Genomic DNA, 43,615 nt, shown 5'->3' on the forward strand with positions numbered 1-43,615 from the left:
GCGCACGATCCGACCCGGCTCGACGAGATGCTCGAAGCGCTCTCCGACCACATCCGGCGGATCCACACCGATTCGCTGGTGGGTGGGCACACGTCGCTGCGCTCGCTGGCCGCGGAAAGCGGGCACCGCTCGGAGCCCTGGCGGGTCGCGGTGCTGTTCGGCGATGGCAAGGCGCTGCGCGAGGAGCAGCAGCAACAGTTGCAGCGGATCGCGCGCAACGGCCTGGCCTGCGGCATCCAGCTGATCGTCGTGGACCTCTCGCTGACCGTGAACAGCGCGATCGAGTCCATCAAGCTGCTCGGCGGCGACCGGGCGCGCACCAGCATGACCGGGCCGGAAGCCGTTGTGCAGCTGGACGAATCGCCGTCGAGCAACGAGGTGACCAAGGCGTGCTCGGCGATCGCGGAGGCGTTCCTCGCCCGGCGGGCGCGGGTGCGGACCTTCGACGACCTGGTGCCGGAGCAGCTGTGGACGCAGCGCTCGACGGCCGGGCTGCACGCGCCGGTCGGGTTCAACGAGGGCGAGCCGGTGTGGATCACCCTCGGCGACGGCAGCCCGCACACCCTGATCGGCGGCCCCAGCGGGTCGGGCAAGACGAACTTCCTCTACGGCATGCTCGGCGGGCTCGCGGCCCGCTACTCGCCGGACGAGCTGGAGCTCTACCTGCTGGACTTCAAGGAAGGCGTGTCGTTCGCCCAGTTCACCCCGGGCCGCCGCGACCGGAGCTGGCTGCCGAACGCGCAGCTGGTCGGGGTGAACGTCAACACCGACCGCGAGTTCGGGCTGGCGCTGCTGCGGTTCCTGGCCGACGAGATGCGGCGGCGCGCGGAGTCCGCCAAGGAACACGAGGTCACCAAGCTGGAGGAGCTGCGCGACGCGGACCCGAACGGCCGGTGGCCGCGGATCGTCGCCGTGATCGACGAGTTCCAGTACCTCTTCGCCGAGCGCGACCCGGTCACGGCGCAGGCCGCCGCGCTGCTGGAGGACGTCGCGCGGCGCGGCCGCTCGCAGGGCATCCACCTGGTGCTGGCCAGCCAGGACGTGTCCGGGATCGAGGCGTTCTGGGGCAAGCCGGCGATCTTCGAGCAGTTCATCCTGCGGATCGCGCTGCCCAAGGCGCGGCGGGTGCTGGCCGAGCAGAACAACGCCGCGCTGGAGCTGCCGCGCTGGCACGCGGTCGTCAACCACGAGTCGGGCGTCAAGCACGGCAACAAGATCGCGCGCATCCCGGACGCCACCGCGAAGAACACCTTCGACGCGCTGCAGCAAGAGCTGTGGAATCAGCGCGACAAGAACGCCCCGCCGCCGCGGTTGTTCGACGGCTCGAACCTGCCAGAGCTGTCCACGCTGGAGGATTACGCGAAGCTGCGGGCACCGGTGCCGGTGCCGAAGGTCCTGCTCGGGCAGATCATCGACGTCAACGGCACGGCCGCCGCGGTCCGGCTCGTGCGCTCGCCGGGACGCAACATCGCGGTGATCGGATCGGTGCTGGCAGACGCGATCAGCGTGCTCGGCACGGCGACGCTTTCCCTCGCGCGCCAATACGTTCCGGGCAGCATCAAGTTCACCATCGCGGCCCTGCTCGACGACATCGACGACGACGCCCGCGGCGTCGCCGAGGCGCTGCGCACCGACGGCCACGACGTCGAGCTGGTCGGCCTGGACGGCATCGAGGCCGCGCTGGCCGGCACCGCCGAGACGATCGACCAGCGGTCTGGCGCCGACGTGCCGCACGTCCTGGTGCTCTACGCCGCCGACGCGGCGCACACCACGCTGGAGCGCAAGGACCCGACCACCCGCGTCAGCGGGCTGGACCACCTCCGGAAGATCCTCAAGCAGGGCCCGGAACTGCGGGTGCACGTGATCGGCTGGTGGCGCAGCGCGCAGCGCGTGAAGAACACCCTCGGCATGGGCCCGGTCGACGATATCGGCGCCTGGGTCGCCTTCGACGTGCACGGCCAGGAGCTGGCGGCGTTCGCGGCCGGGCAGGTGGTCAACTGGTCGCCGCGGGCGCGGCGCGGCCTGTTCTTCGACCGCGCGGTGCACTCCCGGCCCGAGGTGATCCTGCCCTTCGACCTCGGCGACCAGGCGAAGCCGGTGCCGGCGGTCCTGGCGCCGCAAGCAGCGGACGAGCGGTGCGAGATCCGGGAGGAAGCCGGTGACTGAGCAGATTCCGGCCGCGGAGCGGTACAAGGAGATCACCGCGCGGGCCACCACCGCCGCGCAGCAGCTGCGCAAGCACGAGCGCGAGCGAGCCGGCGAGCTCGGCGAGGCGGTCGCCGCTGGGAAGCAGCGCCGGGAGGCCGCCGACGAACAGCGCGAGAAGGTGCTCGACGACGTGCGCAAGCGGTGGAACGCCGCGATGGAAGCGCTGTGGAACGAGCGGTGGATGCAGGTCAAGGGCATGCCCGACCCGGACCGCAAGGCCGCACCGTCCACACCGGACGATTCCCGTCGCGATGTCCAGCAGGCATACAGGGCGCTCTACGACGCGCTCGAGAAGCCCCGCTTCGCCGCGAGTCTCCGCCCCCGCCGCAAGAAGGATTCCTAGGCGGCGAAGAGCTCGTCGACGTGGCAGCGCAGCACGGCCTCGGCGTCCTCGCCGGTGCGCTGACCGACGAGCACTGCCGTGCCCAGCCCGTGGTTCAGCGCGATCAGGCGAGCCGCTTCCACGGACGCGTCGCGATCTCCCGACAGCTCGCCGTCGGTCTGGGCCTTGCGCAGCGCGTCGGCGAGCTGCGCTTCGAGGTGGTTCAGCCCGGCTACGAAGGGCTGGTCGGCGAGTTCCGGGTCGGTCATCGCCAGCACCGCGTAGGAGGCGCCGACGAGGTGGAACGCCCGGCTCTCCTCGTCGGTCGGTAGCGCCTCGGCGAGGAACGCTTCGACGAAGGCGCGGCCCGACGGCGGGCTCGGCATCCGCTCCAGCCGCGCCGCCCACCGCTCCTGGCTCTGCCGTTCCAGGTGGCGCAGGACGTCGTGCATCAGCTGGGCCTTGGTCTGGAAGTAGTACTGCACCAGCCGCAGCGAGACGCCGGCTTCGGCGGCCACCGAACGCATCGTCACCGCGTGCAGCCCTTCGCGCGCAGCCACCCGCACCAGGCCCTCGGCTATCTGCGCCCGCCGTTGGTCGTGGTCGACGGTCTTCGGCAATGCGGCTCCCTCCGTTGTGATACAAGTGTATCTGATACAGACGTATCATCAACTATGGAGGGCTCCCTTGCGACAGGGACGAACCGGCGGCGCGGTGCTCGCGCTGGCCTGCGCGGCGCAGCTGATGGTCGTGCTCGACGTCTCGGTGATCAACGTCGCGCTCCCGTCGATCCAGGCCGAGCTGGGCTTCACCCCCGAATCCCTGCAGTGGGTGGCGAACGGCTACCTGCTGACCTTCGGCGGATTCCTGCTGCTGGGCGGGCGATTGGCCGACCTGCACGGCCGGCGGCGGATCTTCCTGGCCGGGCTCGCGGCGTTCTCCGCGGCGAGCCTGGTGGGCGGCTTGGCCACCGGCCCCGCCGCGCTGATCGCCGCCCGCGCCGCGCAAGGGCTCGGCGCGGCGGTGCTCGCCCCGGCGACCCTCAGCATGGTGACGACGACGTTCGCCGAAGGTCCACATCGGACGCGAGCGCTGGCGACCTGGACCGCGGTCAGCGTGGCGGGCGGCGCCGCGGGCAATCTCGTCGGCGGCGCCCTCACCGAGTTCCTGTCCTGGCGGGCCACCTTGCTGATCAACGTGCCGATCGGCGCGCTGGCGCTGATCTCCGCGGCCCGCGTGCTTGCCGCCGACCGTCCTCTCGCGGCGCGCGAGACGCGCCTGGACCTGCCCGGTTCGATCCTCGCCACCGCGGGCCTCACCTGCCTGACCTACGGCGTCACGAACGTCCCGCTCGGCTGGACCGCCCCGCAGACCCTGGTGCCGCTCGCCACCGGAGTCGCCGCGCTGGTGCTCTTCACGGTGGTCGAAAGCCGATTCGCGGCCTCCCCGCTGGTGCCGCCGCAGCTGTTCCGGAATCGTTCGATCGCCGCGGGCAACGCGGTGATGTTGCTGGTAGGAGCGTGCTTCCAGGCGCCGATGTGGTACTTCCTCACGCTCTACATGCAGGACGTGCTGCACTACACCGCCCTGCAAACGGGCCTCGGCTTCCTGCCGCACACCCTCGTGACCATCGCGGCCGGACGGCTCCTCACGCCCTGGCTGATGCGCCACGCCAGCGGCCGAACCTTGATCGTCGCCGGCGCGCTGATCGCCGCGGCCGGGTTCGTGTGGCAGAGCCGCATCGACGCGGACAGCGGATACCTGGCCGGGATCCTCGGTCCGGCGATCGTCTTCTCCTTCGGCGGCGGCCTGCTGAACACGCCGCTCACGACCACGGTCACCGCTGGAACCGCCGCCACCGAGGCCGGTGCCGCCGCCGGTTTGATGAACACCACCAAGCAGATCGGCGGCGCCTTCGGGCTCGCCGCGCTGATCTCCATCTCCGGCACCCAGGACCCGCAGGCACCGGTGGACTACGCGACGGCGTTCCTGGCCAGCGCGGGCATTCTCGTCGCGGCCGGTGTCGCGGCGGCGGCGCTACCGGCACGCCGCGACGGCGACCGCTGAGCGGCGTCGAGCCCGACGACACCGGCCCGACCCACAAGGGTGAACTTGGCGTTTTCGCGCGAAAACGGCGCGTCCCCTGAGGGGCGGGCGCCGTTTTCGCGCGAAAACGGCGAAACCCGGGCAGGTCGCGGGCCGGATCAGGCGGCGGCGTCCAGCAGCGATCGGGCAATCGCCTTGGCACGCTTGGCCGGTTCCGCCGTTCGCTCGCGCAGGGCGGTGACGTTCGCCCCGTCGATCAGCAGCATCAGCTGTTCGGCCAGCTGCCGGTGGTCGCGGTAGCCAGCCTCCACCAGCAGGCCATCCAGGAAGTCGGTGACCTCTTCCTTGTGCTCCGCCGCGACGCGGTGCGCCGCGCTGTCCGGGTCCGCCATCTCGACCATGGTGTTGATCGAGGCGCAGCCGCGGAAGTCCGGCGCCTCGAAACGCTCCGCGAAGGCGTCGAAGACCGCCAGCGGCCCGCCGCCGCGGTTGGCGACCTCGGCCTTCAGGCCCTCCAGCACGGCGTCTGCGTAGCCGCGCAGCATGGTCACGACCAGGTCGTCCTTGCTGCCGAAGTGCCGGTAGAACGAGGCGCGGCCGACACCCGAGACGGCGACCAGCCGTTCCACTCCGACCGCCCGGATGCCCTCGGTGTAGAAGAGCTGCTCCGCGGCCTCCACCAGACGTTCTCGAGCGCGCGTTGCCATGCCGCCACGATATCCGAGCTTGCGCCAAAACGGAAACGATCGGTACCGTCCAGTACATGGAAACGATCGGTACCGTTTCGGGGAGCCTCCTTGACCAAGACCGCTGACCCCACCACCGGCCGCGTCCCGCTCCGGGTCGCGGTGCTGGCGCTGGGCACGTTCGCCGTGGGCACGGACGCCTTCGTCGTCGCCGGTGTCCTGCCGGAGATCTCGGCGGACCTGCAGGTGAGCATCGCCGAGGCCGGGCAGCTGGTGACCGTCTTCGCGATCGCCTACGCCGTGCTCTCGCCGGTCATGGCGACGCTAACCGGCAACTGGCCCCGCCGCCGCGTCCTGCTCACCGCGCTCGCCGTCTTCGCGGTCGGCAACATCGCCACCGCGCTCGCCCCGACCTACGGCGCGGTGCTCGCGACCCGCGTCCTCGCCGCCGCCGGCGCCTCGATGTTCACGCCGATCGCCGGGGCGACCGCCGCCGCGCTCGCCCCGGAGGACCAGCGCGCACGCGCGATCTCCCTGGTGACGCTGGGACTCACCACGTCGACCGCGCTCGGCGTGCCGATCGGCACGCTGCTCGGGACGGTCGCGACCTGGCGCGGCACCATGTGGCTGGTCGCCGGGCTCGGCATCGCCGCAGGGATCGGCGTCGCGCTGCTCCTGCCGCCGGTTCCGACGCCGCCCGCCGCGAGCCTGCGCGAACGGCTTTCGCCGCTGGGCAACGGGAAGGTCGTCGCGATCCTGCTGACCACGGTCGCCGTGTTCACCGGGATCTTCGTGGTCAACACGTACGTCAGCGTGGTCGTCGGCGCCGCGACCGGCGGCAGCGGCACGCTGCTGGCGGTGCTGCTGTTCCTGTCCGGTTGCGCCGGAACCGTCGGGAACCTGGTGGCCGGCGGCTGGACCGACCGGATCGGGCCGCGTCGGGTGATCGCCGCCGCGCTGGTGGTCAGCACTCTCAACTTCGCGGTGATGCCCTGGTCCGCCGCCACCTTCGCCGGCGCGGTCGGCGCGATCGTGGTCTTCGGGCTCACCTCGTGGAGCATCACGGTGCCGCAGCAGCACCGGCTGATCGCGGCCGCACCGGCTTCGGCGCCTTTCGTCATCTCGCTCAACGCCTCCGGCGGGTACCTCGGAACCTCGCTGGCCGGCGTCATCGGCGCCGCCGCCCTGCCGCTCTCCCCTGCCGCGCTGCCCTGGGTCGCGGCGGTCTTCGTCGTCGCCGGCCTGGCGATGTCCGAGTACGCGAACCGGATCGGAGCCCGCCGATGACATCCACAGTGGACACCCCGAGCCGGTGGGCCGTGCCGGTGCTCGGGTTCGGCACCTTCGCGGTCGGCACCTGCGAGTTCGTGCTCGCGGGCGTGCTTCCGCAGCTCAGCGACACCCTCGGGGTCTCGATGAGCACGGCGGGCCAGGTGGTGACCGCCTTCGCGCTGACGTGCGCGCTGGTCGCGCCGCTGCTCGTCGCCGCGACCGCGGGCTGGCGGCGGCGCCCGGTCCTGCTGCTCGCGGTGGCGGTCTACCTGATCGGGAACATCGCCACGGCGGTCGCGCCGTCGTTCCCGCTGGTCCTCGCGGCGCAGGTGGTCGCGGCCGCGGGGGCGGGCCTGTTCGTGCCGACGGCGGCTGTCACGGCGTCCGCGCTGGTGCCCGAAGACCGGCGAGGCCGCGCCATCGCCGCTGTGACAACGGGTTTCACCGCCGCGACCGCGTTGGGCGCGCCGCTGGGCACCGCCCTGGGCGCCGTGTCCGGCTGGCGGATGACGATGTGGTTCGTCGCCGGGCTGGCGGTGCTGGGCCTGCTGGGCGTGCTCCGACTGGTGCCGGCCGACGTGGCGGCGCCGACGCCCGAATCGCTGCGGGCCCGGTTCGCGCCGCTGGCCGACCGGCGGGTGCTGGTGGTGCTGGCGACGACGCTCATCGGCTTCACCGCCGTGTACCTGCCGTACACCTACATCGCCGCCGTGTTCGCGCCGGCCACCGCGGGGAGCGGAATCCGCCTGGCGGTGCTGATGTTCCTGCTCGGGGTGATCGGCACGATCGGCAACTTCGCGGCCGGCGGGCTGGCCGACCGGATCGGCGGGCGCAAGGTCGTCGCGCTCGCCCTGGCCTGGCTGGTGGTCAGCCTTCTCGTGCTGCCGCTGACCACCGGGAGCTTCGGCCTGGCGACGACGGAGATCGTGTTCTTCGGCATCGCGGCCTTCGCGATCACGACGCCGCAGCAGCACCGGCTGATCACGCTGTCGCCGGGCTCGGCGTCGGTGCTGGTGTCGCTCAACGCCGCGATCCTCTACCTGGCCATCGCGGCGTCCGGCATCATCGGCGCGATCGGGATCGAGTGGGCGGGCGCCCAGTACCTGGGCTTCATCGCCGCCGCCCTCGCCGCGGTGGCGCTGCTCCTGTCGCTCCGCGACTGAAGGTTCCGGGAGTGCTTTGGGGCGCCACAACGCCCCAAAGCACTCCCGACCGAGCGGCGTTTCGCCTGGTCAGTACGCTCACGGCCCCGTGCCCGCAGCGGCCGAACGCCCGCGAGGGACGATCGGGGCATGCAGGAGCTGTTAACCGCCGACGCCGTCGCCGGAGCCACCGATGATCTGCTTGTTCACTGGGGCGCGCAGGCGTTGACGCCGGAGTACCCGCACGAGGCCGGGTCCGCGTGGCGGCACGGCGGCGCCGTGGCCGTCTACGCGCCGAAGTTGTCCAGATACGACCGCGTGCTGTTCAGCGGCCCGGCCGACGACGCGGCGGAGCTCCTCGCGCGGCTCATGGCGGAGGTGCGCAGCGACCGGCTCCGGCCGCTCGCCGGCGCCGAAATCGCCGGGCCGGTCGCGGAACGCCTCGGGCTGGAGGTGCGCGCGACCTTCGGGTGGATGCACCTCGCCGCCGAGCCGCCGAGCGCCCCGACCGCGGGCGTCGAGTGGCTCACCGGCGCCGACGAAGACGCGATCACCGGCCTGCTGCGCAAGGCCAACCCGACGTCGTACCTGTTCCCCGACGATCCCGGGGCCTGCCGCTGGGCCGGGATCCGCAGCGCCGACGGCGCACTGATCGCCGTCGGCGCCGACTCCTGGCCCGCTCCCCGGCTCCGCCTGATCTCCGGCGTCGCCACCCACCCCGACCACCGCGGCGCCGGTCTGGCCACGACGCTCTGCGCGTTCCTGACCGCGGAGCTCGCCCGCGACGGCGGCGTGGCGCTGATGGTCGACGCGGACAACGAGCCCGCGATCCGGGTGTACCGCGGGCTCGGCTACCGCTACCGCGCGATCACCGCGCTGGCCGGATGAGCTTGCCCGGGTTGAGGATTCCCGTCGGGTCGACGGCCTTCTTCGCCGCCGCGAGGACCGCGCCGCCGACATCGCCGATCTCCGCTTCGAGCCACGGCAGGTGGTCGGCGCCGACCGCGTGGTGGTGGGTGATCGTGCCGCGGCCCGCGATGGCGTCCGAGGCGGCCGTCTTCGCCCGCTGCCACTGGCCGAGCGGGTCGTCGGCGTTGCGAGCCGCCAGCACCGTGAAGTACAGCGAGGCGCCGGTCTCGTAGGCGTGCGAGATGTGGCACATCACGATCGGCGACTTGCCGTTGGCCTGCAGGTTCCGCACCAGCGCCGTCCGCACCGCGGAGCGCAGTTCGCTCAGATCGGTCCAGTGCGTCGCGGTCTCCAGCGTCTCCACGCACACGCCGCGATCCAGCAGCGCGTCGCGCTGCCGCGGCCCCGAGAACCGGTGCGACCGCCAGGCTTCGCCGACCGGGCGGCCCAACCGGACCAGACGGATTCCGCGCAGCGCGCGCAGGGTCGCCGATCGGCGCTGCTTCAGCTCGCCGCGCGACGCCGCGTCCCAGCCGAGCACCAGCAGGCAGGGCTGCCGGATTCCCCTGCCGCGCAAGTAGGTCTTCAGGGCCCCGGCCTTGAGCGCGCCGGAGAGTTCCAGCTGCACATCGGTTTCGTCCACATCGGACAGCCGGGTGACGTCCGCCAGCGCGCGTCCTTGCGCCAGCGCCCGCACCGCGTCGACGCCGGACTGCCAGCCGTCGACCACGAACGCCTCGTAGCGGCTCCGGGCCGGCGCGGGCCGGACGCGCAGCGCCACCTCGGTGATCACGCCGAGCGCACCCTCGCTGCCGACCGCGAGCTGCCGCAGGTCGGGGCCCGCCGCCGACGCCGGGGACACCCCGAGCCGCCACTCGCCGACCGGTGTCGCGAGCCGGACGCCCTCGACCATGTCCTCGAAGCGGCCGTAACCGGCGGAGGCCTGCCCCGCCGACCGGGTCGCGGCGAAGCCGCCGATGGTGGCCCGCTCGTAGGACTGCGGGAAGTGGCCGAGCGTGAAACCGTGTGCGGCCAGCAGGGATTCGGCTTCCGACGCGCGCATCCCGGCCTGCACCACGGCGATCCGCGAGCCTGGATCGAGCGAGACCAGCCGGTCGAGCCGGGCCAGGTCCAGCGCGACGACCGCGGTCTTGCCGCCGCGCAGCGCGTCGACGCCGCCGACCACCGAGGTGCCGCCACCGAACGGGACGACGGCGATGTCGTGCCGGACGCAGATCTCCAGGACGCCCTGCACCAGCTCCGGGTCCGTGGGCAGCAGCACGGCGTCGGGCACCTCGAGCCTGCTCCCGCCGCGGCGGCGCATCAGGTCCGTGTACGACATCCCGCCGGCGCGGCCGAGCCGTTCGGCGGGGTCGGTCAGCACCTGCTGCTCGCCGATCAGGGCCACGAGATCGGCGCGCGCCGCTTCCGGCAGGTCGCTCTCGGCGACGTCCAGCAGCGAGGCGGGAACCGCCGGCGTCGTGGTCTCGGCCAGGCCGGTTCGCTGGCGCAACCAGCGCAACGCGTGTAGCGACAACGGCGCAGCGGAGGCCCCCGATGGGGTCCAGCTGCCGCGGAGGGTGTGTTCGATCAGGCCGTTCACCAGTACAGTGTTACACATGACGTCGCAATGTCACAGCTCTCGAGGTGACAGCACCCCGCCGGCGCCCGGCCGCCCGGCCCGCCAGGCGGCCAACCGGGTCGGCGATGCCGAACTGTTGCACGCCGCCCGGGAGTGCGTGCTGACCAACGGCGTCCGGCGCACCACCCTGACGGAGATCGCGCGGCGCGCCGGGGTCAGCCGGATGACGCTGTACCGGCGGTTCCCCGACGTCGACAGCCTGGTCACCGCGCTGGTGACGGTGGAGTTCGAAGAGATCCTGCAGCTGGCCGGGTCCGGGCAGGAGACCGGCAACGGCCGGCAGCGCCTCGTCGCGGGGACGGTCCGCGGCGTGCGGCTGCTGCAGGCGGCGCCGCTGCTGCAGCGGGTGCTGGAGACCGACGCCGAACTCCTGCTGCCGTATCTGGTCGAACGGCTCGGCAGCACCCAGCTCGCCGCCGAGGGGTTCATCCGCGAATACCTCGTGCGGGGCCACGAGGACGGCTCGATCCGCCGCGCCGATCCGGCCGTGCAGGCACGCGCCCTGCTGCTGCTCGTGCAGTCGTTCGTCATCTCCGCCCGTCCCGCCTCCGGCGGCATCGACCCGGCGGCCCTGACCACCGAGCTGGCCCACCTCCTCGACGGCGCCCTCGGCCCGGAGCCCACCGATGCCTGACCACCCCCGGTACCCCACCGACCCGCCCGGAGGTCCGATGATCACCACCCCGCTGCCCGCCGGTTCGCTGCGCGCCACCTCGCTGAACGCCGCGCGCCGCACCGCCGACCTGTCCGCAGTCGCCGAAGACGAGGTGGACCTGCTGGTGGTCGGCGGCGGCGTGACCGGCGCCGGAACGGCCCTGGACGCGGCCGCGCGCGGGCTCTCGGTCGCCCTGGTGGAGGCCGAGGACCTCGCCTGGGGAACGTCCCGCTGGTCCAGCAAGCTCGTGCACGGCGGGCTGCGCTACCTGGCGCACGGCGACATCGCGCTGGCTCGCGAAAGCGCCGTCGAGCGCAACGTGCTGATGACGCGAACCGCGCCGCACCTCGTGCGGACGCTCCCGCAGCTCATCCCGCTGCACGGCAGCGTGTCGCGCCGCTCCGAGCTGGTGCTCGCCGCCGGGCTGCACGCCGGCGACGCGCTGCGCCGCACGGCTCGCACCCCGTCCGACGTGCTCCCGCCGCCCCGGCGGATTCCCGCCGCGGAGGCGCTCGCGCTCGTCCCGGGCCTGCGCTCCGCCGACCTGCGCGGCGGCCTGCTCGGCTTCGACGGCCAGCTCGTCGACGATGCACGCCTGGTCGTCGCGCTGGCGCGCACCGCGGCCGGGTTCGGCGCCCGCGTCCTGACCCGCGTGCGCGTGCGCAAGCTCGACGGCCGCGGCGCCGACGCGGTGGACCAGCGGACCGGCGAATCGCTGCGCATCCGGGCCCGTTCGGTGGTGAACGCGGCCGGGGTGTGGGCCGGTGAGCTCGCGCCGGACGTCGAACTGCGGCCGTCGCGCGGATCGCACCTGCTGGTCGACGCGGAGGCCGCCGGGATCGCGGGCACCGCGCTGGTCGCGCCGATCCCGGGCCAGTCGGGCCGGTTCCTGCTGCTCCTGCCGCAGTCCGACGGCCGCGCCCTGCTCGGGCTGACCGACGAACCGGTGCCCGGGCCGATCCCGTCCGTTCCCGAGGTTCCGCAGTCCGATGTGGACTTCCTGCTCGCTGGTGTGCGCGACGTGCTGGGGCAGCCGTTGGAGCGCAGGCACGTCCTCGGTTCGTTCGCCGGGCTCCGGCCGCTGCTGGCGCAGCCGGGCGCCAAGGGGTCGGCGGACCTGTCGCGCCGGCACGCGGTGCTGACCTCGCCGGACGGTGTGGTGACCGTGGTCGGCGGGAAGCTCACCACCTACCGGAAGATGGCCGCCGATGCGGTCGACGCGGCGGTGCGCACCGGCGGGCTGCCCGCCGGACCGTCGCGCACCGCGGCCGTGGCGCTGGTCGGCGCCGCGCCGCGGCGGCACCTGACCGATGTCGAAGCGGCGGCTCGGCTGGTCGCGAAGTACGGCACCGAGGCCGCGCGCCTCGCCGCGTTGGCCGAGTTCGACCCGGATCTCGCGGAGCCGATCGTGCCAGGCCTGCGGCTGACGGCCGCCGAAGTGATCTGGGCGATCCGCCACGAAGGCGCGCTCGACGCGGCGGACGTCCTGGACCGGCGCAGCCGGGTCGGGCTGAACCCGGCGGAACGCGAGTCGGCCCTCTCCGCGGTCGAAGCGCTCGTCGAGCGGGCGCTGCACGGCGTTTCGGGCTGAGCAAGCGCGGAAGTTCCGCCCGATCACGGGCCGTGCGTGTTTTGTGCTGCTGTAGCAGCACAAAACACGCACGGCCCCAGAACGCTCGAAGTCCGGGCCGCCCCGGCGATTCAGCCTCGCGCCGCCTCCCGACAAACGCAAATATCCCACATATTCGCCCGTCACCAGGCAGAATCGACATTCGAGCACCAATCGAGGGAGACGGGATGCCTGATCGCGAACTGGAGATCGACCGGATCTCCAAGCGCTACGGGGACGTCATCGCGCTGCGGGAGATGACGTTCTCGGTCCGCGCGGGCGAGATGTTCGGGTTCGTCGGCAGCAACGGCGCCGGCAAGACCACGACGATGCGCATCGCGCTCGGCGTGCTGGCCGCCGACTCCGGCGAGGTGCGCTGGAACGGCGCGCCGCTGGACCTGCAAGCCCGCCGCCGGATCGGCTACATGCCGGAGGAACGCGGTCTCTACCCGAAGATGAAGGTGGCCGAGCAGCTCGCCTACCTCGCCGAACTGCACGGTCTGTCCTCTGCGGACGCTCGTGGCGCCGCCGAGCGGTGGACCGAACGGCTCGGGCTGGCCGCCCGCCGCGGCGATGAGGTGCAGAAGCTCAGCCTGGGCAACCAGCAGCGGGTGCAGCTGGCCGCCGCGCTCGTGCACGACCCGGAGGTGCTGATCCTCGACGAGCCGTTCTCCGGGCTCGACCCGGTCGCGGTGGACGTGATGAGCGAGGTGCTGCGGGAGAAATGCGCCTCCGGAGTGCCGGTGGTGTTCTCCAGCCACCAGCTCGACCTGGTGCAGCGACTGTGCGACCGGGTCGGCATCGTCCGCAGTGGACAGTTGGTGGCCTGCGGCACCGTCTCCGAACTCCGCGACCAGGGGCCCGCGACGCTGGTCGTCGACGCACCCGACGCCCAGGCCGGCTGGGCCGACGACGTGCCCGGCGCCGAGGTCGTCGAGGTCGACGGCAGCCGGACCACGCTGCGGCTCGCCGACGACGCGGACGACCAGGCCGTGCTCAAGGCCGCGCTGGCCACCGGCCCGGTCCGCGAGTTCAGCCGGCAGCGGCCCGCGCTCACCGAACTGTTCCGCAACGTCGTCTCCGAGGAGCCCGCCGCATGAGCCCCGTTTGGCTGGTCGCCCGCCGGGAAATCCGCACCCGGGTGCGGACCCGCGCCTTCATCGTCGGCACCCTCGCCACCATCCTGATCATGGGTGGCTACGCGGCGCTCATGACGTTCATCGGCCACCAGGCCGGCACGACGAAGGTCGGCGTCACCGCGCAGGCGGCGGCCGTCGGCGCGCCGCTGCAGGCCGCAGGCACGGCCTTCGGCCAGTCCTTCGAGATCAGCACCGTCGACGAGGCCGCGGGCGAGCGGCAGGTGCGCGACGGCGACCTGGAGGCGCTGATCACCGGAACGCCGGACGCGCCGCGGCTGGTGGTGAAGCGGAGCCCGGACGGCGGGCTGCGGGCCGCGCTGGACGCGGTCGTGCAGCAGCAGGCGATGAACGCCGAGCTCGCCCGCGTCGGGCTGGATCCGGCCGGGGTCCGCGCCGCGACCGAGAGCGCGCACGTCTTCGTGACCAGCCTGGAGACCGAGGACCCGCACCTCGGCGAGCGGCTCGGCCTGGCCATCGCGGCCGGCGTCGTGCTCTACATGTTCCTGATCATCGGCGGCCAGATGGTCGCGCAGGGCGTCGTGGAGGAGAAGTCCAGCCGGGTCGTCGAGCTGCTGCTGTCCACGATCAAGCCGACCCAGCTGCTCGCCGGGAAGGTGATCGGCATCGGCCTGACGAACCTGCTGCAGCTGGTGATCATCGCCGCCGCGGGCCTGATCGCGTCCGGCGTCGGTGGCGTGCTGACGCTGCCGTCCGCGGCGCTGGCGGACACGCTCGGCTGGGGGCTGGCCTGGTTCCTGCTCGGGTTCTTCACCTACGCGACGGTCCTCGCCGCGGCGTCTTCGCTGGTGTCCCGCCAGGAGGACCTGCAGAACGTGATCAGCCCGGTGATCATGGTCCTGGTCGTGCCGTTCGTCATCGGCGTCTCGATGCTGCCGGGCTCGCCGGACAGCACGCTCGCCGCGGTGCTCTCGCTGGTGCCGGGCTTCTCCCCGACGCTGATGCCGATGCGCATCGCCCTCGGCGTCGCCGCCCCGTGGGAAATCGCCCTGTCGGTCGTCCTGAGCATCGCGGCGGTCGCGGTGCTCCTCCGCCTGGGCGGCCGCATCTACAGCAACGCGGTGCTGCACACCGGAGCCCGGGTGAAGCTCCGCGACGCCCTCCGCGCCGCCTGACCGAACCAAGGGGGCGAAACCGCCGCCGCGACGCTCGACGGTGCGGTGCGGGAGTCGCCGCAAGCGGCGCAGGCGCTTAGCCCACCCCCGTGCACCGCTACGCAAAACGAGCCTGGAAAACCGTCTGGACACGGATCGGCCCCGGGGACCGGCCGAGAGGCCGGTGTCCGGGGCCGCACGTTGGTCGGTCGCGTCGGCGACCGACTGGATTCAGGTTTCGATTCAGCGCTGGTCGATGGACTGGTAGGCGCGCTCCGGCGAACCGGTGTACACCTGCCGCGGACGGCTGATCTTGCGGGCCGGGTCCTCCAGCATCTCCCGCCAGTGCGCGATCCAGCCGGGCAGCCGGCCGAGGGCGAACAGCACGGTGAAGTACTTCGTCGGGAAGCCCATCGCCTTGTAGATCAGGCCGGTGTAGAAGTCGACGTTCGGGTAGAGCTTGCGCTCGACGAAGTAGTCGTCGGCGAGCGCCTTCTCCTCGAGCTTCAGGGCGATGTCCAGCAGCGGGTCGTTGGCCCCGAGCTTGCCGAGCACCTCGTCGGCGGTCTTCTTGATGATCGCCGCGCGCGGGTCGTAGTTCTTGTAGACCCGGTGCCCGAAGCCCATCAGCCGGACGCCGGGCTCCTTGTTCTTGACCCGGTTGACGAACGAGTCGACGTCACCGCCGTTGGCCTGGATGCCCTCCAGCATCTCCAGCACCGCGCTGTTCGCACCGCCGTGCAGCGGGCCGAACAGAGCGTTGATGCCGGCCGAGATGCTGGCGAACAGGTTGGTCTCGGCCGAGCCGACCATCCGGACCGTCGACGTGGAGCAGTTCTGCTCGTGGTCGGCGTGCAGGATGAACAGCAGGTCGAGGGCGCGGGTCAGCACCGGGTCGACCTCGTAGGGCTCGGCGGGGAAGCCGAAGGTCATCCGGAGGAAGTTCTCCACCAGGCCCAGCGAGTTGTCCGGGTACAGGAACGGCTGGCCGACCGACTTCTTGTAGGCGTAGGCCGCGATCGTGGGCAGCTTCGCCAGCAGGCGGACGGTGGACAGCTCCACCTGGTCCTTGTCGAACGGGTTGAGGCTGTCCTGGTAGAAGGTGGACAGCGCGGAGACCGCGGAGGACAGCACCGGCATCGGGTGCGCGTCCCGCGGGAAGCCGTCGAAGAACTGCTTGAGGTCTTCGTGCAGCAGGGTGTGCCGCCGGATCCGCTCGGCGAACTCGTCGTACTGCTGCTGGGTCGGCAGCTCACCGTAGATCAGCAGGTAGCTGACCTCGATGAAGTTCGACTTCGCCGCGAGCTCTTCGATCGGGTAGCCGCGGTAGCGGAGGATGCCGGCGTCACCGTCGATGTAGGTGATGTCGGAGAGGCAGGCCGCCGTATTGACGAAGCCCGGATCCAACGTCACCAAACCGGTCTGAGCCAGCAGCTTCCCGAGATCCACCCCGGGGGCGCCCTCGGTCGGCTGCTTCACCTGCATTTCGTGCTCGCCGGCGTCATAGCGCAGCGCGACGGTACGTTTGGCGGTCACGTCGTCGGGCATTCGGGAACCTCTCGCGCTCGTCGGGGTGCGTGTCGAGGCGACCGCGATTGCCCAGCCAAGCGGCAGGGCTGCTATGTCGCCCGCGCGCCGGTCGGGGTGTCCGAACCGCCGCAGCACCACCCCGTTGGGGTCCTGTCAGTAGTCACGCTAGACCGCAGGGGGGCCCTAGCGCAGCAATCGCGTTTCGGCTTTTTGGCAGGTGGGACCACGATCACATCACATCGGGGCGCTTCCGGCGGAAAATTTTCGACGCTCCGAAGCCGAACGAGCAGTTCATCGTGACCAACTGGCCCATCCGATCGGGCTAACCCGATCTCGGCCGGTCGGCCTCGCGCGGTTTACCTCACAAGGTGTCCTCGCGCACGTCAGAGGCGGTTCGCCGGCCGTCAGGCCAACTCGGCGGCCCACGGCGGCTCGGCACCCGGTCGGGAGACGGTGACCGCAGCGGCGGCCGCGGCGAACCGCAGCGCCTGCGCCCACTGCTCGCGGTCGAGCGCGCGGACGGCGCCCGCCGACAACGCGTCGTTGCGGTGCAGCCACGCGAGCAGGGCGGCTTGCACGGTGTCGCCCGCGCCGATGGTGTCGGCGACCTCGGCCCGCACGCCCGGCACCGACACCTCGCCGTCGCCGGTCACCACCGTCAGCCCGTCGGCTCCCCTGGTCAGCACCACCGCCGCCGGGCCGCCGCGCTGCCACTCGCGGGCCGCGGCGAGCACGTCCCCGCCGCCCGCGAGCCATTCGGCGTCGTCGTCCGAGACCTTCAGCAGCCCCACCGACGGCAGCCAGGAGGCGAACCGCGCGCGGTAGGCGTCGGCGTCGGCGATCAGGTCGGCGCGGATGTTCGGGTCCAGCGCGATGAACCGGCCGCGCGCGGCCTCCCGGAACAGCACCTCCTCGTACACCGAGGCGCCGGGTTCGAGCACCATGCCGAGGGTGCCCAGGCAGAGCGCGGTGGCCTGCTCGGGCAGCGGCCGGTCCTCGACGAAGCGGGCGGCGGTGCCTTCGGTGTGGAAGCTGTAGCGGGCCGAACCGTCCTCGGCCAGCCCGACCACGGCCAGCGTCGTCGGCTCCGGACCGCGCTGCACCAGGTCGACGTCCACGTCGGAGGACCGCAGCCGTTCGAGGAGCTTGTCGCCGAACTGGTCCGTGGACAGCCGGGCGAAGAAGGCGGCCGGAACCCCGAGCCGCCCCAGCGCGATCGCGACGTTGTACGGACCCCCGCCGAGGAGCGGGTGCAGCGGTCCGAGTTCGCCGTCGGCCGTGGACGGGTCCGGAACGAGGTCGACGAGGGCCTCACCGCCGATGACGATCACTTTTCCTCCACTGTGTACTGGGCGATCAGCCCGCCGAGCAGGAACTGCGACAACGCCTCGAAGGCCGCCGCGTCGGACAGGCCGGTGCGCTCGCCGATCTCGCCGCGCTGGATGCCGACGATGGTCAGCCCGACCATCTCGCCGACGAACGCGGCGTGCACTTCCCGGAACACGCCCTGCCGCACGCCCTCGCCGATGAAGCCGCGGAGCCGGTCCGCGGCGGCGTGCGCGTTGGCCTCGTAGGTGGTGCGGGTCGCGATGTTGGCGGCCATGTCGTCGATGAACTCGCGGGACGCCGGGCGCAGCGCCTCGGCCGCGGCATCCAGGTACGCCCGCACCTTCTCCCGCACGTCGTCGGCCGCCGCGACCCGCTGCTCGACCTGCTGCGTGGCGCTCTTGAAGTAGTGGGCGACGACGCGGACGGCGAGCTGCTCCTTGCTGCCCGCCAGCGTGTACAGCGTCGACTTGGAGCAGTGCAGCCGGGCGGCGAGATCGTCCAGGGTGAAGTGCGCGAACCCCTCCGCGAGGAACAGGTCGCGCAGCCGGTCCAGCAGCTGGGCCCGCCGCGCGTTCACCGGCCGGCGACGGCCTTCGGAGGTGGTCATCGGACGAAGCCTGCCACAGCACCCTCGAATGGTTGCGCGGATTCCTACTGGTGAGACTTCCACAGTACTGGAAGACGTCCTACAGTACTGCCATCAGTACTACCGGCAGCTGTCACACTGGCACCAGGAGCGCGATCCGCCATGCCCGTCCCACGTCTGCTTCCCACCGCAGAAGCCACCGACCTGCTCGCGCTGACCCGCGAGATCGCCCGCGATGAGCTCGCCCCGCGCGCGGCGGGCGACGAGGCCGCGGAGAAGTTCCCGCGCGACGCCTTCCGACTGCTCGGCCAGGCGGGTTTCCTCGGCCTGCCCTACCAGGAGGAACACGGCGGCGGGGCCCAGCCGTACGAGGTGTACCTGCAGGTGCTCGAAGAGCTCAGCAGCGCCTGGATGACCGTCGGCGTCGGCCTGTCGGTGCACACCATGAGCTGCTTCCCGCTGGCCCACTTCGGCAGCGCGGAGCAGCGCTCCCGCTGGCTGCCGGAGATGATCGGCGGCGAACTGCTCGGCGCGTACGCGCTGTCCGAACCGCACGCCGGCTCCGACGCGGCGGCGCTGAGCACGCGGGCCGCGCGGCAGGACGACTCGTACGCCGTCAACGGGGCCAAGGCCTGGATCACCCACGGCGGCGTGGCGGACTTCTACACGCTCATGGCCCGGACCTCGGACGACGGGCCGCGCGGCATCAGCTGCCTGCTCGTCGACGGCGGCACGGCGGGGCTTTCCGCCGGCCCGCCCGAGCACAAGATGGGGCTCACCGGCTCGCCGACCACGCCGCTGTACTTCGAGGACGCGCGGGTGCCCGCGGAACGGCTCATCGGGGCCGAGGGCGACGGCCTGAAGATCGCGCTGTCGGCGCTGGACTCCGGCCGCCTCGGCATCGCGGCCTGCGCGGTCGGGCTGGCGCAGGCCGCGCTGGACCTCGCGGTGGACTACGCGAAGCAGCGGCAGCAGTTCGGGCGGCCGATCATCGAGTTCCAGGGCCTGGAGTTCCTGCTCGCCGACATGGCCGCGGCCGTGCACTCGGCCCGGGCGACCTACCTCGACGGCGCGCGACGCCGGGACGCCGGGCTGCCGTTCGGGCAGCAGGCGTCGGTGGCGAAGCTCGTCGCGACGGACGCGGCGATGAAGGTGACCACCGACGCCGTCCAGGTGCTCGGCGGCGCGGGCTACACCCGCGACTTCCCGGCGGAGCGCTACATGCGCGAGGCGAAGGTCCTGCAGATCTTCGAGGGCACCAACCAGATCCAGCGCATGCTCATCGCCCGCCACCTCGCGAAGCACTGACCCCATCCGCAATTCCCGGTGAATCGCGGCAGTCCTCCACAACCTCCGGCATGTCCTGCCCCGACCCACCGGAGGTCCGCGGAGGAACCCGGGAGGACGGTCAGAAGGGCTTGAGGCCCCAGTGGCCGATCCAGTCCTCGCCCGGTTGCAGGACCAGGAGGTCCACCCCGGAGTTCAGGGCGTCCGGCGGGCAGGTCATCGGCTCGATCGCGATCGCCCTGCCCCGCCCCGGGAATTCGCCCGCCGTGTAGACCTGGACCCACTTGAACACCGGGTCGGCCCACAGCTGCACGCCGCGCCCGTTCGGATCGGTGAGGCTGTGGCGCACGAGGCCGTCGCCCGGCGCCGGGGTCGCGCCGCCGAAGGCGGTGTCCAGCAGCACCCCGGCCAGCCGGCGCCCGGTGCGGAAATCCACCTCGTCGCCCTGCAGGCCCCGCGGCGGCCGCACCGGGAGCAACCGGTCGGCGTCCACCGGCAGCACCGTCGCCGCCGCCAGCCGGAGCGTGCAGTCGTCGGTCTCGGCGTTGCCCGCGCGCGGATACGGGTGCACGCCGACCCCGAACGGAACCGCCCGCGCCCCGAGGTTCTCCACGGTGTGCGTGACGGTCAGGCCGTCTTCGTCCAGGGCGTAGCCGATGGACGTCAGCAGCGGTACCGGCCAGCCCGGCTGCGCGGGCACCATCGCGTGCAGGACCACTGTGGACTCGGCGTGCTCGACGAGGGTCCACGCGGTGTGCCGCAACAGGCCGTGGATCGCGTTCTGCCGCGCGGGCTCGGTCAGCGCCAGCTGCTGAGGCTCCCCGTCGAACAGCCAGCGGCCCCCGGCTACCCGGTTCGGCCACGGCACCAGGACGCCGCCCGCGCCACCCGGCGGCAGCCGGTCCGCGTCGAAGGATTCCGCGTACGGCACCCCGTCGACCTCGAAAACCCGAAGCGCCGCACCGACTTCGGTGACCACGGCTCGCGCGGCGCCGGAAGTGATCTCGAACTGCCGCCCGGTGGCGGGAACAGGCTCGTGCACATCGCCACTGTAGAAGCAGAAAGCCCTCCGAGCCGACGGAATCGGCTCGGAGGGCTCTCCGGTGCGACTTACTTGCCCAGGTTCGCGGCGTCGAACTTCTGCTGGCGACCGCCGATGAAGAAGTTGACCGCCCAGAAGATCACGCCGACGCCCAGCAGGATGCCGGCGATGATGTACTCCGTGCCCGGCCGGCCGGACAGCGGGCTGGCGAAGAACGCGCAGGTCAGCGCACCCAGCACCGGCACCCAGGTGGGCGCCTTGAAGTGCTTGTGCTCGACCTTGTCCTTGCGCAGCACCAGCACCGCCACGTTGACCACCGCGAACACCACGAGCAACAGCAGCGAGGTGGTGCTGCCCAGGTCGGAGATCTTCAGCGAGCTCACCAGGGCCACCGCGATGATGCTGGTGAACACGATCGCCACCCACGGCGTGCGCCGCGTGCGGTGCACCAGCCCGAACTGCTTCGGGATGATGCGCTCCTGCGACATGCCGTAGACCAGGCGGCTGGCCATCAGCATGTTGATCAGCGCCGTGTTGGTCACCGCGAACAGCGCGATCAGCGAGAACAGCAGCGGCGGGAACCACGGCGCCGCGGCCTTCACGACCAGCAGCAGCGGCCCGTCGGACTCCGCCAGCGTGTCGGTCGGCACCAGCGTCGAGGTGATCAGCGCGATCAACAGGTAGATCGAAGCGGTGATGACCATGCCCAGCAGCAGCGCGCGCGGGAAGGTCTTGGCCGGGTCGCGGGTCTCCTCGGCCATGTTCACCGAGTCCTCGAAGCCCACCATCGCGAAGAACGCCAGCGCGGTCGCCGAGGTGACCGCCAGCAGCGGCGAGGTGCCGGCGTTGAACTCCAGCAGCCGGCCGGGGTCCGGATCGACGTCGGGGCTGTGCGTCCCGGAGATCAGCGCGACGAGGCCGAAGACGATCACGATCGCCAATCCGGTGAGCTCGATGCAGGTCAGCACCACGTTCATCTTCACCGACTCGCCGACGCCGCGGAAGTTGATCGCGCCCAGCAGGAGCAGGAAGCCGATCGCCACGAGCCAGGCCCACGAGGAGACGCCGTCGCCGACGATCGCCTCCAGGTAGTCACCGCTGAAAGCCTGCGCGGCCGACGCGGCGGAGGTGATGCCCGAGCACATCACCGCGAACGCGATGATGAAGGTCAGGAAGTGCACCCCGAACGCCTTGTGCACGTACAGCGGCGCACCGCCCGCCTTCGGGTACTTCCCGACGAGCTCCAGATAGCTGAACGCGGTCAGGAAGGCGACCACGAAGGCGACCAGGAACGGAACCCACAGAGCCCCGCCCACCTTGCCGGCGACCTTGCCGGTCAGCGAGTAGATCGTGGTGCCGAGGATGTCTCCGACCACGAAGAAGAGCAGCAGTTTCGGGCCCATCACCTTCTTGAGGCCAGGCTCCTGCGCACCGCCGGGCGCGTCGTCGTTCACGGTCGTCTCGTTGGCCATAGCTGAGAAGTGTGCAATGCGGTTGGTCCAGCTGTCTGCCCACCCCTGGTCGAACTGCACTGCTGCGGTCGGCCCAGGCGTGGCACCCTGCCCAGTCCGCGATCACTGCTGATCGGAAACGGGGGCCCGGTAGCGCCAGAAGGCGGGCAGCAGGGCCGCCGCGATGACCGCGCCGACGACGACCAGGACGCCGCCGACCGTGACGGCCGCCGCGGTCCCGACCGCCGCACCCGCCAAGCCGTGCAGCGTGTCAGCCAGCCGCGGGCCGCCCGCGACGACGACGGTGAACACGCCCTGGATGCGGCCGCGCATCTCGTCGGTGGCCGCCGCCTGCATGATCGAACTCCGGTAGACCATGCTCACCAGGTCCGCGCCGCCGCCGAGGGCCAGGAAGAACACCGCCAGCCACAGCGAGTCCGACCAGCCGAACCCGATCACCGAGATGCCCCACGCCACGACGCCCACGGTGACGCCGACGCCGTGCCGGGCGATCCGGTGCAGCCAGCCGGAGAACACGCCGAACGCGAACGCGCCCAGCGGGATCGCCGCGAACAGCCAGCCCAGCGCCGCCCCGCCGCCCGGCGGATCGCCGAAGGTGCGCTCCGCCATCTCCGGGAACAGCGCCCGCGGCATGCCGAACACCATCGCGATGATGTCCAGCAGGAACGACGCCAGCAGCACGGAATGCATTGCGAGGTAGCGGAATCCGTCCAGCACGGCGCGCAGCCCGGCGCGCTTCGGGGCGCCTTCCTGCGGCGGCAGCGGCGGAAGCCGGAACACCGCCCACAACGCGGCGCCCAACGCCACCGCGTCCACCAGGTACAACACCGAAAGCCCGAGCAACGGCAGCAACACGCCGGCCAGCAGCGGCCCGATGATCGAACCGAGCTGGAACACCGTGGCCCCGAGCGCCTGCGCCGACGGCAGCAGGTGCACCGGGATCAGCCTGGCGATCGCAGCGCCGCGAGTGGGCATGTTCACGGCGAAGAACGTCTGCTGCGCGGCGAAGAGGATCAGCACCAGCCACACCGACTGGACGTTCGCCGCGGCCACCACCCACAGCAGCACCGCGCTGACGGCCAGCCCGCCGTTGGTGATCAGCAGCAGCTTGCGGCGGTCGACGGTGTCCGCGATCGCGCCGCCCCACAGGCCGAACACCAGCAGCGGCACCAGGCCGAAGATCCCGGCGAGGCCGACGTAGGCGGAGGAACCGGTGATGTCGTAGAGCTGCTTGGGCACCGCGACCGCGGAGAACTGCGCGCCGACGGCGGTGACGATGTTCGACAGCCACAACCGACGGTACGCCGGGTACTTCAGCGGACGGGTGTCGAGGAAGACCTTGCCCAGCAGGGACCGGAGGGATCGACGGGACGAGGTCGGGGTTCCGCTGCTGGTCTGCACAGATGCAAAACACTAGCGATTAGGACGGCTAACGGCATTCTATTTTCGCCCCGTGTGACCGATGTCTAACACCCGTCGACGGAACCGGACAAAATTCGCCAGCCGCCGATACGCCGCACGAACAACCTTCCTCACCTGCGAAAACGTCGACTTCGGAGCGAAATGCGGAATTTCGCGAGAATTCGACGACCACCCGGGCGAACATCGATTTCTCGCGAAATCGCCCGCCGCCCGGGTGACACCGGACTCAGGGAGCGAGGCGCTCGACGGTCCAGAGGTCGTTGGTGCGGCGGAAGCGCAGGCGGTCGTGCAGGCGGTCCGGGCGGCCCTGCCAGAACTCCACCGACTCCGGGCGGATCCGCCAGCCGCCCCAGTGCGGCGGCACCGGCACCTTCTCGGCCTCGGCGAAGCGCCGCTCGATGCCGGTCAGCGACGCCTGCAGCGCGGCGCGGTTGGCCACCACCCGCGACTGCGGCGAAGCCCAGGCACCCAGCTGGGAACCGCGCGGGCGCTCGCCCCAGTACTCCGCGGTCTCCGCGGTCTCGACCTTCTCCACCGTGCCGCGCACGTTGACCTGGCGCTGCAGGCCCAGCCACGGGAAGGTGGCGGCGGCGACCCGGGTGGCCTTGAGGTCGTGGCTCTTGGCCGAGGTGTAGTTGGTGAAGAACACGACGCCCCGCTCGTCGAATCCCTTGCACAGCACGGTGCGCGAGGACGGGACGCCTTCGGCGTCGGCCGTGGCCAGCACCATCGCGTTCGGCTCGACCAGGTCGGCCCGCACCGCCTCGTCGAACCACAGCTGGAGCTGCTCGTGCCAGGTGGCGGCGAGCGAGGACTCGTCCAACGCCCCCGCCTCGTAGGACACGCGCATGGACGGCAGCGCGACGTTGGCCTCCGACATCCTCATTCCTCCCTGACTCGCCCGGCAGCGGCACGACTCGACTTCTCCGGCTGTTCGCCGGACGGTACGGGTTGGACCGGCCGGCGCGACACGATTGGTGGCGCCAGCCACGCGTACGACGGTAAACGGGATCCGAACGCACGCCGAATCAGCGGTGCTTCACGATCGATTCCGCAACCGATGCAGTGATCGTTCCCACACTCGTTCGGACGCCCGCAGGCGGCGGATTCACCCGCCAGAGCCAGCCATCTCACACCTTCCGGCGAAATGCCCTTTAGCAGCTAAAACGGAACAATCAGACTCGGGCCGGCCCACGGTACCGCCGGTGCAGATCCGCGGTCCACATCGCCAGGACGAACGGGAACGTGGTCGGCACCAGACCGACCGCCTCGATCGCGCCGTGCAACAAAAGCACCGCGGGCACCGCGAGGACGCACGAACGCCAACCGCGCCCGGTGCTCAGCAGCCCGACGACGACCAGGGCCGCGTTGAAGCCGTAAACCCCGGTGCTGACGTCGGGCGGCGTGATCGGCAGCAGCTCGACCGCGAGCACCGACGCGGCGGCGCCGCAGAACGCGCCGACGGCCAGCCGGAACCGCACCAGCGCCAACCCGATCAGCATCACCACGCCCGGCAGCCAGCCGCTGACCAGGAACACCTCCGCTTCGGCGGTGAACAGGCCGAGGTAGTCGCCGTGCAGGCCGAGCACCGGCGACGGCGTCGTCGCGGCTGCGGGTGCCCAGTCGAGCCGGTGTCCCAAGTAGACGGTCAGCCAGTAGGTGAACACGAAGGGGGCGGTGCGGGCAGGGACCGTGAGGAAGGCGTCCGCGATGCGCATCAGCACCGTCGCGACGACCGCCCCCGCGGTTCCGACCAGCAACGCCAGTCCCAGCGGCTGGAAGGAGCCGACCGCTCCCAGCACCACCAGCGTTCCGTTGAAACCGAACAGGCCCTGGCCTATTCGCTCGTGCGGTATCCGCAGCGCCGCCGCGGTCAGCACGCCCACGACGCTGCCGACGACCGCGGCCAGCCCGAGCTGCGGCCCGGCCAGCAGCAGCGCGACCACGAACAGCAGTCCGGCGGGCACGCTGTCCTGCAGGTACACCTGCGATATGCCCGTGGGCACGGCGCGCAGCAGATGCCGCGCGCCGTGCCGCACTTCGGGCTCCGTTGCCTTCGAAGTGGTATTCACCAGCTGTGAACTCCTAGTTCCTTCGCCTCCGGGTGGTGCCCCATCGCCTCGGCGAGCCGGCGTTCCGCGGTCACGGCGTTCTCGCCCAACGCGGTGGCCATCGAGCCGCCCGCGGCCAGCGGCACCAGAGACCACCACTCGCCGCTGACCGGCTCAGCGGGATCGTCACCCCACACGACCGTCTCGGTCGCGAGCACCCGCGCCCCGGCGAGGTAACCCGTGCTCGCCCCGAGCCGGTCGGCGCCGATGTCCAGCCGCTGCCGCAGCAACGGCGTCCCCGACCGCACCAGGTGCGTCGTGGTGGTCAGCCGGCCGGGCCGTTCGCCGTACCGGCCGAGCACCAGCGTCTCCCGGCACCTGGCCCGCGCGCCGTCGCCGAGCTCGATGCGCATCTCGGCCTGGTGATCGGCGCGGGCGCTGATCACCGTGGCTTCGGGCAGGTAGTCGACCACGCCGTCGGCACCTACCTCGATGTGCACGGTGGACCGGCTGGTCCCGCCGTGCTGCCCGGGCAGGGCGACGGTGGCGGCGGTGCCGCGCAGCAGGAGCCGGGCGCCCGGCCCGACGCGGACCCGCAGGTCGACCTGGTCGCCGCCGACCGGCGTGGCCGCCGAACCGACCAGGTGCACCACGGCGGTGCCGTCCGCGCTCGCCGTCACCGCGCGCCGCGGCACCAGCGTCATCGGCGCCTCCGAGCGGAGCTCGCGCACCACGCTGCGCCCGCCGGCGCCGAGCTCCACGGTCAGCAGCGCACTGGCGCGCACGCCGCACCGCCTTCCGCCGGTTCCGGGCGCAGTTTCAATTGAAACTGCCGTCCCATCTCAGGCACTGACGCCGACCTTGAGCTGCTCGCGGACCCAGCCCGAGACGTCGGGGGCGTTCGGCGTGCGGGTCAGGGACTGGGTGATCACCGGGAGCTCGCCGCGCATCCGGTGCGCGTCCGAGACCATGACCTCCATGTCGGCGCCGACCAGCTCGGCCAGGTCGATCTTGTTGATCACCAGCAGGTCCGCGGTGGTGACGCCGGGTCCGCCCTTGCGCGGCACCTTGTCGCCGCCGGCGACGTCCACCACGAAGATCTGCCGGTCGGCCAGCCCGCGGCTGAACACCGCGGTCAGGTTGTCGCCGCCGCTTTCCACGATGACCAGCTCCAGCCCGGGGTGCCGTTCGGAGAGCCGGTCCACCGCGTCCAGGTTGGCGGTGATGTCGTCGCGGATGGCGGTGTGCGGGCAGGCACCCGTCTGCACGGCCTCGATCCGGTCGGTGTCCAGCACCCCGGCCCGGCGCAGGAAGTCCGCGTCCTCGGTGGTGTAGATGTCGTTGGTCACGACCGCGAGGTTGATCTCCTGGCCCAGCGCGCGGCAGAGCGCTGCGGTCAGCGCGGTCTTGCCGCTGCCGACCGGCCCGCCGATGCCGAGCCGGAACGGGCGCCCGTTCTGCGGTTCGGCGGGGAACGGGTCCGGTTCGGTCGCGGTCGGGTCGAAGTTGACCGGATGCGTGTGACCGTGCCCGTGGCCGTGTCCGTGTTCAGGAAGCAAAGAGACGCACCTCTTCCCGGTGATGGCGATCGTGCGCTTCGGCGAGCAGGTCCAGCGCCGGGGCGCCGGGGGCGGGCAGCTCGGCCGGGTCGAGCCCGGCCACCGCGGCCGCCTCGGCGGCGATCCGGTCGAGGTCGCCGGCCAGTTCGGTGACCACGGCGTTGGCGCCGAACGGGTCCAGCCCGAGCAGTCGGACGCCGGCGGAGGACGGTCCGCTGACCGCCAGGTAGCCGGCGGCCAGCGCGGCCTCCAGGGGCCCGGCCCCGGCGATGGCCGCCAGCGCGCCGAGCACGATCGGATGGTGTGGCCGCGGGGTCGCGGCCACCAGTTCGGTCAGCACCGGCGACGGCCAGGCGGCCTTGCCGGCGCGGATCATGCCCCGTCCCTGCGCGCGCGAGGCCTCCCGCTGCGCCGGGGACGGGGTGCGGGCGTCGAGTTCGACGTCCAGCTCCCGCCAGTGTCCACTTCGGACACCGCGGGACGCGGCGTGCGCCGCGGCGGCGGCGAACACCGCTTGCAGGGCGCCCGCGCCGTGCAAGCGCCCGTACAGGAATTCGCGCAGGTCGCCGATTCCCTTGATCAGCCCCCGCGCGGCGGCCTCTTCGACGCCGCCGGAGTGCACGTGCCCCCCGCCGGGGAACCGGGAGTCCGCGAGTGCCAGCACCGCAAGACCGGCTCGCACCGCTCTCCCCCTTCGATCTCGCCGGGACGAGGGGCCGGGCCCCTCGTCCCGCAGGTGGATGAAGGACGCCGCGAGGCGCCCTCCACCCGGCGAAGGTTTCCGCCGGGTGGCTTTCGGCCTGTCAGAACAGGAAATAGCGCTGCGCCATCGGCACCTCGGCGACCGGGTCCGGCTCGACGCGCTCGCCGTCGATGTCCACCGCGAAGGTGTCCGGGTCGACCTGGATGTCCGGGGTGGCGTCGTTGTGCAGCATGTCGGCCTTGCCCGCGGATCGCGTGTTCTCGACCGCGACCAGCCGCGAGCTCAGCTGCAGCTGCTCCGGCAGCTGCGCGTCCAGCGCCACCGGCGCCACGAAGAACACGCTGCTCGCCGCGGCCGCGCGCGGCTGCGCCCCGAAGCTCGGCCGCGCGATGTAGGGCTGCGGCGTGGGGATCGACGCGTTCGCGTCGCCCATCGCCGCCCACGCGGCGAACCCGCCCTTGAGCACGATGTGCGGGCGGACGCCGAAGAACTTCGGGTCCCACAGCACCAGGTCGGCCATCTTGCCGACCTCGACGGAGCCGACGTGTTTGGCGATGCCGTGCGCGATGGCCGGGTTGATCGTGTACTTCGCGACGTAGCGCTGCGCGCGGTTGTTGTCGGCGCGGCCGTCGCCGGGCAGCGAACCGCGGCGGCGCTTCATCACGTGCGCGGTCTGCCAGGTGCGCATGATCACCTCGCCGATGCGGCCCATCGCCTGCGCGTCCGAGCTCATCATCGAGATCGCGCCGAGGTCGTGCAGGATGTCCTCGGCCGCGATGGTGGAGGGCCGGATGCGGCTCTCCGCGAAGGCCAGGTCCTCGGGCACCGACGGGTTCAGGTGGTGGCAGACCATCACCATGTCGAGGTGCTCGTCGATGGTGTTGACGGTGTGCGGCCGGGTCGGGTTGGTCGACGAGGGCAGCACGTTGGGCTGCGAGGCGAGCCGGATGATGTCCGGCGCGTGCCCGCCGCCGGCGCCTTCGACGTGGAACGCGCTGATCGAACGGCCGTTGATGGCTTCCAGGGTCGACTCGTAGAACCCGGCCTCGTTGAGCGTGTCGGCGTGCAGCGCGACCTGGACGCCGGATTCCTCGGCCACCCGCAGCGCGCTGTCCAGCACCGCGGGCGTGGCGCCCCAGTCCTCGTGGATCTTGAAGCCGCCCGCGCCGGCGCGCAGCTGCTCCCACAGCGCCTCGCCGCGCATCGTGCTGCCCTTGCCCAGCAGCAGCACATTGACCGGCATGTAGTCGAGGGCCTGCATGATCCGGCCGAGGTTCCAGGCGCCGGGCGTGACCGTGGTGGCCTTGCTGCCCTCCCCGGGTCCGGTGCCGCCGCCGATCAGGGTGGTGAGCCCGGAGGCCAGCGCGGTGTCGATCTCCTGCGGGCAGATGAAGTGCACGTGGGAGTCGATGCCGCCGGCAGTGAGGATCTTGCCGTTGCCGGCGATGATCTCCGTGGACGGCCCGATGACCAGCGAGTTGTCCACGTCGTTGTTGGCGCTGGGGTTGCCGGCCTTGCCGATGCCCACGATGCGGCCGTCGCGGATGCCCACGTCGGCCTTGATCACGCCCCAGTGGTCGAGGATGACGGCCCCGGTGATCACCACGTCAGGCGTGCCCTCGGCGCGGATCGCGGCGGACTGCCCCATCGACTCGCGGATGACCTTGCCGCCGCCGAACACCACTTCGTCGCCGGAGCCGGTGGGCCCCTGGCTGCGGTCCTCGGTGACCTCGATCAGCAGATCGGTGTCGGCCAACCGGATCCGGTCGCCGGTCGTCGGGCCGAACAGCTCGACGTACTGGGACCGGTCAATGGACGATGTGCTCACCGTGGTGTCCCTCGCCTTTCTCGCCGTAGGTGAACGGGGTGGGTTCGTGGTCGCGGGCGTCGAGCTCGCCGGCGTACTCCAGCCGGAGGCCGCGCACCAGCCGGCCGCCGCCGACGGGCACCAGGTCGACCTCGCGGTCCATGTTCGGCTCGAAGCGCACGGCGGTGCCCGACGGCACGTCCAGGCGGTAGCCCCAGGCCTTGGCCCGGTCGAACTCCAGGCCCGGGTTGACCGCGGCGAAGTGGTAGTGGGAGCCGACCTGCACGGCGCGGTCGGCCCGGTTGACGACGGTGATCCGGATGCGTTCCCGGCCCGGATTCAGCGGAATCGGGCCGTCGCCGGTGATGATCTCCCCGGGACGCATGAGCTCTCCTCGAGATGTCGATACGGGATTGGGGCTGGCCGGATCGCCGCGTCAGGTGATCGGGTCGTGCACCGTGACCAGCTTCGTCCCGTCCGGGAAGGTGGCCTCCACCTGCACGTCGTGGATCATCTCCGGCACTCCGTCGAGCACCTGGTCGGCGCGCAGCACCTGGCGGCCGCTCTGCATCAGCTCGGCGACGGTCCGGCCGTCCCGAGCACCCTCCGCGACGTGATCGGTGATCAGCGCCACCGCTTCGGGGTAGTTCAACTTCAATCCGCGGTCCAGCCGCTCGCGCGCGAGGCGGGCCGCAACGTAGACGAGCAACTTGTCGCGCTCATGAGGAGCAAGGTGCATGAAAGCTATTTAACATACGAGGACCGACAGAGTCCGCCGTATCCAGCGGGTTTACTCCAGACAATTTACCCATTACAACCTTTTTTTCTACTTTTTGCCCCGCTAACTAAAATTTTTACGTCGTCGACATCGCCGTGTGATCTAGCTCATTTCGGAGATTTCCCCCACCGATTCCGATTGCTTCCGCCAAGTGGACGGGTGCACTGTGTTCCCGACGCCCCGCCACGTCCTCGGCCCGCGCACGCGGGCCCGACCACTCAGGAGACGAGGCAGCCATGAGCAAGGCGGACCAGACCGAATTCCGCCCGGGCCTGGAGGGCGTGGTCGCCTTCCAGACCGAGATCGCCGAACCCGACCGCGACGGCGGCGCGCTGCGCTACCGCGGCGTGGACATCGAAGACCTGGTGGGCACGGTTTCCTACGACGATGTGTGGGCCCTGCTGGTCGACGGCAGATTCGGCGACGGCCTGCCGCCCGCGGACGACACACCGCTGCCGGTCCGCACCGGCGACGTGCGGGCGGACGTCCAGGCGGCGCTGGCGATGACCTCGCCGGCCGCCGGTTTCGCGCCGCTGCTGGACATCGACGACGCGCAGGCCCGCGCGCAGCTGGCGCTCTCCAGCGCACTCGGGTTGTCCTTCGTGGCTCAGTCCGCGCGCGGAGATCAGCCGCCGGTTCCGCACGCCCGGATCGCGAAAGCGGCCACCGCCACCGAGCAGTTCCTGACCCGGTGGCGCGGCGAACCGGACCCGAAGCACGTGCAGGCGCTCGACGCGTACTGGGTATCGGCAGCAGAGCACGGGCTGAACGCCTCGACGTTCACCGCCCGCGTGATCGCCTCCACCGGCGCCGACGTCGGCGCCTGCCTCTCCGGCGCGGTCGGCGCGATGTCCGGGCCGCTGCACGGCGGCGCCCCGGCCCGCGTGCTGCCGATGATCGAGGAGGCCGAGCGCACCGGCGACGCGCGCCGGGTGGTGACGTCGATCCTGGACCGCGGCGACCGCCTGATGGGCTTCGGCCACCGCGTCTACCGCGCCGAGGACCCGCGCGCCCGGGTGCTGCGCAACACCTGCGACCAGCTGCGCGCGCCGCGCTTCGAAGTGGCCCGCGAGCTGGAGCAGGCCGCCCTGGCGGTGCTGCGGGAACGCCGGCCGGACCGGCAGATCGAGACCAACGTGGAGTTCTGGGCCGCGGTGGTGCTCGACTTCGCGCAGGTCCCGACGGCGATGATGCCGGCGATGTTCACCTGCGCCCGGCTCGCGGGCTGGTCGGCGCACGTCCTGGAGCAGAAGCGCACCGGCCGCCTGGTTCGCCCGTCGGCGCAGTACACCGGCCCGGACCCGCGCTCGCCGCAGGACGTCGCGGGCTGGGGCTCGATCGATCAGCTGACCGCCTCGGTGTAGCCGCGCCCGCGAAGCGAACGGACCGTTCACCTCGGCCACCGGGGCGAACGGCCCGTTCACCTCGAACCACCTCCCGGCAGCGGTAGCGTGGAGTGGTGACGGTCACATCCGGCGACGCGCAACGGCGGTTGCACGTCGAGTACGCCGAAGCGCTGGAGGCCGACGCGGAGACCAGCGGCGAGCAGTGCAACGACCTCGTCGAGGCGGCGGACTACTGGCACTTCGCTGGCGAGCACGAGCGCGAGGAGCGGGCCCTGCGCGTCGCGGCCGAGGTCGACGACGACAGCAACGTGCTCCACGGCCCGGCCGCCTACGCGAAGTTCCTGCTGACCCACGGGCGGCGCGCGGAGGCCGAGGAGCGCTTCGCGCGGCTGCTCCGGGAGGGCTCGAACTGCGAGTGGGCGTACGTGACCGCGTCGGTGGCGTACCAGCTGGTCGACGAACCGCAGGAGGCGTTGCGCTGGCTCAACATCGGCGTCAACCGGTTCGTCCCGAGCCTGGACGCCGAGATCGAGATGGGCGATGCGGGCTCGGAACTGCTGCGACAGCGCAGCCTCCTGCGCCGCGAGCTGGACCTGCCGTCCGACGGCCTCGACGAACTCCACGACCGGCTGACCGAGCACGGCCGCCAGATCGGAGCGCGGATCGAGAACATCCGGCGGCACGACGAGGACCCGGCGATCCTCTTCTGGCCGGCGGCGGATTTCGCCGAGATCCAACGACAACGGCCGGACTGGTATCCGGACACCGAGCACCTGGAGCACCGCCGGGAGGCCGAGCGGGCGCTGCGGCAGCGCCCGGAGGCCGCGGTGGTCGTCGGCTCGTTCGAGGCGCTGGTGGGCTTCGCGGCGTCGCGCGGCATCGCCCTGGACGAGCAGGCCACCCGCGCGGAGTTCGCCGCGGAGGCCGTCCGCCGCGGCCTGGCCATCGCCTGGCCGCCGGGCCGCAACGACGCCTGCTGGTGCGGCTCCGCGCGCAAGTACAAGAAGTGCTGCGGCGCCCCGGGCTTCGCCTGACCAAGATCCGGATGCTGTTGGCCAACGGCCCACGTCCGCAGTAAGTTGCGGTGCGGCTGTTGGCAGCACCGGGGTCACGACCCCGAAACCCTGCTGCAACACTTGAGCCGAGCCGGCAAAGGCGCCGGTCATCAGGCCACTGGCGCGCGGGAGGCACTGCCCCGCCACCTGCACAGTCACCACAACAACGCCCGGAGGCGCCGGCATGACGCAGGCCGAAATCGACCCGACGACCCTGAAGCTGCCCGAGGAATTCAAGCCCGCCGACGGCCGGTTCGGCTGCGGCCCGTCCAAGGTGCGCGACGAGCAGCTCGCGAACCTGGCCGGCGCGGGCGCCGCGGTGATGGGCACCTCGCACCGGCAGAAGCCGGTGAAGTCCCTGGTCGGACGCATCCGGGAGGGACTGCACGAGCTGTTCTCGCTGCCGGAGGGCTACGAGGTCGTGCTCGGCGTCGGCGGCACCACCGCGTTCTGGGACGCCGCGACGTTCGGCCTCGTCCGCGAGCGGTCGCTGCACCTCACCTACGGCGAGTTCTCCTCGAAGTTCGCCAAGGCCGCCAAGACGGCGCCGTTCCTGGGCGACCCGGTGGTGGTCTCCGCCGAGCCGGGCGACGCGCCGGAGCCGGTGTCGGACCCGTCCGTCGACCTGATCGGCTGGGCGCACAACGAGACCTCCACCGGCGTGATGCTCGCGCCGACCCGCCCGGAGGGCTCGGAGAACGCGCTGATCGCGATCGACGCCACCTCGGGCGCGGGCGGGCTGCCGTTCGACGCGGCCGACGTCGACGTCTACTACTTCGCGCCGCAGAAGTGCTTCGCCGCGGACGGCGGGCTGTGGCTGGCCGCGATGAGCCCGGCGGCGATCGAGCGGATCGGCGAGATCGGCGCGTCCGACCGCTGGGTGCCGGAGTTCCTGTCGCTGCCCACCGCGCTGGACAACTCCCGCAAGGACCAGACCTACAACACCCCGGCGGTCGCCACGCTGTTCCTGCTCGCCGACCAGATCGAGTGGATGAACGGCCAGGGCGGGCTGGACTGGTGCGCGCAGCGGACCCGCGAGTCCTCGCAGCGGCTGTACTCCTGGGCCGAGGCGTCGGAGTACGCCACGCCGTTCGTGGCCGACCCGGCGAAGCGCTCCCAGGTGGTCGGCACGGTCGACTTCGCCGACTCGATCGACGCCGCCGCGGTGGCGAAGGCGCTGCGCGCCAACGGGATCGTGGACACCGAGCCGTACCGGAAGCTGGGCCGCAACCAGCTGCGGGTCGGCATGTTCCCGGCGATCGACCCGGACGACGTCACCGCGCTGACGAAGTCCATCGACTGGGTGGTTTCGGAGCTTTCCTGACACGCTGAGCCGCCGGGATCCGCACAGATCCCGGCGGCTTTTTGCTCAAAATCACACCACTAAGTGAACTTTCGGGCACTAGCGGTGATCTTCCCCGAAAATGAGTGGTTTTACCCGTTCGCTCAGGTGGCGTCTTTCCGGCAAGATCGAAGGCGGAGAGAGCGACCAACAACGAGACGACGTGCCCGGCGTGCCTCCCGCGTCAAGGCGGCGCGCCGGGTTACGGTCACAGCTTGGTGACATGTAGGTCGGCGGGAGGCTGGCGTATGCGAGCGCTGCGAGTGGTCGGGCTCGACGAGGACGGTGAATCCGTCATCTGCGAGGACCCGGAGAACGGCGAGCGCTTCACCGTGCCCGCCGACGAACGACTGCGTGCCGCCGCCCGCGGTGACCTCACCAGGCTCGGCCAGGTCCAGATCGAGATGGAAGCCCAGATGCGGCCCCGGGAGATCCAGGCCCGCATCCGCTCCGGCGCGTCCGTCGCCCAGATCGCGGAGGCCTCCGGCATCCCCGAGCACCGGGTCGAGCGCTACGCCTACCCGGTGCTGCTCGAACGCGCCCAGATCGCCGAGATGTCCCAGCGCGCGCACCCGGTCCGCGAGGACGGCCCGGACGTCCAGACCCTCGGCGAGGTCGTCGCGCACACCTTCGGCATGCGCGGCCACGACTACGCCGAGGCCAACTGGGGCTCGTGGCGCGGCGAGGACGGCAAGTGGGTCGTCCAGCTGACCTGGCAGGCCGGGCGCTCGGAGAACCGCGCGCACTGGGTCTTCCACCCCGGCGCGCACGGCGGCACCGTCGCGGCGCTCGACGACCACGCGGCCGACCTGCTCGACCCGTCCCCGAACCGCCCGCTGCGGACGGTCCGGCCGGTCACCGAGCTGGCCCGCGAAGCGCTGCAGCTCGACCAGCAGGCGCAGCCGGTCCCGGAACGGGTGGAGGAGCCGGTGGTCGCGCAGCGACCGGAGGCGCCGACCCTCGACCTGGACGCCGGCCTGCCGCCGGCGGAGCCGGTGGCAGAGCCGACGGCGGAGGAGAGCGCCGAAGGCGCGTCCGCCGAGGCGGCGGAGGACGACGCGCAGCGCAAGGCGGAGCCGCGGCGCGGGCGCAAGAGTCATCCGATCGTGCCGTCGTGGGAGGACGTCCTGCTCGGCGTCCGCTCCCACCGCTGACGACCGAACAACCCAACGGGGCCGGGACGAGCTTCAAGCTCACCCCGGCCCCGTTGTCATGTCCACCCCAGTTTCAATTGAGGTTTTTCCAACCTCGATTTGCGTGGCGGTGCGGGTAGCGGAACCTCAGCGCCCGCCTGGACTGTGGGTGCCCAACCTGATGTATGTCCGTTGAAATCGCGGGTTGAACAGGGGTGCCGCTCAGCCGAGGAGGCTGAGGAGGAGGGCGATCCAGGCCGCGACGATGCCCACCGCCGTTCCGTAGGCCGCCCAGCGCCAGACCGGGACGTTGCGGCCCAGCCAGATCGACGGCGCGAATCCCGCGGCCACCGCGATGTTGACCACCGCCGCGAGGATTCCGCTCACGTCCGCCAGGCCTAGCGTCACCACCACCAGGGTCACCGTCACGATCGCGCCGATGATCGTGCTGATCACCAGGCCCGGGCCCCACGGCGTGGGCTGCACCGGGGCGATCGTTCCGCCGCGCCACCCGCGCATCGCGTGCGCCGAGCGCGGTCGGCCGATGCGGTCGAGTTCGCCGCTGAGCGGGTCGACGTAGCCGATCTGGCCGCCGGTCTCCGCCGCCAGGCGCATCGCCAGCTGGCGACCGCGCCGCGAGACGAGCTCCGCCGTGGTGTCCGCGGTTTCCTCGGCCTGCACCGCCTCCACCACGTGTGCCCATTCGTGCAGCGCCGCGACCAGCGAGCCGGGCAAGCGCAGCCGGGCCGGGTCCACCTCCCGGCCGACGCCGCGCACCAGCACCGCGCGACCGGATCGCGCGTGCAGCTCCCAGCCGGTTTCCCGGGCGTCCATCACGTCCCGCTCATCGCGTGGAAGGCGATCGCACCGGCCGTGGCGACGTTGAGCGAATCCACCCCGCTCGCCATCGGGATGCGGACCGCGAGATCCGCGGCCACGATGGCCTCGTCGGTGAGCCCGGGGCCTTCGGAGCCGAGCAGCACCGCCACCGGGCCGCTGTCCAGGGCCGCTTCACGAAGGGATTTCGCATCCGCCCTGGGAGTCAGCGCCGCGATGCGGAAGCCGTTGTCGCGCAATAATTTCAGGTCTTCCGGCCAGGCCCCGAGGTGGGCGAACGGGACGCGGAGCACGTGCCCCATCGACACCCGCACGCTGCGCCGGTACAGCGGGTCCGAGCAGCCCGCGCCGAGCAGCACGCCGTCGACGCTGAGCGCGGCGGCGTTGCGGAACAGCGCGCCGAGGTTCTCGTGGTCACCGATGCCTTCCAGCACCACCAGGCGGCGGGAGCGGGCGATGAGCTCGGCGGGCTCGACGACCGGCGCGCGATCGGCGACCGCCAGCACGCCGCGGTTCAGGTGGAAGCCCACGACGCGCGCCATCACGTCGGCGTCGGTGACATAGGCGGGCACGTCCAGGGCCGCAGCAGCCTCGGCCAGCTCCTCGACGCGGCGGCGCACGCCGAACAGCGCCCGCACCGGGTACGGCGAGGCGAGCAGCCGCTCGACCACCACGACGCCCTCGGCGATCACCAGCCCCCTCCCGCCCGGCCGGTCCGGTCGGCGGTCCGCGCGGGACAGATCGCGGAAGTCGTCGACCCGCGGGTCGTCGACGTCGTCGACCTCGACAATGTGCACCACGCCCGCATTCTCGCACCCGCCGCCAATCGAGTCGGCCCGGCCGATCTCGCGCCGCCGCGCGCGACTCGTGGGACCGGAGGTGCCGGCGAGAAACTCCCGGGAATTCCGGCAAACCACACGGAGATCGCCTATAGAGGCTGTTTTGAATGTCGTGGTGTGAGATGTGGTAGCGCGGGGTTTTCTCTTTGAAGCGGCGCAGCCGCTTGGCCAACCTACGCAACTCGCACCGCCGCGGGTGCTCAGGGGTCTTCTCGCGAGGATAGCCCCGACGTAGTGAATGGCATTCATGATGACGGGGATCCCGCAGCGAGAAGGCCGCAGTAACTCCCGCAGGGGGCCGCCACCCGCACCGCCACGCAGAGCAAGTTCGGAAGCACGCTCTATCGGCTTCGGGGCACGCGGGAGGAGTAGGTTCCGCAGCATGACTCGACTCGGCGACACTGAACTCGACGTCTTCCCCATCTGCCTCGGTGGCAACGTGTTCGGCTGGACGGCGGATCGCGACGCCACCTTCACCGTTCTGGACCAGTACGCCGCCGCGGGTGGCAACTTCATCGACTCCGCCGACAGCTATTCCGCTTGGGTGGACGGCAATTCCGGTGGCGAATCCGAGACCTTGATCGGCGAATGGCTGCGCGCCCGCGGAAACCGCGACGACATCGTGGTCGCCACCAAGGTCGGCAGGCTGCCGGGCCGCATCGGCCTGTCCGCGGCGAACATCAAGGCCGCGGCGGAAGATTCGCTGCGCCGCCTGGGTGTCGACCACATCGACCTCTACTACGCCCATGGAGACGATGACCCGTCCATCCCGTTGGCCGAAACCCTGGCCGCCTTCGACGAGCTGGTGCGGGAGGGCAAGGTCCGCTACATCGCGGCGTCGAACTACACCGCGCCCCGACTCGCCGAGGCGCTGGCGGTCTCCCGCCGCGAGGGGCTGGCCGCCTTCTCCGCGCTGCAGCCGCACTACAACCTCGTGGAGCGCGGCGAGTTCGAGGGCGAGCTCGCCGACCTGTGCGCACGGGAGAAGCTGGGCGTGCTGCCGTACTACGCGCTTGCGATCGGGTTCCTGACCGGGAAGTACCGCCCAGGCGGGGACAGCTCGGACAGCCCGCGGGCCGAACGCGCCCGCGCCTACCTGGACGAGCGCGGTGTGAAGGTGCTCACAGCGCTGGACGAGATCGCGACACTGCGTGACGTTCCGGTGTCGTCGGTCGCGCTCGCCTGGCTGCTCGGGCAACCGACCGTGACCGCCCCGATCGCCAGCGCCCGCAACACCGAGCAGCTCGCCGACCTGCTCCCGGCCGCCGGGTTGGAGCTGACCGAAGCCGAGCTGGAGCGGCTCACCGACTCCTCCGATTGATCACTCTCCGCGCCGCGCGTGACACCGTTTTGGCCGCTGGTCCCCCGGGTACCGATGTGTCACGGTGGTTTCCCCAGCGCTGCGCGCTGACGTGCTGCCGATCAAGCGGGGAGACGGCATGGGACGGCACGTGGACAATCAAGCGTTCAAGCCAGTGGACCGGCAACGGTATCGGAACAAGATGCAGCGCGGCCTGGACGCCCTGGCCCGGATGCTCGCCGAGGGCAATTTCTCCTTCCCCCACCAGCAGATGGGGCTGGAGATGGAGCTGTGCCTGGTGGACGAGCAGATGGAGCCGTCCATGTCCAACGCCGTGGTGCTGGAGAAGATCAGCGAGCCGGTGTTCACCACCGAGCTCGGCCAGCAGAACATCGAGCTCAACGTGGAGCCGCAGGTGCTCGCGGGCGACAGCGCCCTGGAGCTGGAGTCCCGTCTGCGCGCAGCGCTGCTGCGTGCAGACGGCGGGGCGCACGACGCGGGTGCGAAGATCGTCATGATCGGCACGCTGCCGACGTTGCGCAGCGCGCACTTCGACCCGAACTGGCTGTCGCGCAACCCGCGGTACTCGCTGCTGAACGAGCAGATCTTCCTGGCGCGCGGCGAAGAAATGCTGCTCGACATGGAGGGCGTGCCGCTGGACGACTCGCAGCCCGAGAAGCTGCGGTCCTACGCCGATTCGATCCTGCCGGAGTCGGCGTGCACGTCGGTCCAGCTGCACCTGCAGGTGTCGCCGGAGGACTTCGCGGCGCATTGGAACGCCGCGCAGTGCCTGGCCGGGGTGCAGGTGGCCATCGGCGCGAATTCTCCGTTCCTGCTGGGCAAGGCGCTGTGGCACGAGACGCGGATTCCGCTGTTCCTGCAGGCCACCGACACGCGTCCGGTGGAGCTGAAGAACCAGGGCGTGCGGCCGCGGGTGTGGTTCGGCGAGCGGTGGATCACCTCGATCTTCGACCTGTTCGAGGAGAACGTCCGCTACTTTCCGGCGCTGCTGCCGGAACCAGAGGAAGAGGATCCGCTGGCGGCGCTGGACTCCGGCCGGGCGCCGACGCTTGCGGAGCTGCGGCTGCACAACGGCACCATCTGGCGCTGGAACCGGCCGGTCTACGACCTGGTGGACGGGGTTCCGCACCTGCGGATTGAGAACCGGGTGCTGCCGGCGGGGCCGTCGGTGGTCGACATCGTCGCCAACGCCGCGTTCTTCTACGGCGTCCAGCGCGCGCTCACCGAGCAGGACCGGCCACTGTGGACTCAGATGTCGTTCGCGGCGGCGGAGGAGAACTTCTACGCCGGGGCGCGGCACGGCTTCGAGGCGCACCTGTACTGGCCGAGCGTCGGCTGGGTGTCGCCGGACGAGCTGGTGATGCGCCGCCTGCTGCCGATGGCGCACGACGGCCTGCAGGCGTGCGGTGTGTCGGACGCGGCCCGCGAACGCTACCTGGGCGTGATCGAGAAGCGGTGCCTGGCGAAGCGCAACGGCGCGACGTGGCAGCGGGAAACGGTTGCGCTGCTGGAAGATCGCGGCGCGGACCGGCGCGGAGCGCTGGCGGGGATGCTGCGCCGCTACATCGACCTGGCGGACAACGGAGACCCGGTCCACACCTGGCCGGTGGGCTGAACTTCCCAATTTTGCCTAAAATCGGGAGCCGATCCGCGCTAACTGGGCTCCCGATTTTGCCTAAAACTGGAAACTCCTCCACCTTCGATAGTGGTGCGTTTTCCCTGAGAGCATCGGCGTTGCACGTCAGAGGGCTCCGTCGACGTCGAGGGTGGGGCGGCCGTTGTGGTGAGCCAGGCGGGCCCTGATTCCGAAGACCTCTGCGAGCAGGTTCTCGTCCAGGACTTCGGTCGGGGTTCCCGTTCTGGTGACCGCGCCCTCGTGGAGGACCACGATGCGGTCGCAGAACTCCGCCGCATGGCGGAGGTCGTGCAGCGTGATCAGGACCGTCAGCCCGTCGCTCGCCAGGTCGCGGAGGAGGCGGAGGATGCTGTACTGATGCCGCAGGTCCAGGTGGTTCGTCGGCTCGTCGAGCACGAGGACCCGCGGCTGCTGCGCCAGCGCACGCGCGATCGCCGCTCGCTGCCGCTCGCCGCCGGACAGCGTGCGCACATCTCGTTCCGCCGCGTCCAGAAGTCCGGTGGCGCGCAAGGATTCGTCGACGATGCGGCGATCCGCCGCCCGCATCCGCTCCAACAGGCCCAGATGCGGCAACCGGCCCTGCGTCACCACTTCGCGCACGGTCAGCGCCGCGCGGTTCTCGGTTTCCTGCACCGTGGCAGCCAAGATCCGGGCCAGCTCGCGCCGCCCGGGCTGGTCCTGTCCCGCCACTTCGATGGTTCCGGCCGTCGGCTCGATCGCCCGGTACAGCGCGCGCAGCAACGTCGTCTTGCCGCTGCCGTTCGGGCCCACCAGCCCGAATACCTCGCCCTCCCGCACCTCGACGTCCACATCGGACAGAAACGCGCGGCCACCCAGCTCCACGCGCGCTCCGCGCACCCGCACGCTCATGCGATCCTCCGCTGCCGCCGGAGCATGATCAGGAACAGCGGCCCGCCCACGATCGCCGTGAGCACCCCGACCGGCAGTTCGGACGGCGCGACGACCAGCCGCGCCACCAGATCAGCCAGCACCAGGAACACCGCGCCCAGCAGGGCCGACACCGGCAGCATCCGCCGCGCCTCGGCTCCGACCAGGAAGGTCGCCGCGTGCGGCACCAGCAGCCCGACGAACACGATGCCGCCCGCCACGGCGACCGCGGTACCGGCCAGCAGCGAAATCCCGACCAGGCAGGCCGTCCGGAACACCCGGGCGTTGAGCCCGAGGGCGGCGGCCGCGTCGTCGCCGCCGTGCAGCACGTTCATCCAGCGGCCCGCCGCCACCGCCGCGATCAGGCCGATCACCAGCACCGCCGCGGGCACCGGCAGCGACTCCCAGCGCGCGGCCCCGAGCCCGCCGGTGATCCAGAACAGCACCTGCTTGGCCTGGTCCCCGGTCGCGAAGACGTGCAGCACCAACGAAGTCGCCGCGTAGGCCACCTGGCCGACCGCGAGCCCGCCGAGCACCAGCGTCGTCACCGATCCGGAGCGCCCGGCCACCGCCAGCACCACGACCAGCGCCAGCAGCCCGCCGAGGAACGCGGCCACCGGCAGCCCCAGCGCCCCGGCGCCAACGCCCAGCACCATCACCAGCGATGCCGCGAAGCCGGCGCCTTCGGACACTCCGAGCAGGTAGGGGTCGGCCATCGGGTTCGCGGTGACCAGCTGCGCGATCGCGCCGGAGAGCGCGAGCGCCGCGCCGACGACGATGCCGGTCACCACCCGCGGCATCCGCGAATCCCACACGATCGCGGCCCGCACCCGCGTCCAGTCCGCGTCGATCCAGGGCGCCACCGGCTCCAGCACGATCCGCCAGACCTGGTCCAGCGGCAACCGGACCGAGCCCAGCGACACGGCCAGCCCGCCGATCACCACCAGCGCGACCAGCAGCACGGCGTGCACCAGCACCAACCGCGCCCTCATGCGCCGTGCAGGTCCCGGGCCAGCCGCTCGACGGCGTCGGGGAACCGGATGCCCTCGGTCAGCTCGACGAGCGGGATCGTGCTGAACCGCTGCTCGCGAACCGCAGGCGTGCCCGCCGCAAGCGGATGCCCGGTCAGGTACGCCTGCTTGCTCTGCACCGGAGCGGCCAGGTAGTCGACGAGCACGATCGCCCGTGGGGCCCGCGCCGCCACCTGCTCCCAGCTGACGTCGGCGAAGACCTTCGGCACATCGCCGAAGACGTTGCGTCCACCGGCCCGGCGCAGCGCATCGTTCCCGACGCCGTTGCCGCCGAGCGTGAAGGCGGCCTGCTCGCCGGAGTCGTAGGCGAAGACGTCGACCGGCTCCGCGCCGGCCAGCCGCTCCTCGACCGCGCGCACCCGCTGCTGGATGCCGGCCGCGACCTGCCGCGCGTTCTCCTGCAGGCCCAGCACCTCGCCGAACATCGCGATGTCCGACAGCAGCGTGTCCATCCCGGCCGGGTTCGCGGCGCAGGACTCGGAGAGCAGCAGCGTGCGGATGCCGTTGTCCTCGAACGTCTTCCGGCTCCGGCCCTCCGTTTCGTCGAAGGCGCTGCTGTAGCCGCCGACGACCAGGTCTGGCTCGGCTTCGAGGATGCGCTCGTAGGACGGGTACTGGTCGGCGAGCAGCGGCACCCGGGCGTACGCGGCGGCCACCGACGCCGGCGGCGCGAGATCGTCCGGGTAGGCCGTGCCGACCAGCCGATCGCCCAGGCCGAGCGCCAGCAGGATCTCGGTGGCGTGCTGGTTGAGGCTGACCACGCGCTTCGGCGGCTCGGGGAACACCTCGGTGTTGCCGCAGTTCTCGATGCGCAGCCCGTCGGCTTGCGGCTCGGCGTTGGCGCAGCCTGCGAGGGACAGCGCGACTAGGACGAGGACGAATAAGCGGCGCATCTTGCCTTCCAGGGCGGATGAGCCTGCGCCGAAGCCGGGGCCGCGCGGGCGGCCGCGAGTCCCTGACCCCGACCGCAGACCACGGCGGTCGTCGGAGTCATCCCTCGCGAGCGGGTGATCGGGCTCGCCGCGCATTCGCGCGGCCTACCGTTGCGGGTCAGCGCCGGACTTCGACCGGCTTCCCCCGCTCGCAGGGGTCTGCCCAGGATGCTGCACCACGCGTCGAAGCGGGTCAACCGGGCAGTTTCCCCCGCGCCGCAATGTTTTCGCTGTTCATCGCCGTCGCAGTGAGGACTCGCCCGCCAGGTGAGATCAACGCCTCCATCCGGCTCAGTTGCCATAAAGTGGCAGTAGCTAGAGTCTGTCGATAGCGAAGGGAGACGCTCAATGGCGCAGCAGTACGTGTTGCCGGAGTTGGATTACGACTACGCGGCGTTGGAGCCGGCGATCGCCGGTGAGATCAACGAGTTGCACCACAGCAAGCACCACGCGGCGTACGTCAAGGGCGCCAACGACACGGTGGAGAAGATCGCCGAGGCGCGGGAGAAGGGTGACTTCTCCTCCATCGTGGGGCTGGAGACCACGCTGGCGTTCAACCTGGCGGGGCACTCGCTGCACCTGGTGTGGTGGAAGATCCTCTCGCCCAATGGCGGGGACAAGCCCACCGGCGAGCTGGCGGCGGCCATCGACGAGGACTTCGGTTCGTTCGACAAGTTCCGCGCCCAGCTGGAGGCCGTGTCGACGACGATCCAGGGCAACGGCTGGGGCGTGCTGGCGTGGGATCCGGTCGGTCAGCGGCTGATCACCCAGCAGCTGCGGGATCACCACTCGAACCTGTCGATCGCGACGACGCCGCTGCTGGTGTTCGACATCTGGGAGCACGCGTACTACCTGCAGTACCGCAATGTGAAGGCGGACTACGTCAAGCACCTGTGGAACGTCGTCGACTGGGACGAGGTTTCCAAGCGCTTCGCCGACGCCCGCGC

At 71.4% G+C, this 43,615-nt stretch carries 40 protein-coding genes and 1 riboswitch (1 of these 41 only partly in view); of the genes, 18 read left to right on the forward strand and 22 right to left on the reverse strand.

The genetic code is table 11. From position 1 onward, the window contains the following. Together BLW84_RS30050 and BLW84_RS30055 are read left to right on the forward strand one after the other, a co-directional pair. A protein-coding gene (locus BLW84_RS30050; protein ID WP_093272061.1) for an FtsK/SpoIIIE domain-containing protein crosses the window boundary here: on the forward strand, window positions 1-2,166 show its 3' portion. Its footprint begins 660 nt before the window's first position; only the last 2,166 of its 2,826 coding nucleotides appear in the window; its start codon lies off the left edge, out of view; its stop codon occupies window positions 2,164-2,166. After that, a complete protein-coding gene (locus tag BLW84_RS30055; RefSeq protein ID WP_093272064.1) occupies window positions 2,159-2,551 on the forward strand; it encodes a hypothetical protein in 393 nt (130 codons plus the stop codon). Before BLW84_RS30050 ends, BLW84_RS30055 begins: the two co-directional genes overlap by 8 nt. Here the strand turns inward: BLW84_RS30055 and BLW84_RS30060 are convergent. Next, entirely contained in the window at window positions 2,548-3,150 is a 603-nt protein-coding gene (locus BLW84_RS30060; RefSeq protein ID WP_093272065.1) for a TetR/AcrR family transcriptional regulator, read from the reverse strand. The genes BLW84_RS30055 and BLW84_RS30060 overlap by 4 nt on opposite strands. Before the next feature lie 67 nt (window positions 3,151-3,217). Between BLW84_RS30060 and BLW84_RS30065 the strand changes: the two genes are divergently transcribed. Beyond that, window positions 3,218-4,597, forward strand: coding sequence for an MFS transporter (locus tag BLW84_RS30065; protein WP_245761489.1), 1,380 nt, complete (start codon window positions 3,218-3,220; stop codon window positions 4,595-4,597). 137 nt (window positions 4,598-4,734) lie between these two features. Here BLW84_RS30065 and BLW84_RS30070 read toward each other — a convergent pair whose 3' ends face one another. Further along, complete coding sequence (locus BLW84_RS30070) at window positions 4,735-5,283, reverse strand: TetR/AcrR family transcriptional regulator (RefSeq protein ID WP_093272068.1); 549 nt, start codon at window positions 5,281-5,283, stop codon at window positions 4,735-4,737. 90 nt (window positions 5,284-5,373) lie between these two features. Between BLW84_RS30070 and BLW84_RS30075 the strand changes: the two genes are divergently transcribed. The 3 genes from BLW84_RS30075 to BLW84_RS30085 all read left to right on the forward strand — a co-directional run bounded on the left by BLW84_RS30075 (window position 5,374) and on the right by BLW84_RS30085 (window position 8,564). Beyond that, entirely contained in the window at window positions 5,374-6,549 is a 1,176-nt protein-coding gene (locus BLW84_RS30075; protein ID WP_218157517.1) for an MFS transporter, read from the forward strand. Next, the gene (locus BLW84_RS30080; protein ID WP_093272070.1) at window positions 6,546-7,697 is read left to right on the forward strand and encodes an MFS transporter; all 1,152 of its coding nucleotides are present in this window, start codon (window positions 6,546-6,548) and stop codon (window positions 7,695-7,697) included. The genes BLW84_RS30075 and BLW84_RS30080 overlap by 4 nt, the downstream gene beginning before the upstream one ends. 129 nt (window positions 7,698-7,826) lie before the next feature. Then, window positions 7,827-8,564, forward strand: coding sequence for a GNAT family N-acetyltransferase (locus BLW84_RS30085; RefSeq protein WP_093272073.1), 738 nt, complete (start codon window positions 7,827-7,829; stop codon window positions 8,562-8,564). Here the strand turns inward: BLW84_RS30085 and BLW84_RS30090 are convergent. Next, entirely contained in the window at window positions 8,545-10,188 is a 1,644-nt protein-coding gene (locus BLW84_RS30090; protein ID WP_093272076.1) for an FAD-binding oxidoreductase, read from the reverse strand. The genes BLW84_RS30085 and BLW84_RS30090 overlap by 20 nt on opposite strands. Window positions 10,189-10,204: 16 nt before the next feature. Between BLW84_RS30090 and BLW84_RS30095 the strand changes: the two genes are divergently transcribed. From BLW84_RS30095 to BLW84_RS30110, 4 genes are all read left to right on the forward strand, one after another. Then, entirely contained in the window at window positions 10,205-10,861 is a 657-nt protein-coding gene (locus tag BLW84_RS30095; RefSeq protein WP_093272079.1) for a TetR/AcrR family transcriptional regulator, read from the forward strand. A 37-nt stretch (window positions 10,862-10,898) separates the two neighbouring features. Next, complete coding sequence (locus BLW84_RS30100; protein ID WP_093272083.1) at window positions 10,899-12,473, forward strand: glycerol-3-phosphate dehydrogenase/oxidase; 1,575 nt, start codon at window positions 10,899-10,901, stop codon at window positions 12,471-12,473. Between the two features lie 206 nt (window positions 12,474-12,679). Beyond that, window positions 12,680-13,591, forward strand: coding sequence for an ABC transporter ATP-binding protein (locus tag BLW84_RS30105; protein ID WP_093272086.1), 912 nt, complete (start codon window positions 12,680-12,682; stop codon window positions 13,589-13,591). Beyond that, window positions 13,588-14,763 carry an ABC transporter permease gene (locus tag BLW84_RS30110; protein ID WP_093272088.1) on the forward strand — a complete coding sequence of 392 codons (1,176 nt, stop codon included), beginning with the start codon at window positions 13,588-13,590 and terminating at the stop codon, window positions 14,761-14,763. Before BLW84_RS30105 ends, BLW84_RS30110 begins: the two co-directional genes overlap by 4 nt. Window positions 14,764-14,985: 222 nt before the next feature. On the opposite strand, the gene BLW84_RS30115 is transcribed toward BLW84_RS30110, so the two are convergent. The 3 genes from BLW84_RS30115 to BLW84_RS30125 form a co-directional block, all read right to left on the reverse strand. Continuing rightward, the gene (locus BLW84_RS30115) at window positions 14,986-16,290 is read right to left on the reverse strand and encodes a citrate synthase (protein WP_093272091.1); all 1,305 of its coding nucleotides are present in this window, start codon (window positions 16,288-16,290) and stop codon (window positions 14,986-14,988) included. Between the two features lie 386 nt (window positions 16,291-16,676). After that, window positions 16,677-17,603, reverse strand: a complete 927-nt coding sequence (locus BLW84_RS30120; protein ID WP_093272094.1) for a carbohydrate kinase family protein — start codon at window positions 17,601-17,603, stop codon at window positions 16,677-16,679. Continuing rightward, entirely contained in the window at window positions 17,600-18,208 is a 609-nt protein-coding gene (locus BLW84_RS30125) for a TetR/AcrR family transcriptional regulator (protein WP_093272097.1), read from the reverse strand. The genes BLW84_RS30120 and BLW84_RS30125 overlap by 4 nt, the downstream gene beginning before the upstream one ends. 141 nt (window positions 18,209-18,349) lie before the next feature. Here BLW84_RS30125 and BLW84_RS30130 point away from each other — a divergent pair, with 141 nt between their 5' ends. Next, complete coding sequence (locus BLW84_RS30130) at window positions 18,350-19,495, forward strand: acyl-CoA dehydrogenase family protein (RefSeq protein WP_093272098.1); 1,146 nt, start codon at window positions 18,350-18,352, stop codon at window positions 19,493-19,495. A gap of 100 nt (window positions 19,496-19,595) precedes the next feature. Here the strand turns inward: BLW84_RS30130 and BLW84_RS30135 are convergent, their stop codons facing one another. The 11 genes from BLW84_RS30135 to BLW84_RS30185 form a co-directional block, all read right to left on the reverse strand. Continuing rightward, window positions 19,596-20,516 (reverse strand): aldose 1-epimerase family protein, encoded by a 921-nt coding sequence (locus tag BLW84_RS30135; RefSeq protein ID WP_093272101.1) that lies wholly within the window; start codon window positions 20,514-20,516, stop codon window positions 19,596-19,598. A 68-nt stretch (window positions 20,517-20,584) separates the two neighbouring features. Continuing rightward, complete coding sequence (locus tag BLW84_RS30140) at window positions 20,585-21,988, reverse strand: APC family permease (protein ID WP_093272104.1); 1,404 nt, start codon at window positions 21,986-21,988, stop codon at window positions 20,585-20,587. Window positions 21,989-22,090: 102 nt separating this feature from the next. Then, a complete protein-coding gene (locus tag BLW84_RS30145) occupies window positions 22,091-23,389 on the reverse strand; it encodes an MFS transporter (protein WP_093272107.1) in 1,299 nt (432 codons plus the stop codon). 247 nt (window positions 23,390-23,636) lie between these two features. Continuing rightward, window positions 23,637-24,290 (reverse strand): pyridoxamine 5'-phosphate oxidase, encoded by a 654-nt coding sequence (pdxH, locus tag BLW84_RS30150; RefSeq protein WP_093272109.1) that lies wholly within the window; start codon window positions 24,288-24,290, stop codon window positions 23,637-23,639. 295 nt (window positions 24,291-24,585) lie between these two features. Further along, window positions 24,586-25,482, reverse strand: a complete 897-nt coding sequence (locus tag BLW84_RS30155; RefSeq protein WP_177226766.1) for an urea transporter — start codon at window positions 25,480-25,482, stop codon at window positions 24,586-24,588. Next, entirely contained in the window at window positions 25,479-26,246 is a 768-nt protein-coding gene (locus BLW84_RS30160) for an urease accessory protein UreD (RefSeq protein ID WP_093272115.1), read from the reverse strand. Before BLW84_RS30160 ends, BLW84_RS30155 begins: the two co-directional genes overlap by 4 nt. A gap of 57 nt (window positions 26,247-26,303) precedes the next feature. Continuing rightward, window positions 26,304-27,020, reverse strand: coding sequence for an urease accessory protein UreG (gene ureG, locus BLW84_RS30165; RefSeq protein ID WP_093272117.1), 717 nt, complete (start codon window positions 27,018-27,020; stop codon window positions 26,304-26,306). Then, window positions 27,010-27,702 (reverse strand): urease accessory protein UreF, encoded by a 693-nt coding sequence (locus BLW84_RS30170; RefSeq protein ID WP_093272120.1) that lies wholly within the window; start codon window positions 27,700-27,702, stop codon window positions 27,010-27,012. The genes ureG and BLW84_RS30170 overlap by 11 nt, the downstream gene beginning before the upstream one ends. 121 nt (window positions 27,703-27,823) lie before the next feature. After that, window positions 27,824-29,551: an urease subunit alpha gene (locus BLW84_RS30175; RefSeq protein WP_093272122.1), complete on the reverse strand. Its 1,728-nt coding sequence runs from the start codon at window positions 29,549-29,551 to the stop codon at window positions 27,824-27,826. After that, complete coding sequence (locus BLW84_RS30180; protein WP_093272125.1) at window positions 29,532-29,915, reverse strand: urease subunit beta; 384 nt, start codon at window positions 29,913-29,915, stop codon at window positions 29,532-29,534. The genes BLW84_RS30175 and BLW84_RS30180 overlap by 20 nt, the downstream gene beginning before the upstream one ends. A 51-nt stretch (window positions 29,916-29,966) precedes the next feature. Further along, window positions 29,967-30,269 carry an urease subunit gamma gene (locus tag BLW84_RS30185; protein WP_093272126.1) on the reverse strand — a complete coding sequence of 101 codons (303 nt, stop codon included), beginning with the start codon at window positions 30,267-30,269 and terminating at the stop codon, window positions 29,967-29,969. 275 nt (window positions 30,270-30,544) lie between these two features. On the opposite strand from BLW84_RS30185, the gene BLW84_RS30190 reads away from it, so the two are divergent. From BLW84_RS30190 to sepH, 4 genes are all read left to right on the forward strand, one after another. Beyond that, on the forward strand, window positions 30,545-31,672 hold the full coding sequence (locus BLW84_RS30190) for a citrate synthase 2 (RefSeq protein ID WP_093272129.1): 1,128 nt from the start codon (window positions 30,545-30,547) through the stop codon (window positions 31,670-31,672). 95 nt (window positions 31,673-31,767) lie between these two features. Beyond that, a complete protein-coding gene (locus BLW84_RS30195) occupies window positions 31,768-32,688 on the forward strand; it encodes an SEC-C domain-containing protein (RefSeq protein ID WP_093272132.1) in 921 nt (306 codons plus the stop codon). A 205-nt stretch (window positions 32,689-32,893) separates the two neighbouring features. Then, the gene (serC, locus tag BLW84_RS30200) at window positions 32,894-34,033 is read left to right on the forward strand and encodes a phosphoserine transaminase (RefSeq protein WP_093272134.1); all 1,140 of its coding nucleotides are present in this window, start codon (window positions 32,894-32,896) and stop codon (window positions 34,031-34,033) included. Window positions 34,034-34,299: 266 nt separating this feature from the next. Continuing rightward, window positions 34,300-35,205: a septation protein SepH gene (gene sepH, locus BLW84_RS30205; protein ID WP_093272137.1), complete on the forward strand. Its 906-nt coding sequence runs from the start codon at window positions 34,300-34,302 to the stop codon at window positions 35,203-35,205. A 201-nt stretch (window positions 35,206-35,406) separates the two neighbouring features. Here sepH and BLW84_RS30210 read toward each other — a convergent pair whose 3' ends face one another. Beyond that, window positions 35,407-36,018, reverse strand: a complete 612-nt coding sequence (locus BLW84_RS30210) for a DUF2537 domain-containing protein (RefSeq protein WP_093272138.1) — start codon at window positions 36,016-36,018, stop codon at window positions 35,407-35,409. Beyond that, entirely contained in the window at window positions 36,018-36,821 is an 804-nt protein-coding gene (locus BLW84_RS30215) for a TrmH family RNA methyltransferase (RefSeq protein WP_093272141.1), read from the reverse strand. Before BLW84_RS30215 ends, BLW84_RS30210 begins: the two co-directional genes overlap by 1 nt. Before the next feature lie 421 nt (window positions 36,822-37,242). On the opposite strand from BLW84_RS30215, the gene BLW84_RS30220 reads away from it, so the two are divergent. Both BLW84_RS30220 and BLW84_RS30225 read left to right on the forward strand, forming a co-directional pair. Beyond that, entirely contained in the window at window positions 37,243-38,181 is a 939-nt protein-coding gene (locus BLW84_RS30220; protein WP_093272143.1) for an aldo/keto reductase, read from the forward strand. Window positions 38,182-38,299: 118 nt separating this feature from the next. Beyond that, the gene (locus BLW84_RS30225) at window positions 38,300-39,796 is read left to right on the forward strand and encodes a glutamate-cysteine ligase family protein (RefSeq protein WP_093272176.1); all 1,497 of its coding nucleotides are present in this window, start codon (window positions 38,300-38,302) and stop codon (window positions 39,794-39,796) included. A 126-nt stretch (window positions 39,797-39,922) separates the two neighbouring features. Here the strand turns inward: BLW84_RS30225 and BLW84_RS30230 are convergent, their stop codons facing one another. From BLW84_RS30230 to BLW84_RS30240, 3 genes are read right to left on the reverse strand one after another with little or no spacing between them, the layout of a single operon-like run. Beyond that, window positions 39,923-40,687 carry an ABC transporter ATP-binding protein gene (locus BLW84_RS30230; RefSeq protein WP_093272146.1) on the reverse strand — a complete coding sequence of 255 codons (765 nt, stop codon included), beginning with the start codon at window positions 40,685-40,687 and terminating at the stop codon, window positions 39,923-39,925. Beyond that, the gene (locus tag BLW84_RS30235) at window positions 40,684-41,697 is read right to left on the reverse strand and encodes a FecCD family ABC transporter permease (protein ID WP_093272148.1); all 1,014 of its coding nucleotides are present in this window, start codon (window positions 41,695-41,697) and stop codon (window positions 40,684-40,686) included. Before BLW84_RS30235 ends, BLW84_RS30230 begins: the two co-directional genes overlap by 4 nt. Further along, entirely contained in the window at window positions 41,694-42,629 is a 936-nt protein-coding gene (locus BLW84_RS30240) for an ABC transporter substrate-binding protein (protein ID WP_093272150.1), read from the reverse strand. The genes BLW84_RS30235 and BLW84_RS30240 overlap by 4 nt, the downstream gene beginning before the upstream one ends. A gap of 92 nt (window positions 42,630-42,721) precedes the next feature. Next, a riboswitch (cobalamin riboswitch) is annotated at window positions 42,722-42,865 on the reverse strand. 151 nt (window positions 42,866-43,016) lie between these two features. On the opposite strand from BLW84_RS30240, the gene BLW84_RS30245 reads away from it, so the two are divergent. Beyond that, on the forward strand, window positions 43,017-43,615 hold a 599-nt coding region (locus BLW84_RS30245; RefSeq protein ID WP_093272153.1), incomplete at its 3' end, for a superoxide dismutase.

The organism is Saccharopolyspora shandongensis, from assembly GCF_900106995.1.
Classification (GTDB): Bacteria; Actinomycetota; Actinomycetes; order Mycobacteriales; family Pseudonocardiaceae; genus Saccharopolyspora; species Saccharopolyspora shandongensis.

Excerpts from the sequence above, each read along its gene's own strand:
- BLW84_RS30220 (WP_093272143.1), top strand. The coding sequence starts at position 37,243 with ATGACTCGACTCGGCGACACTGAACTCGACGTCTTCCCCATCTGCCTC.
- BLW84_RS30105 (WP_093272086.1), top strand. The coding sequence starts at position 12,680 with ATGCCTGATCGCGAACTGGAGATCGACCGGATCTCCAAGCGCTACGGG.
- BLW84_RS30110 (WP_093272088.1), top strand. The coding sequence starts at position 13,588 with ATGAGCCCCGTTTGGCTGGTCGCCCGCCGGGAAATCCGCACCCGGGTG.
- BLW84_RS30190 (WP_093272129.1), top strand. The coding sequence starts at position 30,545 with ATGAGCAAGGCGGACCAGACCGAATTCCGCCCGGGCCTGGAGGGCGTG.
- BLW84_RS30235 (WP_093272148.1), bottom strand. The coding sequence starts at position 41,697 with ATGAGGGCGCGGTTGGTGCTGGTGCACGCCGTGCTGCTGGTCGCGCTG.
- BLW84_RS30115 (WP_093272091.1), bottom strand. The coding sequence starts at position 16,290 with ATGCCCGACGACGTGACCGCCAAACGTACCGTCGCGCTGCGCTATGAC.
- BLW84_RS30240 (WP_093272150.1), bottom strand. The coding sequence starts at position 42,629 with ATGCGCCGCTTATTCGTCCTCGTCCTAGTCGCGCTGTCCCTCGCAGGC.
- BLW84_RS30225 (WP_093272176.1), top strand. The coding sequence starts at position 38,300 with ATGGGACGGCACGTGGACAATCAAGCGTTCAAGCCAGTGGACCGGCAA.
- BLW84_RS30100 (WP_093272083.1), top strand. The coding sequence starts at position 10,899 with ATGATCACCACCCCGCTGCCCGCCGGTTCGCTGCGCGCCACCTCGCTG.
- serC (WP_093272134.1), top strand. The coding sequence starts at position 32,894 with ATGACGCAGGCCGAAATCGACCCGACGACCCTGAAGCTGCCCGAGGAA.
- BLW84_RS30185 (WP_093272126.1), bottom strand. The coding sequence starts at position 30,269 with ATGCACCTTGCTCCTCATGAGCGCGACAAGTTGCTCGTCTACGTTGCG.
- BLW84_RS30125 (WP_093272097.1), bottom strand. The coding sequence starts at position 18,208 with ATGACCACCTCCGAAGGCCGTCGCCGGCCGGTGAACGCGCGGCGGGCC.
- BLW84_RS30140 (WP_093272104.1), bottom strand. The coding sequence starts at position 21,988 with ATGGCCAACGAGACGACCGTGAACGACGACGCGCCCGGCGGTGCGCAG.
- BLW84_RS30210 (WP_093272138.1), bottom strand. The coding sequence starts at position 36,018 with ATGGACGCCCGGGAAACCGGCTGGGAGCTGCACGCGCGATCCGGTCGC.
- BLW84_RS30130 (WP_093272098.1), top strand. The coding sequence starts at position 18,350 with ATGCCCGTCCCACGTCTGCTTCCCACCGCAGAAGCCACCGACCTGCTC.
- sepH (WP_093272137.1), top strand. The coding sequence starts at position 34,300 with ATGCGAGCGCTGCGAGTGGTCGGGCTCGACGAGGACGGTGAATCCGTC.
- BLW84_RS30070 (WP_093272068.1), bottom strand. The coding sequence starts at position 5,283 with ATGGCAACGCGCGCTCGAGAACGTCTGGTGGAGGCCGCGGAGCAGCTC.
- BLW84_RS30095 (WP_093272079.1), top strand. The coding sequence starts at position 10,205 with ATGACGTCGCAATGTCACAGCTCTCGAGGTGACAGCACCCCGCCGGCG.
- BLW84_RS30180 (WP_093272125.1), bottom strand. The coding sequence starts at position 29,915 with ATGCGTCCCGGGGAGATCATCACCGGCGACGGCCCGATTCCGCTGAAT.
- BLW84_RS30085 (WP_093272073.1), top strand. The coding sequence starts at position 7,827 with ATGCAGGAGCTGTTAACCGCCGACGCCGTCGCCGGAGCCACCGATGAT.
- BLW84_RS30080 (WP_093272070.1), top strand. The coding sequence starts at position 6,546 with ATGACATCCACAGTGGACACCCCGAGCCGGTGGGCCGTGCCGGTGCTC.
- pdxH (WP_093272109.1), bottom strand. The coding sequence starts at position 24,290 with ATGTCGGAGGCCAACGTCGCGCTGCCGTCCATGCGCGTGTCCTACGAG.
- BLW84_RS30230 (WP_093272146.1), bottom strand. The coding sequence starts at position 40,687 with ATGAGCGTGCGGGTGCGCGGAGCGCGCGTGGAGCTGGGTGGCCGCGCG.